This is a genomic window from Phenylobacterium sp. (genome assembly GCF_035569475.1).
GTDB lineage: Bacteria > Pseudomonadota > Alphaproteobacteria > Caulobacterales > Caulobacteraceae > Phenylobacterium.
Genome location: NZ_DATMNA010000099.1, coordinates 1 through 55,161, shown reverse-complemented (window position 1 = coordinate 55,161; position 55,161 = coordinate 1). Strand labels below are relative to the sequence as shown.

Annotated in this window: 51 protein-coding genes and 1 tRNA gene (1 of these 52 only partly in view); 24 read left to right on the top strand and 28 right to left on the bottom strand. The window is 70.2% G+C overall.

All coding sequences use genetic code 11. The features are described 5' to 3' along the window. Window positions 1-608, bottom strand: partial view of a ribonuclease III gene (gene rnc, locus VNW53_RS16080; RefSeq protein ID WP_325556818.1) — the 5' portion only. Its footprint begins 112 nt before the window's first position; 608 of the gene's 720 nt are visible here — the first part of the coding sequence; it begins with the start codon at window positions 606-608; the stop codon falls past the left edge of the window. Window positions 609-624: 16 nt separating this feature from the next. Further along, window positions 625-1,407, bottom strand: coding sequence for a signal peptidase I (gene lepB / locus VNW53_RS16075; RefSeq protein ID WP_325556817.1), 783 nt, complete (start codon window positions 1,405-1,407; stop codon window positions 625-627). Between the two features lie 406 nt (window positions 1,408-1,813). On the opposite strand from lepB, the gene VNW53_RS16070 reads away from it, so the two are divergent. Continuing rightward, on the top strand, window positions 1,814-3,325 hold the full coding sequence (locus VNW53_RS16070) for a tetratricopeptide repeat protein (protein ID WP_325556816.1): 1,512 nt from the start codon (window positions 1,814-1,816) through the stop codon (window positions 3,323-3,325). 109 nt (window positions 3,326-3,434) lie between these two features. After that, the gene (locus tag VNW53_RS16065; RefSeq protein ID WP_325556815.1) at window positions 3,435-3,785 is read left to right on the top strand and encodes a hypothetical protein; all 351 of its coding nucleotides are present in this window, start codon (window positions 3,435-3,437) and stop codon (window positions 3,783-3,785) included. 37 nt (window positions 3,786-3,822) lie between these two features. Here the strand turns inward: VNW53_RS16065 and acpS are convergent, their stop codons facing one another. The 3 genes from acpS to pyrE form a co-directional block, all read right to left on the bottom strand. Then, window positions 3,823-4,221, bottom strand: a complete 399-nt coding sequence (gene acpS / locus VNW53_RS16060) for a holo-ACP synthase (RefSeq protein ID WP_325556813.1) — start codon at window positions 4,219-4,221, stop codon at window positions 3,823-3,825. Then, window positions 4,218-4,976 carry a pyridoxine 5'-phosphate synthase gene (locus VNW53_RS16055; RefSeq protein WP_325556811.1) on the bottom strand — a complete coding sequence of 253 codons (759 nt, stop codon included), beginning with the start codon at window positions 4,974-4,976 and terminating at the stop codon, window positions 4,218-4,220. The genes acpS and VNW53_RS16055 overlap by 4 nt, the downstream gene beginning before the upstream one ends. A gap of 185 nt (window positions 4,977-5,161) precedes the next feature. Then, entirely contained in the window at window positions 5,162-5,746 is a 585-nt protein-coding gene (pyrE, locus tag VNW53_RS16050; RefSeq protein ID WP_325556810.1) for an orotate phosphoribosyltransferase, read from the bottom strand. Between the two features lie 108 nt (window positions 5,747-5,854). On the opposite strand from pyrE, the gene VNW53_RS16045 reads away from it, so the two are divergent. The 3 genes from VNW53_RS16045 (at window position 5,855) to VNW53_RS16035 (ending at window position 9,716) form a co-directional block, all read left to right on the top strand. Then, window positions 5,855-6,802, top strand: a complete 948-nt coding sequence (locus VNW53_RS16045) for an alpha/beta hydrolase (protein WP_325556809.1) — start codon at window positions 5,855-5,857, stop codon at window positions 6,800-6,802. Next, window positions 6,802-8,478 carry a hypothetical protein gene (locus tag VNW53_RS16040; RefSeq protein WP_325556808.1) on the top strand — a complete coding sequence of 559 codons (1,677 nt, stop codon included), beginning with the start codon at window positions 6,802-6,804 and terminating at the stop codon, window positions 8,476-8,478. Before VNW53_RS16045 ends, VNW53_RS16040 begins: the two co-directional genes overlap by 1 nt. A gap of 242 nt (window positions 8,479-8,720) precedes the next feature. Next, window positions 8,721-9,716: a hypothetical protein gene (locus VNW53_RS16035; protein WP_325556807.1), complete on the top strand. Its 996-nt coding sequence runs from the start codon at window positions 8,721-8,723 to the stop codon at window positions 9,714-9,716. A 93-nt stretch (window positions 9,717-9,809) separates the two neighbouring features. Here VNW53_RS16035 and VNW53_RS16030 read toward each other — a convergent pair whose 3' ends face one another. From VNW53_RS16030 to rpoZ, 3 genes are all read right to left on the bottom strand, one after another. Next, window positions 9,810-10,559: a PEPxxWA-CTERM sorting domain-containing protein gene (locus VNW53_RS16030; protein WP_325556806.1), complete on the bottom strand. Its 750-nt coding sequence runs from the start codon at window positions 10,557-10,559 to the stop codon at window positions 9,810-9,812. Window positions 10,560-10,900: 341 nt separating this feature from the next. Continuing rightward, window positions 10,901-13,069, bottom strand: a complete 2,169-nt coding sequence (locus tag VNW53_RS16025; RefSeq protein WP_325556805.1) for a bifunctional (p)ppGpp synthetase/guanosine-3',5'-bis(diphosphate) 3'-pyrophosphohydrolase — start codon at window positions 13,067-13,069, stop codon at window positions 10,901-10,903. 134 nt (window positions 13,070-13,203) lie between these two features. Continuing rightward, on the bottom strand, window positions 13,204-13,563 hold the full coding sequence (gene rpoZ, locus VNW53_RS16020) for a DNA-directed RNA polymerase subunit omega (protein WP_299544812.1): 360 nt from the start codon (window positions 13,561-13,563) through the stop codon (window positions 13,204-13,206). Window positions 13,564-13,912: 349 nt separating this feature from the next. On the opposite strand from rpoZ, the gene VNW53_RS16015 reads away from it, so the two are divergent. After that, entirely contained in the window at window positions 13,913-14,722 is an 810-nt protein-coding gene (locus VNW53_RS16015) for a hypothetical protein (protein WP_325556804.1), read from the top strand. A gap of 201 nt (window positions 14,723-14,923) precedes the next feature. On the opposite strand, the gene folK is transcribed toward VNW53_RS16015, so the two are convergent. Then, the gene (gene folK, locus VNW53_RS16010; RefSeq protein WP_325556803.1) at window positions 14,924-15,406 is read right to left on the bottom strand and encodes a 2-amino-4-hydroxy-6-hydroxymethyldihydropteridine diphosphokinase; all 483 of its coding nucleotides are present in this window, start codon (window positions 15,404-15,406) and stop codon (window positions 14,924-14,926) included. Between the two features lie 61 nt (window positions 15,407-15,467). Between folK and VNW53_RS16005 the strand changes: the two genes are divergently transcribed. The 3 genes from VNW53_RS16005 (at window position 15,468) to VNW53_RS15995 (ending at window position 17,883) form a co-directional block, all read left to right on the top strand. Next, window positions 15,468-16,076 carry an NYN domain-containing protein gene (locus VNW53_RS16005; protein WP_325556801.1) on the top strand — a complete coding sequence of 203 codons (609 nt, stop codon included), beginning with the start codon at window positions 15,468-15,470 and terminating at the stop codon, window positions 16,074-16,076. Further along, window positions 16,063-16,716 carry a uracil-DNA glycosylase gene (locus VNW53_RS16000; RefSeq protein ID WP_325556800.1) on the top strand — a complete coding sequence of 218 codons (654 nt, stop codon included), beginning with the start codon at window positions 16,063-16,065 and terminating at the stop codon, window positions 16,714-16,716. Before VNW53_RS16005 ends, VNW53_RS16000 begins: the two co-directional genes overlap by 14 nt. A 138-nt stretch (window positions 16,717-16,854) precedes the next feature. Continuing rightward, a complete protein-coding gene (locus VNW53_RS15995) occupies window positions 16,855-17,883 on the top strand; it encodes an MBL fold metallo-hydrolase (protein ID WP_325556799.1) in 1,029 nt (342 codons plus the stop codon). 109 nt (window positions 17,884-17,992) lie between these two features. Here the strand turns inward: VNW53_RS15995 and VNW53_RS15990 are convergent, their stop codons facing one another. Further along, the gene (locus VNW53_RS15990) at window positions 17,993-19,258 is read right to left on the bottom strand and encodes an NAD(P)/FAD-dependent oxidoreductase (protein ID WP_325556798.1); all 1,266 of its coding nucleotides are present in this window, start codon (window positions 19,256-19,258) and stop codon (window positions 17,993-17,995) included. An 89-nt stretch (window positions 19,259-19,347) separates the two neighbouring features. Continuing rightward, complete coding sequence (locus tag VNW53_RS15985) at window positions 19,348-19,602, bottom strand: GlsB/YeaQ/YmgE family stress response membrane protein (RefSeq protein WP_325556797.1); 255 nt, start codon at window positions 19,600-19,602, stop codon at window positions 19,348-19,350. 175 nt (window positions 19,603-19,777) lie between these two features. Here VNW53_RS15985 and VNW53_RS15980 point away from each other — a divergent pair, with 175 nt between their 5' ends. After that, entirely contained in the window at window positions 19,778-21,172 is a 1,395-nt protein-coding gene (locus tag VNW53_RS15980) for a M20/M25/M40 family metallo-hydrolase (protein ID WP_325556796.1), read from the top strand. Between the two features lie 8 nt (window positions 21,173-21,180). On the opposite strand, the gene VNW53_RS15975 is transcribed toward VNW53_RS15980, so the two are convergent. Genes VNW53_RS15975 through dapA form a run of 3 tightly spaced genes read right to left on the bottom strand, consistent with a single transcriptional unit; the run spans window position 21,181 to window position 23,301 of the window. After that, window positions 21,181-21,906 carry a GNAT family N-acetyltransferase gene (locus VNW53_RS15975; protein ID WP_325556795.1) on the bottom strand — a complete coding sequence of 242 codons (726 nt, stop codon included), beginning with the start codon at window positions 21,904-21,906 and terminating at the stop codon, window positions 21,181-21,183. A 1-nt stretch (window position 21,907) separates the two neighbouring features. After that, complete coding sequence (smpB, locus tag VNW53_RS15970) at window positions 21,908-22,381, bottom strand: SsrA-binding protein SmpB (RefSeq protein WP_325556794.1); 474 nt, start codon at window positions 22,379-22,381, stop codon at window positions 21,908-21,910. A 35-nt stretch (window positions 22,382-22,416) separates the two neighbouring features. After that, window positions 22,417-23,301: a 4-hydroxy-tetrahydrodipicolinate synthase gene (dapA, locus tag VNW53_RS15965; protein WP_325556793.1), complete on the bottom strand. Its 885-nt coding sequence runs from the start codon at window positions 23,299-23,301 to the stop codon at window positions 22,417-22,419. A gap of 125 nt (window positions 23,302-23,426) precedes the next feature. Between dapA and VNW53_RS15960 the strand changes: the two genes are divergently transcribed. Further along, window positions 23,427-25,547 carry a lytic transglycosylase domain-containing protein gene (locus VNW53_RS15960; RefSeq protein ID WP_325556792.1) on the top strand — a complete coding sequence of 707 codons (2,121 nt, stop codon included), beginning with the start codon at window positions 23,427-23,429 and terminating at the stop codon, window positions 25,545-25,547. A gap of 90 nt (window positions 25,548-25,637) precedes the next feature. On the opposite strand, the gene VNW53_RS15955 is transcribed toward VNW53_RS15960, so the two are convergent. Further along, complete coding sequence (locus VNW53_RS15955) at window positions 25,638-26,273, bottom strand: TetR/AcrR family transcriptional regulator (protein WP_325556791.1); 636 nt, start codon at window positions 26,271-26,273, stop codon at window positions 25,638-25,640. A gap of 129 nt (window positions 26,274-26,402) precedes the next feature. Here VNW53_RS15955 and VNW53_RS15950 point away from each other — a divergent pair, with 129 nt between their 5' ends. Beyond that, on the top strand, window positions 26,403-27,311 hold the full coding sequence (locus VNW53_RS15950) for a class I SAM-dependent methyltransferase (protein WP_325556790.1): 909 nt from the start codon (window positions 26,403-26,405) through the stop codon (window positions 27,309-27,311). Continuing rightward, on the top strand, window positions 27,308-28,096 hold the full coding sequence (locus VNW53_RS15945; protein ID WP_325556789.1) for an RNA methyltransferase: 789 nt from the start codon (window positions 27,308-27,310) through the stop codon (window positions 28,094-28,096). The genes VNW53_RS15950 and VNW53_RS15945 overlap by 4 nt, the downstream gene beginning before the upstream one ends. A gap of 60 nt (window positions 28,097-28,156) precedes the next feature. Here VNW53_RS15945 and VNW53_RS15940 read toward each other — a convergent pair whose 3' ends face one another. The 3 genes from VNW53_RS15940 to VNW53_RS15930 all read right to left on the bottom strand — a co-directional run bounded on the left by VNW53_RS15940 (window position 28,157) and on the right by VNW53_RS15930 (window position 33,650). Next, entirely contained in the window at window positions 28,157-29,365 is a 1,209-nt protein-coding gene (locus tag VNW53_RS15940; RefSeq protein WP_325556788.1) for a pyridoxal phosphate-dependent aminotransferase, read from the bottom strand. Window positions 29,366-29,553: 188 nt separating this feature from the next. Next, the gene (gene hrpB, locus VNW53_RS15935; protein ID WP_325556787.1) at window positions 29,554-32,001 is read right to left on the bottom strand and encodes an ATP-dependent helicase HrpB; all 2,448 of its coding nucleotides are present in this window, start codon (window positions 31,999-32,001) and stop codon (window positions 29,554-29,556) included. A 44-nt stretch (window positions 32,002-32,045) separates the two neighbouring features. Then, window positions 32,046-33,650 (bottom strand): APC family permease, encoded by a 1,605-nt coding sequence (locus VNW53_RS15930; RefSeq protein WP_325556786.1) that lies wholly within the window; start codon window positions 33,648-33,650, stop codon window positions 32,046-32,048. A gap of 269 nt (window positions 33,651-33,919) precedes the next feature. Between VNW53_RS15930 and VNW53_RS15925 the strand changes: the two genes are divergently transcribed. The 5 genes from VNW53_RS15925 to VNW53_RS15905 all read left to right on the top strand — a co-directional run bounded on the left by VNW53_RS15925 (window position 33,920) and on the right by VNW53_RS15905 (window position 38,849). After that, the gene (locus VNW53_RS15925) at window positions 33,920-35,488 is read left to right on the top strand and encodes an amino acid permease (RefSeq protein WP_325556784.1); all 1,569 of its coding nucleotides are present in this window, start codon (window positions 33,920-33,922) and stop codon (window positions 35,486-35,488) included. Between the two features lie 84 nt (window positions 35,489-35,572). Continuing rightward, window positions 35,573-36,268, top strand: a complete 696-nt coding sequence (locus VNW53_RS15920) for an MBL fold metallo-hydrolase (protein ID WP_325556783.1) — start codon at window positions 35,573-35,575, stop codon at window positions 36,266-36,268. A 49-nt stretch (window positions 36,269-36,317) separates the two neighbouring features. Then, window positions 36,318-37,055, top strand: a complete 738-nt coding sequence (locus tag VNW53_RS15915) for a response regulator (protein WP_325556782.1) — start codon at window positions 36,318-36,320, stop codon at window positions 37,053-37,055. Between the two features lie 61 nt (window positions 37,056-37,116). After that, window positions 37,117-38,463 (top strand): ATP-binding protein, encoded by a 1,347-nt coding sequence (locus VNW53_RS15910; RefSeq protein ID WP_325556780.1) that lies wholly within the window; start codon window positions 37,117-37,119, stop codon window positions 38,461-38,463. 170 nt (window positions 38,464-38,633) lie between these two features. Continuing rightward, window positions 38,634-38,849, top strand: coding sequence for a general stress protein (locus VNW53_RS15905; RefSeq protein WP_325556779.1), 216 nt, complete (start codon window positions 38,634-38,636; stop codon window positions 38,847-38,849). A 66-nt stretch (window positions 38,850-38,915) separates the two neighbouring features. Here VNW53_RS15905 and egtB read toward each other — a convergent pair whose 3' ends face one another. Then, window positions 38,916-41,099: an ergothioneine biosynthesis protein EgtB gene (gene egtB, locus VNW53_RS15900; RefSeq protein WP_325556833.1), complete on the bottom strand. Its 2,184-nt coding sequence runs from the start codon at window positions 41,097-41,099 to the stop codon at window positions 38,916-38,918. Window positions 41,100-41,402: 303 nt separating this feature from the next. On the opposite strand from egtB, the gene VNW53_RS15895 reads away from it, so the two are divergent. Both VNW53_RS15895 and VNW53_RS15890 read left to right on the top strand, forming a co-directional pair. After that, a complete protein-coding gene (locus tag VNW53_RS15895) occupies window positions 41,403-41,963 on the top strand; it encodes a sigma-70 family RNA polymerase sigma factor (protein WP_325556778.1) in 561 nt (186 codons plus the stop codon). A gap of 65 nt (window positions 41,964-42,028) precedes the next feature. Continuing rightward, the gene (locus VNW53_RS15890; protein WP_325556776.1) at window positions 42,029-42,274 is read left to right on the top strand and encodes a hypothetical protein; all 246 of its coding nucleotides are present in this window, start codon (window positions 42,029-42,031) and stop codon (window positions 42,272-42,274) included. Between the two features lie 16 nt (window positions 42,275-42,290). Here VNW53_RS15890 and VNW53_RS15885 read toward each other — a convergent pair whose 3' ends face one another. Next, window positions 42,291-44,033, bottom strand: coding sequence for a CocE/NonD family hydrolase (locus VNW53_RS15885; RefSeq protein WP_325556775.1), 1,743 nt, complete (start codon window positions 44,031-44,033; stop codon window positions 42,291-42,293). Window positions 44,034-44,187: 154 nt separating this feature from the next. On the opposite strand from VNW53_RS15885, the gene kynU reads away from it, so the two are divergent. Together kynU and VNW53_RS15875 are read left to right on the top strand one after the other, a co-directional pair. After that, window positions 44,188-45,438 (top strand): kynureninase, encoded by a 1,251-nt coding sequence (gene kynU, locus VNW53_RS15880; protein WP_325556773.1) that lies wholly within the window; start codon window positions 44,188-44,190, stop codon window positions 45,436-45,438. A 92-nt stretch (window positions 45,439-45,530) separates the two neighbouring features. Continuing rightward, on the top strand, window positions 45,531-47,330 hold the full coding sequence (locus tag VNW53_RS15875; RefSeq protein ID WP_325556772.1) for an ATP-binding protein: 1,800 nt from the start codon (window positions 45,531-45,533) through the stop codon (window positions 47,328-47,330). An 84-nt stretch (window positions 47,331-47,414) separates the two neighbouring features. On the opposite strand, the gene VNW53_RS15870 is transcribed toward VNW53_RS15875, so the two are convergent. The 5 genes from VNW53_RS15870 to VNW53_RS15850 form a co-directional block, all read right to left on the bottom strand. Beyond that, window positions 47,415-47,597 (bottom strand): hypothetical protein, encoded by a 183-nt coding sequence (locus VNW53_RS15870; RefSeq protein WP_325556771.1) that lies wholly within the window; start codon window positions 47,595-47,597, stop codon window positions 47,415-47,417. A gap of 114 nt (window positions 47,598-47,711) precedes the next feature. Beyond that, window positions 47,712-47,801 (bottom strand) — tRNA-Ser (locus VNW53_RS15865). Between the two features lie 106 nt (window positions 47,802-47,907). Next, window positions 47,908-48,903: a PEPxxWA-CTERM sorting domain-containing protein gene (locus VNW53_RS15860; RefSeq protein WP_325556770.1), complete on the bottom strand. Its 996-nt coding sequence runs from the start codon at window positions 48,901-48,903 to the stop codon at window positions 47,908-47,910. A 134-nt stretch (window positions 48,904-49,037) separates the two neighbouring features. After that, window positions 49,038-49,709, bottom strand: a complete 672-nt coding sequence (locus VNW53_RS15855) for a PEPxxWA-CTERM sorting domain-containing protein (RefSeq protein ID WP_325556768.1) — start codon at window positions 49,707-49,709, stop codon at window positions 49,038-49,040. A gap of 101 nt (window positions 49,710-49,810) precedes the next feature. Beyond that, a complete protein-coding gene (locus VNW53_RS15850) occupies window positions 49,811-50,083 on the bottom strand; it encodes a sel1 repeat family protein (RefSeq protein WP_325556767.1) in 273 nt (90 codons plus the stop codon). A gap of 371 nt (window positions 50,084-50,454) precedes the next feature. Here VNW53_RS15850 and VNW53_RS15845 point away from each other — a divergent pair, with 371 nt between their 5' ends. Next, window positions 50,455-50,907 (top strand): RcnB family protein, encoded by a 453-nt coding sequence (locus tag VNW53_RS15845; protein ID WP_325556765.1) that lies wholly within the window; start codon window positions 50,455-50,457, stop codon window positions 50,905-50,907. A 30-nt stretch (window positions 50,908-50,937) separates the two neighbouring features. Here VNW53_RS15845 and gatB read toward each other — a convergent pair whose 3' ends face one another. Beyond that, window positions 50,938-52,428, bottom strand: a complete 1,491-nt coding sequence (gene gatB / locus VNW53_RS15840; RefSeq protein ID WP_325556764.1) for an Asp-tRNA(Asn)/Glu-tRNA(Gln) amidotransferase subunit GatB — start codon at window positions 52,426-52,428, stop codon at window positions 50,938-50,940. Window positions 52,429-52,729: 301 nt separating this feature from the next. Between gatB and VNW53_RS15835 the strand changes: the two genes are divergently transcribed. Beyond that, complete coding sequence (locus VNW53_RS15835; RefSeq protein WP_325556762.1) at window positions 52,730-53,029, top strand: hypothetical protein; 300 nt, start codon at window positions 52,730-52,732, stop codon at window positions 53,027-53,029. A gap of 60 nt (window positions 53,030-53,089) precedes the next feature. On the opposite strand, the gene VNW53_RS15830 is transcribed toward VNW53_RS15835, so the two are convergent. Both VNW53_RS15830 and gatA read right to left on the bottom strand, forming a co-directional pair. After that, window positions 53,090-53,638, bottom strand: a complete 549-nt coding sequence (locus VNW53_RS15830) for a TlpA disulfide reductase family protein (protein WP_325556761.1) — start codon at window positions 53,636-53,638, stop codon at window positions 53,090-53,092. A gap of 52 nt (window positions 53,639-53,690) precedes the next feature. After that, on the bottom strand, window positions 53,691-55,161 hold a 1,471-nt coding region (gatA, locus tag VNW53_RS15825), incomplete at its 5' end, for an Asp-tRNA(Asn)/Glu-tRNA(Gln) amidotransferase subunit GatA (RefSeq protein WP_325556760.1).

Below are 55,161 nucleotides of genomic sequence, written 5' to 3'. Positions count from 1 at the left end.
AAGCCCTGGATGGCGACGGCGATGGTGAAGATCGGCGCATGGTCGGGCCCCTCGCGGGCCACCAGCTCATAGGCCGGCAGCGGCAGGCCGCGGCCCTGCGCCCACTCCTGGAGCTGGGTCTTGGGGTCCTTGGCGCGCGGCTCATCCAGGCGGGCGAACTCGTCCTTCCAGAAGGTCAGGAAGAAGGCCCGCGCCGTCTCCAGCCCGCCGTCGATGTAGAGGGCCGCGATCAGGGCCTCGCAGGCGTCGCCCAATACCGCGTCGGAGTCGCGCGCGCCTACCTTGCTGGCGCTGGCGGAGAACCGCATGGCGTCGGGCAGGCCGCAGGCCCGGGCGGCGCGCGAGCAGGCGTGGTAGTTCACCAGGCCCGCCATCAGCCGCGACATCTCCCCTTCCCGCGCGTCGGGATCCATCGCCATCAGCCGCTCGGCCGCGACCAGGTTCAGCACCCGGTCGCCGAGGAACTCCAGCCGCTCGTTGTGGCGCACGGCCTTGGCGCCGTCGCCGACGCTGGCGTGGGTTAGGGCGCGCTCCAGGAGCTCGCGGTCGGCGAACACGTGGCCGATGCGGCGTTCCAGCTCATCGATCGCCGCAATTCTCGTACTCATGGGATCAGGGCGTTCATCACTGCAGCAGGTTGAAGAACCGGTGCGGCTGCAGGTTCAGGACCCAGGTCCAGGGCTTGAAGATCGAGGCGCCCTTGGACCACGACAGCAGGATGATCTGCGCCTTGCCCTCGAGGTTCTCCGCCGGGACGTAGCCCACGCCGCCCGCCTCGGGCGAGACGCGGCTGTCGGAGGAGTTGTCGCGGTTGTCGCCCATCATGAAATAGTGGTGCTCCGGCACGACGAAGACGTCGGTGTTGTCGAGGTCGCCGTCAGGACCGAAGTCGTTGGTCATGTAGGTCTTCCCGCCGGGAAGCGTCTCCTGGTAGCGGCTGACGTCGTGCATGAAGCCGTAGCCGCTGTCCTCGCGGAACGTGCCCTTGAAGACGCGCGGCACCTGCACGCCGTTCAGGTAGAGCAGGCCGTGCTTCATCTGGATGCGGTCGCCGGGGATGCCGATGATGCGCTTGATGTAGTCGACGTGCGGATCGTGCGGCAGGGCGAAGACCACGATGTCGCCGCGGTGCGCCTTCTGCTCGGCGATCCGGCCCGAGATGATCGGCGGGGCGAACGGGATCGAGAACTTCGAATAGCCGTAGGTCCACTTCGACACGATGATGTAGTCGCCCTCGTAGAGGTTGGGCTCCATCGACGCCGAGGGAATGGTGTAGGGCTGGAAGAACAGCACGCGCAGGAAGAGCGCGATCGCGAGGGCGTAGACGACGGTCTTGATGATCTCGACGATCTCGGCCATCGCGCCGGACTTCTCGGGAGGCGCGGAAGCCTGGGTGGTGTCGTTCATGGACAGTCCTTGGGAACAGGCCCGCCGAAGCGGTCGGGCCGTTAGCTACGCGCTGCGCCCGACGCGAGCAAGTTCCGTGCCCGCCAAGCCGGCGCCTTAACAGCCCGGCGATCGCCGAAAGCGGTTTGCAACGCGGGCGATACAGGGGGCTCGGCCGGAAACCTTCTGGACACGCCGGCCACAGACCGCCCCGCTTTTTGCGCCGCCGACCGCCGGGCCGACCGGCCTGTTCCAGCTTGAAACCCTGCGGTCGAAAGGCGGCGTCTTGCCGCCAGACTTCGCCGTTAGCGACCGCGGCGAGGGTGTTTTCGTCGCGGCTTCGATCCCTCCGCGGCGCGGCAGGGGGAAGAGGCGGATGTCGGTCTGGCGGCCTGAACCGGTTGTGGCGAGCGCGGCGCGAAGCCCGTTGGCGAAGGCCGCGGCGCTGGAGCGGGCTGGCGACCTGCCGAGCGCCTTCGCCGCCTATGAGACTGCGCTCGCCGCGCGGCCGGAGGATCCGGAGATCCTGGCCGGGCTCGCGAGCCTGGCCGGCCGCATGGAGCTGGCCGACGTCGCCGCGCGGCTGTGGGAAGAGGTGCGCCGCCTGGACCCGCCGCGGCTGGAGGCCGTCGACGGCCAGGCCCGCGCCCTGCGCGACCTCGGCCGGTTCGAAGACGCGGTCGCGCTCCTGCGGGAGGCGCTGATCCGCAATCCGCAGGAGGCGAGGCTGTGGAACAGCCTGGGCGTGACCCTGACCCAGGACAGCCACGCAGCCGAGGCCATCATCTTCTTCGACGAGGCGCTGCGGCTGGACCGCCGGCTCGCCGCGGCGATCTACAATCGCGGCAACGCACGGTTCGACCTGGGCGACCTGGAGGGCGCGGCCGCCGACTATCGCCAGGCGCACCGGGTGGCCCGGAACCCCGCCTACCTGGCCGCCATCGCCTTCGCCGAGGCCACCGTGGCGCTGGCCCGGGGGGATCTGGCCCGAGCCTGGGACGCCTATGAGGCGCGGCTTTCCCGGCATCGGACCGGCGCGCTCGGCTTCGACCTTCCCGGGCGGCGCTGGTCGCCCGGCGCGCGCCTGGCCGGGCGGCGCCTGCTCATCGTCGGCGAGCAGGGCCTCGGCGACGAGTTGATGTTCGCCAACCTGTTGCCCGACGTGCTGGACGCCCTGGGGCCGCAGGGACGGCTGAGCCTGGCGGTGGAGCCCAGGCTGGTCCAGCTCTTCGCCCGCAGCTTCCCCACGGCCGAGGTGGTCGCCCACGCCACCGCGCGGGCCGGGCCCGGGTTCCGCCGCTCAGCGCCCGGCCTCGAGCGTCCGCGCGAGATGGACCTGTGGGCGCCGATGGGGTCCCTGCCCCGCGAGTTCCGCCGTTCGATCGCCCGCTTTCCGGCCGCCGCCGGCTACCTGGCGCCGCATCCCGTCCTGGCCGGCCGGTGGCTGCGCTGGCTGGGCGACGGCCCCCCGGCGGTGGGCCTGAGCTGGCGCAGCGGCAAGGTCGCCGGCGACCGGCGCCGGCAGTATCCGCCGCGCGGCCTGTGGGAGCCTCTGCTGCGGACGCCCGGCGTGCGCTTCGTCAACGTCCAGTACGGCGACTGCGCCGAGGAGCTGGCGGCGTTCCGGGCCGAGACCGGCGCGGAGATCCTGGAGCCGCCGGGCCTCGATCTCCGCGAGGACATCGACGGGCTGGCCGCGCTCCTGAGCGCGCTCGACCTGACGGTGTGCGTGGCCAACGCCACCGCGGCCCTGGCCGGCGCGATCGGGGCCGAGGCGGCGGTCCTCGGCGCGCCGACGGCCTGGCCGCGCCTTGGGACCGAGACCCTGCCCTGGTATCCGCACGCGCGCGTCCTGACCGCGCCCGCCTTCGGCGACTGGGGCCCGGCGATGGACGCGGCGCGGGGCCTGGTGGCGGAGCTCGCGGGCGCGCGCTCCTAGAGCGCGGTCCACGGCAGGATCCAACGATAGAACATCGTTCGTCGAATGAGGAACCTTATGCGTCGCCCACGGTTGGCTAACGCACGCCTCCGTGCCGAGGACGATCCCGATGAATCGATACAATTATCTCGCTATCGCCGTGGCCGTCAGCCTCTCCTTCGGAGCCATCCAGGCGCAAGCCCAGGCCAAGCCCTGCCGCGACGCCCAGGGCCACTTCACCGCCTGCCCCGCGGCCGCCGCCAAGGCGACGACCAAGCGGTGCCGCTCGTCCAACGGAGCCTTCGTCAGTTGCGATGCGGTCGCCGCGACCGCCGCCGCGTCGCCCGCGGCGGCGACCGCGCCCGTCACGGCGTCCGCCCGTGCAGCGACGCCGATGGCGGCCGCCGGCGGCCCGAACTGCAAGAAGGGCAAGCGCTGCGGCAACGCCTGCATCTCGGTGAAGGACGTCTGCCACAAGTAGCGGCGAGCCCCGCCGTCGCCTGGACGGCACAGGAACCCTACTCCGGCAGGGCCTCGATGATCACGAAGGCCTGGGCATAGGGGTGGTCGTCGGTGAGGCTGAGGTGGATCACCGGGCGGTGGCCCGGCGGCGTCATTTCCATGAGGCGGGCCTGGGCGCCCCCGGTCAGCGCCATGGTGGGCTGGCCCGAGCGCAGGTTGACCACCCCCATGTCGCGCCAGAAGACGCCCCGGCGCATGCCGGTGCCCAGCGCCTTGGCGCAGGCCTCCTTGGCGGCGAAGCGCTTGGCGTAGGAGGCGGCGCGGTCGTTCTTGCGCTCCGAGCGGGTGCGTTCGACCTCGGTGAAGAGGCGCTGGGTGAAGCGCTCGCCGTGCCGTTCCAGAGTCTTCTCGATCCGGCGGATGTCCGAGAGGTCGGAGCCCAGGCCGATGATCACGCCGCCCGCACCGATCTGGCTTCGTCCATCAGCGCGCGCATCCGCTGGATGGCGGGGCCCAGGCCGATGAAGATCGCCTCGCCAATCAGGAAGTGGCCGATGTTGAGCTCCATCAGCTCCGGGATGGCGGCGATCGGCTTCACGGTCTCGTAGTCGATGCCGTGGCCGGCGTGGACTTCCAGGCCGAGGCGCGCGGCCTCCGCCGCGGCGGCCTTCAGGTTCTGCAACAGGCGTTCGGCGTCGGGCGAATGCTCGCGGACGGCCTGGCAATAGGCGCCGGTGTGCAGTTCCACGACCTGCGCGCCGGCGGACTTGGAAGCCGCGACCTGGCCGAGGTCTGCGTCGATGAAGCAGGAGACGCGGATCCCCGCGTCCGCGAGGCGGCGGACGACGGGTGAGATGGCGTTGTGGCCCTTTACGACGTCGAGGCCGCCTTCAGTGGTCACCTCTTCGCGCCGCTCCGGCACCAGGCAGGCGGCATGCGGCCGGTGGGCGAGCGCAATGGCCTCCATCTCCGGCGTCACCGCCATCTCGAAGTTCAGCGGCCGCCCGCGCCGGCGGCAGGTGACGGCGAGCGCGTCGATGTCGGCGTCGGAGATGTGCCGGCGGTCCTCGCGCAGGTGGGCGGTGATCCCGTCGGCGCCGGCGGCCAGCGCCATCTCGGCGGCGCGCACCGGATCCGGATAGCCCTCGCCGCGCGCGTTCCGCACGGTGGCTACGTGGTCGATGTTGACGCCGAGTCTGAGCTTAGACATCCAACCCCCCGCTCATCCCATGCCCAGGCTGTCATCCCGAAAAGCGCGCCAGCGCTTGTCCGGGACCCATGGACTCCGATGGAGATGGGTTCTCGAAGCGCCGCCGCAACATCCTGTGCCGCCAGACCGGTGCGTATGGGTCCCGGATAGCCGCTGCGCGGCTTCCGGGATGACAGGCCGGACGCTCATGCCCGCAACCTCTTGCTGCCGGGCTCCTCGGCCGGCAAGGCGGCGAGTTCGGGGGGGATCGCGTCGGGCGCGTAGGACGGCACGTCCAGGGTCGCCAGCGCCACCAGGGGGAAGCCGACGTCGGCGCGGCCGCCGGAGCGGTCGACGATGCAGGCGCAGCAGAGCACGACGCCGCCGGCCGCCTCGATCGGCTCGACCGCCTCGCGGAAGGAGCCGCCGGTGGTGATCACGTCCTCGATCACCACGACCTTGGCGCCCGGGGCGATTCGGAAGGCGCGGCGCAGCCTGAAGGCCCCGTCCTCGCGCTCGACGTACATGGCCGGCACGCCCAGCCAGCGGGCGGTCTCGTAGCCCGGGATGATCGCGCCGACCGCCGGAGAGACGATGACGTCGGGCTTGCCGAACTGCGCCTCGATCTTCTCGGCGAGCGCCTTGCACAGGCGCGCGGTGCGTTCCGGGAACTGGAAGACCAGGTTCTTCTGCAGGAACATCGGGCTGTGCCGGCCGGAGGCCAGGATGAAATGGCCTTCGCGCAGGGCGCCGGCGCCGCGGAATTCGTCTAGGACCTGTTCGGTGTTCATGGTCCCTCGATACCGCTCTTTCGGCGCGGTCGGAAGATATCGGCCGACTGTAATATGTCCGCGGTTGCGGACGTGCGCGACGCATCCTTAGGTGCGAGGATGAAGCGAATGCTGCTGGGGGCCGTCCTCGTCCTGACCGTCTGGATCGCCGCCGGCGCGGCCATGGTCGCCGCGGCGAGCCCGTTCGCGCCCTCCGGCCGATATGTCGACATCGGCGGTCGTAAGCTGCGGCTGGTCTGCGCGGGGCCGCCGGCCAGCGCCGAGCGGCCCACGGTCTGGATGGAGCCGGGCGCCTTCGGCCTGGCGGCGGACTTCGCGGCGATCCAGGAGAAGCTGACCGCCAGGGGTATCCGCTCCTGCGCCTATGACCGCGCGGGCATGGGCTGGTCGGACCCCGGGCCGAAGCCGCGCGACGCCACGACCATCACCGACGACCTGGAAAAGCTGATCGCGGCCTCCGGCGAGCCCGGGCCGTTCATCCTGATGGGCCATTCCATGGCCGGGCTCTACGCGCGCCTGTTCGCCGGCCGCGACCCGGACAAGGTGGCGGGCCTGGTGCTGATCGAGGCCACCACGCCCGAGCAGATCGACAACCCGGGGACGGAGAGGTTCATCGGCGGCTTCACCCGCCTGGCCCAGGTGGCCGCCGTGTCGGCCAGCGTCGGGACCACCCTGCCGCTCTACTGGGCGGCCGGCGACCGGATCGGCCTGCCCAGCCAGGGCAGCGCCGAGAAGCGTCACGCCTATGTCTCCGGCCGCCACGCCCGCACCGCCGCCGAGGAGGTCGAGAACTGGCCGCGCAGCGCCGCCGAGGCGCGGCTGGCCCCGCCCTATGACCCGAAGTGGCCGGTGGCGGTGGTGGTCGCCTATCGCGGCGAGCCCGACGGCGCGCCGGACCCGCGGCGCGCGCCGGAGCTGGCCTCGCGCGCCGGCATGTTCGAGGCCGTGCGCGGGGCGTCCCACACCACGATCCTCGGGCAGGCGCACGGCGAGGCGGCCGTGCGGGCGGTCGAGTTCGTCCTGGCCCACCTGGGGCCGGCGCCGTCGGGCGACTGATGCCGGCGCAAAGGTGGGCAGCGTGGATCGGACTGGGCCTCGCGGCCGTCGTGGTCCTGGCCGTCCTCGGCTTCTATGCCGGGCGCCTGGCCATGCCCCTGCCGCTGTTCGCGGCCGACGAGGCGGTCTACCTGATCCGGGCGCTCTATCCGGACGGGGTGGTGGCGCTCGACCCGAGCGTGGCCTCGGCCAATGACGGGGTCCACCTGAGCGTCATCCGCGCGGTCTACGGGCTGGGGGCGCCGGTGGTTGTCGGCGACCGGCTGGTCAATGCGGCGGCCTATCTGGCCGGGCTGGCGCTGGTCTGGCGGGCGTGCGCGGCGCGGCTGCCGCGGCTTGACCAGGCGGCGCTAGGCCTGCTGGCCCTGGGCTTTCCCTACTACCGCTTCGCCTTCTCGAACCTGGCCGAGGGGTTGTTCGTGGCCGTGCTGGCGCTGCTCTGCGTCGCCACGGGCCGCTGGTATCGCAGCCGCCCGGTCGTCCACGCCCTGCTCGCCGGGGTGCTGGCCGCGGCCCTGGTGCTGGTCAAGCCCAACGGGATCGCAGCGGTCGCGGCCCTGGCGGCCGTGATGGCGGCCGACGCCTGGGCCAGCGGACGCTGGCGGATCCTGCCGCTGCGCCTCGCGCTGTTGGCGGCCAGCTTCCTCGCGGTCGGCAACCTGATCCAGTTCGCGGCCGAGGAGCCGGTGGCCAACCCGCTGACCTTCTTCGTCAGCCGGGGCTATGGCGGCGACCTGGCCATGGCGCCGCCGCCCGGGGCTTGGCGCGTGGGGCTCCTGCAGGCCGCGGCCATGGCCTCGGCGGCGGCGGTGCTAGCGGGCGTTCCCCTGGCGGTGGGCCTCACCGACCTGGCCCAGCGCCGGCGCGCGCGGCGCGGGAGGTTCGAAGCCGAAGGGACCGAGCTGGTCTTCCTGTTGCTGGCCCTGGCGCTGGCCGCGACCGTCGCGATGGTCACTCTGTTCGCCATGCAGGTGGCCTGGACGCCCAGCGAGACCAAGCGGCTGTGGGGCCGCTATTTCGAGTTCTTCGCCCCGCTGCTGTGGCTGGCGGCCGGGCCGGCGCTGGCGCGCCCCGTCGGGCGGCGGACGGCCTGGGCCTGCGCCGGCCTGCTGCTGGCGGGCCTCCTGGGCCTGCTGGCGAGCTTCCACGCCGGCATCGTCCTGTTCCCCTGGGACGCCGGCGCGCTGACGGCCTTTTTCCGCTCCGATCCGGTGCGCGCGCCGCTGAACGCCGCCCTGCCCTATCGCGCCCTGGCGGCCGCCGCCGTCCTGCTGGCGGCCGCGGCGCTGGCCTCGCGGGCGCGGCCGCTGGCGGCGGGCCTGGGGTTGGTGCTGGCGTTGAGCGCGCTGTCGACCTCGCTGGATCACGCCTGGACCGGACAGATGATCGCCCAGCGCAACGCCCTCGAGCGCGACCTGCGCGCCATCGCGCCCGCCCTGCCCCGCGCCGGGACGGTGGTGCTGCTCACCCCGGACGCCAACATCGACCACCTGGTGTTCCTGCGCCTGGAGGCCCGGCCCCGGGTCTGGTCCGGAGAACCCGGCCAGGCGCCGGCCGTCGAGCTGGCGGACGCCGCGGTGGTTCTGGCGAGCGGGCCGCAGGCGCCGCCGGGCCCCTGGGTGCGCGCCTTCCAGGGTGAGGAACTGTCGCTGTTCCGGCGGCAGGAGACGCCCTGAGGCGCGCCGTCGCCGCCGCGCCGAACCTTAAGGCGGCGCGCGCGCCGGCCTCGTGGCTGCTTCACTGCGCCGCAGCCGGGCGGGTGTCGTTAAGGCGCATTTAACCAGCCTCCTTAACTTCGCCGAATGTGACCGGCGATATACCGAGGCTCGTCGAGTACCGATGTGCGTGCTGTTGGGGGGCGCGTGCGGCCGGGCTCGGCGCCGGGGCGGCTGGCTGCAAGCCGGCCGCAATACGCTAGGTGGGACCGACCCCCGTGTCGCTGAACGAGAAGAAAACGCTGCCGGTCGACCTGCCCGAGGGGCTGAAGCCGAGGATTCGGCTGTTCTTCAGCATCGACCTCGTAGGCTCCACGGCGTTCAAGCAGTCGCGCCCGGCCTGGTTGCCGGCGCTGCTTAACTTCTACCGCGACTTCGACCAGATCGTTCATGCGCAGTACCGGGCCTTCCGGCAGCGCAGCAACGCCCACATCGCGCCGCCGGAATTCTGGAAGTCCAACGGCGACGAGCTTCTCTACACCTGCGACCTCTCCACCCGCGCCCAGGCGGTGGATGCGATCCACATCTGGCTGGCGGCGCTCAGCGCCTACCGCTGCGACCTGGCCACCCTGGTCGAGGACATCGATGTAAAATCCACGGCGTGGATCGCGCTGTTCCCGGCGCCCAATTCCGAGGTCTTCTTCCGCCGTGGCGGGGCGCAGTTCCGCTCCGACCGGATCGACGACGCCGTCCTGCTGCAGGCCGAGATGCGCGACCAGTGGTACGGCGGAAACGGCCGCCACGACATCATCCGCGACTTCGTGGGCCCGTCGATCGACACCGGCTTCCGGCTGACCGCCTGGTCGAGCCCGCGCCGGCTGATCCTGTCGGCGGACCTGGCCTTCCTGCTGACCAGCTCCTACGCCGTCTCCGACGAGCCCCTGCCGCTGCATTTCTCCGGCGCCCAGAAGCTGCGCGGGGTGATGGACGAGCAACCCTATCCGATGATCTGGCTGCCGGTCGGCGCCGGCGCGCGGGCGGACGTCCGCGACGAGGGCATCGGCCGCCACCTGAGCGACCCGGAGCTGCTGCGCTCGTTCTGCGAGGCGATCGTGGAGCAGAACTACAAGGTGTTCACCCCGCTGTTCCTGGCCGAAGACCCCGAGGACGATGGCGACTTCGGCTGGACCCCGCCCTACATCCTCAACCGCATCGCCAGGGACTGGCAGGCCGAGAAACGCCTGAAGATGGCGGCGTAGAGCCTGTCCCGGCCAACTTGAGTCAAGTCAGCCGGGATCAAACAGGGTGGTCGGCTATATCGGGAGCCGTCGCGCGACCCGCGGGCCGGAACCCTAGGCCAGCGCCGTCGCCGAGCGCCGCCGGCGAAGGGCCGCGCCCGTCGCCCCGAAGCCTACCAGCATCAAGGCCCAGGCGGCCGGCTCCGGCACGCCGAAGGTGGTGATCGTGACCACGTCCGGCGTAAACGTCGCGGTGGTCTGGTAGTTGAACACCACAGTTCCGGCCGTCTGGTTGTCGAGCTCGTGCGAAATCGTGAAGGTGCCCTCGAGGTCCAGGTTGTCGGCGGCCGTGAAGACCGGCGGCCCGAGCGCCAGGCTGGGGTGGTAGTTCAGGCCGCGCCCGAGATCGTCGCCGAATGTGATCCAGCTCTCGTGCAGGTCGCCGGTGTTCACGAACGACTCGTCTTCCGTGGATTCGCTGAAACTCGAATTGCAGCTTCCGCAGCCCGGGTTCAGGTGCTGGTCGGTGCGGTCGTCAAGGCCGGTGTCCGAACCCACGGACGTGGTGACGCCGTTGATGGTGACGCTGGAGGTCATGAATCCCGCCCCGCCGATGGTGCTCCGGAAGTAGGGCGCTCCGGAGATGTCGTGATTGCCGCCGCCGGCGTAGTCGACCACGAAGCTCTCGGTGATCGCCTGGCCCGCCAGGTTGGCGCCGGCCCCCAGGCCGAAGATGTTGGTGTCGTCCGAGCCGTAGGACACTGTCCCCTGGTAGGTCAGGATGAAGCCGTCGGCGGCCGCCTGCGACGCGCAGCTCATCAGGCCGGCGGCGGCGAGCGCCGCGCTTAAAATTCGAAATCTCATGAAGTCCCCAATCCGGCGAGCCAGGGCCGTCCGGAACGGGCGAGCCACAGAGGACCCTAGGAGCCGCCCCGTTCTCGTCCAGGGGATTCATCTCTGCCGAGAAGTACTTGCGCCACATGCGAAATTCGCGCCGAAGAATTATCGAGGACAAGGCTGTGGCGGAGCGTGGGAAACATCAATCCACTTCGCTTCGAATTACTCCAACACCCCTTTTCACCGCTTGGACGCAGTTGAAACTCAAGGCGCTGTGTTAGCCAAAGTGGCCAGCGTCGACGTCATATATTCAAGGCGCTGGCCACTTGGGCCGTTTGCCGTGGTGAAGGCCGTACGAACGGAATCGACTACACCTTCCGCCGGTCGACGGTCTCGACGCTGGGGTTGGCGCGGAGCGCCGCGGCGATGTGGGTCAGGTGGCGGGCGTCGTTGACGTCGACGTCGATGTCCACGTCGAAGAAGTCGTTCTGGCGGTGGTGCATGCGCAACTGGACGATGTTGCCGCCGGCCTCGCCGATGATCGTGCAGACCTGGCCCAGCACGCCGGGCGCATTGCGGATTGTGGCGATCAGCTTGGCGCGGGCGATGGAGTTGCGCTCGGCCTCCGGCGTCCACTGCAGGTCGCGCCAGGCCTCCTCGCGGTCCTCGAAGGCCGCCAGGCTGTCGCAGTCGATGGTGTGGACGGTGAGCCCCTTGCCGTCCTCCTCCAGGATGCCGACGATCCGGTCGCCCGGCACCGGCGAGCAGCCCTCGTGGAAGTGGATGCTGACCCCCGGCGTCAGGCCCCCGCCGCGGACGTAGAGCTTGGCGGCCTTGCCGTCCTCGATCCGGTGGCGGGCGGTGGCGGCCTTGCGCTCCTCGGCCTTGAGGCCCGGGAACAGGGCCTCCAGCACCTGCGGCGGCGAGACCCGGCCGCGGCCGACGGCGCTGAACAGCTCGTCCTCGGTGGCGACGCCGAAGCGGTCGAGGGCCGGCCGCAGGGACACGTCCTTGCGCGACTTGCCCGCCGCCTCGAAGGTCTGGTCGACGGTAGCGCGCCCCAGCCTCGTGAACTCTTCCTTCTCCGTCTGGCGGATGTGGCGGCGGATGGCCGAGCGGGCGCGGCCGGTGATGGTGATCGAGCGCCAATCCGGCGGCACCACGGGCTTGCCGCCGCGGATCACCTCCACCACGTCGCCGTTCTGCAGCACGGTGCGCAGGGGCTTCAGCTCGCCGTTGATCTTCACCCCGATGCAGGTGTCGCCGATGTCGGTGTGCAGGGCATAGGCGAAATCCAGCGGCATGGCGCCGGTGGGCAGGCTGACCAGTCGGCCCTTGGGCGTGAAGACGAAGGCCTGGTCGAGGAACATCTCGAGCTTGGCGTGCTCCATCAGCTCCTCGGCGTCGCCGCCGTGCTCGAGCACCTGGACGAGGTGGCGCAGGTTGACCAGCGGGTCGCGGCCGCCGGCGGCCTTCTGATGCTCCAGGTCGAAGCCGTAGGACTTGTCCTTGTAGCGCCAGTGGGCGGCCACGCCCTCCTCGGCCACGCGGTCCATGGCCTCGGTGCGGATCTGCATCTCGATCCTCATTCCCCGGGGTCCGACAACCGTGGTGTGCAGCGAGCGGTAGTTGTTGCGCTTGGGCGTCGAGATGAAGTCCTTGAACCGCTCGGGGATCGAGGGCCAGGCCCGGTGGATGACGCCCAGCGCGCGGTAGCAGTCGTCCTCGCTGTCGACGATCACCCGGAAGGCGTAGATGTCGGAGAGCTGTGAGAAGCCGATCGACTTGCGCTGCAGCTTGCGCCAGATCGAATAGGCGTTCTTCTCGCGCCCGAAGACCCGGGCCGGGATGCCGCCCTCCTCCAGCCGCTCGGCGATCTCGCCGGAGACCAGGCTGACCGCGCCGCCCTGCTGCTGGCGAAGTGTCTCGAGGCGGCGGTTGATGGCGTCGCGGGCGACCGGGTTGAGGTGCTCGAAGGCCAGCTCTTCCAGCTCGGTGCAGATGCGGTGCACGCCGATGGAGCGGGCGAGTGGGGCGTAGATGTCGAGCGTCTCGCGGGCGATCCGCTCGCGCTTGGCGGGGCTGGTGATGAAGCCCAGCGTGCGCATGTTGTGCAGCCGGTCGGCCAGCTTCACCAGCAGGACGCGCACGTCGCGGCTGATCGCCAGGATGAACTTGCGCAGGTTCTCGGCCTGCCGAAGATGCTCGGAGGAGAGCTCCAGCTTCGACAGCTTGGTGACGCCCTCGACCAGTTCGCCGATCTCGGAGCCGAACAGCTCGTCGATCTCGGCGCGGGTGACCGGGGTGTCCTCGATCACGTCGTGCAAGAGGGCCGTGACGATGGTCTCGGTGTCGAGCCGGTAGTCGGTGAGGATGCCCGCCACCTCGATGGGGTGGGCGAAATAGGGGTCGCCGGAGGCCCGCTTCTGCGCCCCGTGCATGCGCATGGCGTAGACATAGGCGCGGTTCAGGAGCGCCTCGTCGGCGGTGGGATCGTAGGAGCGGACCTTCTCGATCAGCTCGAATTGGCGGAGCATTTTCGGACGCGCCGGCGCGGCCCCCCCTTTGCCCGATGGAGGGGCGGGAGCTGCGACAGGAATTGGGGCGTCCTTAGAGGGGGCGGCGGTTTGGGGCGCCGCCTTGGTAGTGAGAGGTTCTGTGCCTTCCGGGCTCAGTACCGCTCCTCCTGACCGCCATCGCGGTCGCTCTGCAGCGCGCGGACCAGTTCCAGCTCGCTCATCTGCATGTGGGTCGGATCGGCCAGCAGGGCCAGGGTTTCGGCCTCTTCCTCGGCTTCCGAACGCTCGTCGACCCGCTGCAGCGTGCCGATCAGGGTCTCGCGCAGCTCCTCGGCGTCGACCACGTCGTCGGCGATCTCGCGCAGGGAGACGACCGGGTTCTTGTCGTTGTCGCGATCGACCAGGATCTGGGCGCCGGCCGAGATGGCGCGGGCGCGATGCGCCGCCAGCAACACGAGGTTGAAGCGGTTGGGCACCTTTTCGATGCAGTCTTCGACAGTGACGCGAGCCATGGAGTCCTCGGAACGGGGGGAGAACGCGGGAAAATAGAGGTTCGGGGACCATTGTGCAATGCCGCAAAGGCCGCAGGGCGGGGAGAGAAAGGCCACGAACCGCAGGAGCCACACGAGCGCGGTGTTTCTGACAGGCCCGCGCGGCGGGCGGCTTCCCAATCGGCCATGGTTGAAATGACTGAACCTCCGCCTTCGCGGAGTCTCGACCCCGGGCCTGTTCGTGTCGTTCGTGGACGATGGAATCGCCGGCCAGCCGTCGCCCGGCTCATCTTCCGTTCACCACGATAGGTTGCAAAGCCTCAACCGATGGCTCGCTAAGGTGACGCTTCGAGCCTCCCCGGAGCCCAGTATGTCGTCCGCGTCGCCTGCTCGCCAGGACCGCTTCCCCTGGGAGCCGGAGTCGGTCAACCGCGCCAACCTGGCGACCGCGGGCGTGCGCCAGTTCCTGCTGCAGAAGATCCCGGCCACGGACGTGCGCGCGCAGAGCCTGCTGGTGGCGGCCGGCGCGCTCTCAGGTTTCGCGGCCCAGAACGCCGCACTGGAACAGGGTGAGCTGCTCACCGCCAGGCGTGACCTGGTGGCGCCGGAAAGCCTGATGCTGCGCAACGGCAAGGACGGTCAGCGGTTCCTGGCGGGGCGCTGGATCAATGCGGCGCTGCTGCTGGGCTATGGCCACGGCTCGCCGCTGCAACGGTTCGTGGTTCAGGCGGCCTCGGCGGCGGGGGTCAAACGCACCGAATTCGCGGACTACTGGGAGCTGGAGCGGAAGATCGCCAAGAGCGCCGCCGAGGGCGAGTTCGGCCGGCTGGAGGCCAGCGAGGACCGCGGGCCGCTCGCCCGGCCGCAGGACCTGTTGCGCGTGCTGTGGCCCGCGGCGCGCCGCATCCTCAATGCGCCCATGCCCATGGAAGTGGGCGACGAGCCCCCTCTGCACGAGGCGCATTGGTCGTCGCTGATGGGCCTTGTCGCCGCGCGGCTGATGGCCCAGACGGCGCAGGTCGTGCCGCCCAAGCTGGCCGCCGGACTGATCATGGAGGGCGCGATCATCGCTTCCAAGCTCGACCCCGCCCTCGTCGAGCGAGGCCGCTGGACCTTGGCGCCCGGGCCCCGCGGCCTGCAGATCGCCCGCGACGACCGGCGGCATGGCGTGGTGGCTTAGCGGCCGGCCCACGAACCGCACGAACCCCACGAACGCGCCTGGTCTCGAAAGGCCCGCGCCGCGGGCGCCTTCCGATTGGAACCACGGATCGCACGGATGGCGCCGGCGCTATCCGTGGAAATCCGTGCGATCCGGTTGAAAAGGATTGAGCCTCCGCTGCCGCGGTGTCTCGGAAGAGTACCCGTCCGTGTGGTTCGTGGATCAGATCGGCGCGGCGTCGCGGCCAACCGAGGCGTTGACCGCCAGGTCGGCGGCGGTTCGCCCTAAGGTCGGGTGCACCCATCCCGGCGCGATCTCGGCCAGGGGACCCATGACGAAGAGCCGTTCGTGCGCCCTGGGATGGGGCAGGATCAGGCCGGGACCCGCGCGGACTTCGCGGCCGTGGGCGATCAGGTCGAGGTCCAGGGTGCGCGGCGCGTTGGGCTCGCCGCGGATTCGGCCGAACCGCCGCTCGATGGCAAAAAGCGCCTCCAAAACCGCCTGAGGAGGGCCGTTCGCCTCGACAATCGCGATCCCGTTGCGATATTCATTTCCCTTCGGATCGGGCCAGGCGGCAGAGCTCCACCAGCGCGACCGGGCGAGAACGGGCAATCCGGCCCGGGGGAACAGCGACAGGGCCGCTTCAAGCAAGGCTTCGGACGACGGCTGATCGCCGGGCATATTCGAGCCCAGGGCCACGATCACCGCCGCATCCAGCCCCAAGCGATCGGCGCCTGAGAATTTCGCCATTGGGAATTTCGAGACGATGACCTTTTACCCCACCGACCGACTGGCGCTCTTCATCGACGGGTCGAACCTCTATTCGGCGGCCAAGGGCCTCGGGTTCGACATCGACTACCGCAAGCTCCTGGAAGAGTTCCGCAAGCGGGGCGTCCTGGTGCGCGCCTACTACTACACCGCCCTGGTGGAGGACGAGGAGTACTCGCCGATCCGGCCGCTGGTCGATTGGCTGGACTACAACGGCTACAGCCTGGTGACGAAGGCCGCGCGGCAATACACCGACAGCCAGGGCCGCAAGCGCTGGCGCGGCGACATGGACGTGGAGATCGCCGTCGACATGATGGAGATGGCCGCGGGCGGCGCAGACCACCTGGTGCTGTTCTCCGGCGACGGGGACTTCCGCGCCCTGGTGGCGGCCGTGCAGCGAAAGGGCGCGCGGGTGACGGTGGTCTCCACGGTGAAGTCGCAGCCGCCGATGGCCTCGGACGACCTGCGCCGGCAGGCGGACAATTTCGTCGACCTGGCGGACCTGTCGGACATCATCGGCCGGCCTTCGCGCCTACCGCGCTTCATCCAGGAAAGCCGCAGCGAGCGGCGCCACGAGGAAGAACCCGAGGCCGATGCTGAGGCCTGAAGCGGGCGTCGAGCCGGAACCTGCGCGCGACTGCCCGCTCTGCCCGCGCCTGGTCGCCTACCGCGCGGCCAACGCGGCCGCCCATCCCGAGTGGTTCAACGGCCCGGCGCCCTCGTTCGGCGATCCCGACGCGCGCCTGCTGGTGGCGGGCCTGGCCCCCGGACGGCAGGGCGCGAACCGAACGGGCCGCCCGTTCACCGGCGACCACGCCGGCTGGCTGCTCTATGCGACGCTGAAGAAGGCGGGCTTCGCCACCGGGACCTACGACCCGGACGGCCACGACGACCTGACGCTCACCGACTGCATGATCTCCAACGCCGTGCGCTGCGCGCCGCCGGGCAACAAGCCGGAGACCTCGGAAGAGAACCATTGCCGCCCGTTCCTCACCGCGCGGATCGCCGCCCTGCCCCGGCTGAAGGTCATCGTGACCCTGGGCGACGTGTCGAGGCGCAATGTGCTGAAGGCCCTCGGCCTGAAGGCCTCGGCAGGCCTGCCCGGTCACGGGACGGAGTTCGAGGCGGGTCCCTATGTGGTGCTGAACAGCTACCATTGCTCGCGGCTCAACACGAACACCGGACGACTGACGCCGGAGATGTTCGAAGCCGTGTTCCGACGGGCGCGGACCCTGATCGGCTGGTAAATCCCGTCTCCCCGCGTCCCGGCGAAGGCTGAGATCCGTTCAACCCATCGCCCTTTGACGCGCGCACCTTCAGGTCCCAGACTCGGCGTGGATCCCGACTTTCGCCGGGATGAGCCAGGTTGGGGGTCGGGGACCGGCATGATTTTCGAACAGATCGCCACCGGCGGATGCCAGAGCTACCTGCTGGGCTGCGAGGCGACCAAGGCCGCGGTGCTGATCGACCCGGAGCTTTCCCGCATCGACCACTATCGGGGCCTGCTGGCCCAGCACGGACTCGCCGCGAAGTACGTAGTCGACACCCACACCCACGCCGACCATTTCTCGGCCAGCCGTGAGCTCGGCAAGGCGCTGGGGGCCCCGGTGGTGATGCATCGCCTCGCGCCGGCGCCCTACGCCGACATGCGGCTGGACGACGGGGACATGCTGATCGCCGGCGGGCTGAAGTTGAAGGCGCTGCACACACCCGGGCATACGCGCGATTCCATGAGCCTGGTGATGGACGACCGGGTCTTCACGGGGGACACGCTGCTGATCGGCGGGACCGGGCGCACTGACCTGCCGACCGGCGACCCGTACGAGCTGTTCGACAGCCTGTTCGAGGGCCTGCTGCGCCTGCCCGCGGAGACCAGGGTCTACCCGGCGCACGACTACAAAGGCCGATCGCACTCGACCATCGGGACGGAGATCGCCGAGAATCCGCGGCTGCAGAAGACCGAGCGCGGCGCGTTCGTGGAGATGATGCAGGCGCTGGACCTCGCTGCGCCCACCCACCTCACCGAGGCGCTGCGCACCAACATGAGCGGCGGCAAGACGGTGGCGCAACTGCTCAGCGAGGCGGCGGCGATCACACCCTTCATGTCGATGCAGGAGCTTGCCGAGCGGATCGGCGGCAACCGGCGCGACCTCGTCGTCCTTGATGTCCGCGAGAAGGATGCCTTCGACGCCGGCCACGTGCCGGGCGCGCGCCACCTGCCGAGGGGCCAGTTGGAGCTGCGGGTGAACGCAGAGCTGCCGGACCCGACGGCGCGCATCCTGACCGTCTGCGAGTTCGGCAAGATCTCGACCCTTGCGGCGGCCACCCTGCGCCAACTGGGCTATGGTCGCGCCGTGGCGCTGGACGGCGGCATGAAGGCGTGGCGCGAAGGCGACTTCCCGCTGGAAACCTAAGCCCTTCCCGCTCTGGTTGGATCAGCCTGAGTGGAAGAGACGGGCTCCAGATGCGGCCGACGACTCTGTCCGATCCTGGCTGGCTTGATCAAGCCGGCCGTGGCGCCGCCTAGGCGCCGGTGATGAGCCGCGCGCCGCGGTGATAGGTGACGTAGCTCCACAGCCAGTCCAGGGCGACGAAAAAGCGGGCGCGCAGACCGACCAGGAAATAGACGTGGATGAAGCCCCAGAACAGCCAGCCCGCGAACCCGGTGAGCTGGAGGCCGCCCACCTTCACGACCGCCGCTCCGCGGCCGATGGTGGCGAGATCCCCGGCGTGCTTGTAGCGGAACGGCCCCGGCGGCGGATGCCCGGACAGGCGCGCGGCGATCACCTGACCGACGTAGCCGCCCATCTGCTTGGCGGCCGGGGCGATGCCGGGGACCGGCCCGCCATCGGAGACCACCGCCGCGCCGTCGCCGACGACGAAGATGTCCGGATGGCCGGGCAGCGACAGGTCCGGCCCCACGGGGACGCGGCCCGCCCGGTCGTGCTCGCCCGGCAGGCCGGCCACCAGCGGCGCGGCCCTGACGCCCGCCCCCCAAAGAACGGTGGACGCATCGATCCGCCCGTCCTCCAGGGTGACGCCCGACGCATCGATGTCCACCACCATGGCGTTGGTCCTGACGTCCACGCCGTAGCGGGCCAGGCGGCGCGCCGCCTCGGCGGCCAGGTTCTCCGGGAAGCTGGGCAGGATGCGCGGGCCTCCTTCGACCAGCACGACGTGGGCCGCGGCCGGATCGATGTGGCGGAACTCCGACTTCAGGGCGTCGCGGGCGATCTCGGCGATCGAGCCGGCCAGCTCGACCCCGGTCGGTCCGCCGCCGACCACCACGAAGGTGGTCAGCGCGGGCGCCGCCCTGCCCTGGCCGGCGAGTTCCGCGCGCTCGAAGGCCGAGAGGATCCGGCGACGGACGTCCAGCGCGTCCTCGACGCTCTTCAGGCCGGGCGCGAAGGCCGCCCAGCCGTCGTGACCGAAATAGGAGTGGGCCGCGCCGGCGGCGACCACCAACTGGTCGTAGGCGACCGGCCCGGCCTCGGTCAGCACCTGCCGCGCGGCCGGGTCGACGCCCGTCGCCCGGGTCATCAGCACCTGGGCGTTGGCCTGGGTCTTCAGGAGGTTTCGGATCGGCCAGGCGATGGCCGCCGGGGACAGGGCCGCCGTCGCCACCTGATAGAGCAGGGGTTGGAAGGTGTGGTGGTTCTTGGCGTCGATGAGCACCACGTCGGCGGCGGCATGCGCCAGGGCTCGCGCGGCCTGCAGCCCGCCGAAGCCGGCGCCCACGATGACGACACGAGGCCTGCTTGCGGCCGCAGCGGCCGCCGGCTGTCCCATCCGCGTTCCCTCCGGCCCGCGGACGTCACTATAGCGCGACTAGCCGCGGCAGGGCGAGGTCTGGATGGAACGCCGCCCGCGGAGAGCCGTCAGGTCCGTCGAACTGCCCGCAGGATGATCAGCAGCAGTGCCGCGCCGATGGCGGCGGTGATGATCGAGGAGATCCAGCCGCTGCCCACATGGACATGCAGCACGCCGGCCAGCCAGCCGCCGATGAAGGCGCCGATGATGCCCACCACGATGTCGCCGACCAGGCCGAAGCCACCGCCGCGGACGAAGGTCCCGGCCAACCAGCCGGCGATGGCGCCGATGATCAGCCAGGCAATCAGACTGTGGGTGTCCATGGGTCGTTTCCGTCTCTGGCGGCGTCCGCCAAATCGGCGCGACGTCCTGTGGGTCACCTAAGCTTAAGCGGCGCGGAAAGGTTCCGGCGCGCGCCCGACCACGCCTCGCCGCTCGCTTCCCGGTCCGCGCCCCGCTAGGTTCGCGAGACCTCAGCTCCAAATGGATTCCCCGACCTTGAAGACACCCCTGTTGCTCGGCCTCGCCGCCTGCGCCGCCGTGCTCGCCGCCCCTGCCTTCGCGCAGACCGTCAAGGTCGACCCGGCGCTGCACAACGAGGCCCTGGAGCTGCTGAAGAAGGGCATCTCGTTCCGCACCGTGGTTCCCGGCGACCAGGTGAAGCCCTATGCCGAGTACCTGAAATCGGTCCTGGTGAAGGCCGGCTACCGGCCCGAGGAGGTCAAGATCGAGGCCGTGGCCGGAAGCTCGATCCTGGTCGCCCGCTATCCGGGGACCGACCCCTCCAAGAAGCCCATCGTGGTCATCGACCACATGGACGTGGTCGAGGCCAGGGCGGCCGACTGGACCCGCGACCCGTTCACCCCGGTGGTGGAGAACGGCTACGTTTTCGGCCGCGGCGCCGTGGACGACAAGTTCGACGTCTCCATTGTGGTGACAGTGCTGGCCAAGCTGCGGCGCGAGGGCTGGAAGCCCGGGCGCGACGTGATCCTGGCGCTCAGCGGCGACGAAGAGACCCAGCAGCAGACGGCGCGGAAGTTCGCGGGCGACCTGAAGAACGCCGAGCTGGTGCTGAACGGCGACGGCGGCGGCGGCCAGCTCAGCGAGGAAGGCAAGCCCCTCGGCTACGGCATCCAGGCGGCGGAGAAGACCTACGCCGACTTCCAGATCATCGTCACCAATCCCGGCGGCCACTCCAGCCGGCCCGGCAAGACCAACGCCATCTACCAGCTCGCCCACGACCTGGAGCGCCTGGAGGCGTACCGATTCCCGGTGATGACCAGCGAGATCACCATGGCCGGCTTCAAGGCCACTGCGCCGGTGGTCCCGGGGCCGGTGGGCGAGGCGCTGCGCCGATATGTGGCCAATCCGAAGGACCAGGCCGCGATCGGGGCCCTGTCGGCCGACCCCGACTTCGTGGGCCAGCTACGCACCACCTGCGTGGCCACCATGATCGAGGGCGGCCACGCCACCAACGCCCTGCCTCAGAAGGTCGCCGCCAACATCAACTGCCGCATCTTCCCCGGGGTCTCGTCGGAGGCGGTGCGGGCCACCATCGCCCAGGTGATCGCCGACCCGCAGGCCAGGATCGAGCGGCAGAACGACGGGGCCATCGACGCCGGCGCCTCGCCGCTGCGGCCGGACGTGCTGGCCGCGGTGACCAAGGCGGTGCATGCGCGCTATCCCGGCCTGCCGGTGGTGCCGCAGATGTCGGCCGGGGCCACGGACTCGATGTTCTTCCGCGCCTTGGGCGTGCCGGCCTATGGGGTCGGCGCGGTGTTCATGAAGGGCTCCGACGACTTCGCCCACGGCCTGAACGAGCGCGTGCCCCTGGCCAGTATCGACGGCGCCCTGTTCCAGTGGGAAAGCGTGCTGAAGGACCTGGCGAAGTAGCCCCGACGTCACCGCCAGTAGCGGTAGGTCCAGATCGGGCTGAACCCCGCGGCCCGGTAGATGCGGCGCGCGGGGCTAGCCTCCTCCACCTGCAGGAAGACCTGCTCGACGCCGCGCGCCTGCGCCTCGCGGGCCATGGCGGCGAGGATGGCGCCGGCGTAGCCGCGGCCGCGGGCGGCGGGCGCGGTGCGCATGCCGTGAATTCCCGCCCAGGCCGCGCCGAAGCTCATCACGCCCACGGCGTCCGTGGCCCCGTTCTCGCCCGCCGCGCCGTAGATCGCGCCCGGCGAGCGGGTGAGCACCGACACCCGGTGCGCGCCATCGGCGGGATCAAAGCCTTCGCCCAGGAAGACGGCGGCCCAGGCCTCGTCCGGTCTTGGGAGGATCCGTGCGGAAGCCTCTGAAAAGGCGGAGAGTTGGGCGATCGAGCCGGTCTTGAAGATCGTCGGCTGTTCGGGCCTGTAGCCACGCCGGCCCAGCTCCGCGCGGACGGCCTCGAGGCCCGCAACATCGGCGATGCGGAAGCCGGCCTTCAGACCCCGCTCGCGGTAGGCCGCCTCGATCTCGCCGATGGCGTCCGGGCCCAGGTCGTGGCGCAGGGGGACCGCGCTCTTGGCCCGCCCGATGGTCCCGTTGTCCAGGGGCGCGAGCCAGCCGCCGATCTCCAGGGTCTGCGGCGGGGCGACGGCGGCGACGGTGTCGCGCTCCAGGGCCTCGATCGCGCCGGCCTCCACGTCAGCCCTTCTCCCGCATCAACCGGGCCTTGTCGCGCTGCCAGTCGCGCTCGGCGGTCGCTTCGCGCTTGTCGTGGTCCTTCTTGCCCTTGGCGAGCGCCACCTCGAGCTTGGCCAGGCCTCGATCGTTCCAGAACAGCTTGATCGGGATGATCGTGCGGCCCTCGCGCTGCACGGCGCCGATCAGCTTGTCGATCTCCTTGCGCTTGAGCAGCAGTTTCCGGTGGCGCCGCGGCTCGTGGTTGAAGTGCGGACCGGCTTGGGCGTAGGGCGGGATGTCGGCGTTGACGAGCATGATCTCGTCGCCCTCCACCGCCGCATAGCTCTCGGCGATGTTGGCTCGCCCGTTGCGCAGGGACTTCACCTCGGAGCCGGTGAGCTGCAGCCCGGCCTCGAAGAACTGCTCGAGGAAGTAGTCGAACCGCGCGCGGCGGTTCTCGGCGATCAGCTTGCGCGGGGTGTCCGAGGCCGCCATCGCTAGAGCCGCTCAGCGGGAGAAGGTGCGATCACTCAGAGAACCCCCGCGTCCCGCATCGCCGCGAGCACTTCGGTTCGCGAGGCGTCGGAAGCGGGCACGATCGGCAGGCGCGCGTCCTCGGCGCAGAGGCCCAGGTGGGCGAGCGCGAACTTGGTGGGCGACGGCGAGGCGTCGCTGAACAGCGCCTTGTGCAGGCGGATCAGGCGATCCTGGCCGTAGAGCGCGCCCTGCCACCGGCCGGCCAGGGCGTCGTTGTAGAAGGCCGAGACCTGCTCCGGCGCCACATTCGCGGTGACCGAGATGCAGCCGTGGCCGCCGTGCGCCATGTAGCCCAGCGCGGTATCGTCGTTGCCCGACAGCATCACCCAGCCCTCGCCGCACATCAGCCGCTGCTGGCTGGCGCGCGGCAGGTCGCCGGTGGCGTCCTTGATGCCGACGATGTTGGGCAGCTTCGCCAGCCGGGCGAGCGTGTCGTTGGAAATGTCCACGGCCGTGCGCGAGGGCACGTTGTAGACCAGAACCGGGAGTTGCACGGCGTCGTCGATGGCCGCGAAATGGGCGTAGAGGCCCTCCTGGCTCGGGCGATTGTAGTAGGGCGTGACCACCAGGGCCGCGTCGGCGCCGATGGTCTTGGCATGGCGGACCAGTTCGATCGCCTCGCGGGTGCAGTTGGAGCCGGCCCCGGCGACCACCGGCACGCGACCGGCGGCGGTCTTCACGCAAAGCTCGACCACGCGGCGGTGCTCGTCGTGGCTAAGAGTCGCACTCTCTCCGGTGGTGCCGACCGGGACCAGGCCGTGGACTCCGCCGGCGATCTGCCGCTCCACGAGGCGCACGAAGGCGTCTTCGTCCACCTCCCCGTCGCGGAAAGGGGTGACGAGAGCGGGAAGAACGCCCCGGAACATAGGCTCGGTCATGGAATGCAAATTGCCGTGATTGGACGCTTATCAAGGCGTCGTTCAGATTCGGCGGGACAATATGTTGGCCTAGGCATTGCCCGCAATGTCCTATTGATTCGCTTCCGGTTCCGTTGGGGCGTCGCGTGAACAGACTAGCCCGCAAGTCCGTGTTGATCGCCGGGGTCGCCGTCATGGCGAGCGTGGCTGCGCGCGCCCAGACCGTCGATCCGCTGGGCGACCTGCTGGAGAGCGTCACCAAGCCCTCGATCATGGGCGATGCGCCCCTGCAGCCCGCCAACGCCTCACACCGCCTGAGCGACCGCGACGCCGGCCTGCTGCGCCAGGCCATCGAGGCGGCGCGCCGGGCCAATGTGAACGGCGCGCGCGACGCCATCTCGCAGATGACCGACCCGCTGGCGCGCAAGACCGCGACCTGGGTGCTGGTGGACTGCGACGCCGATGCGGTCGGCTTCTACGAGGTCGACAATGCGCGCCGCGAGCTCGCCGCCTGGCCCCGGGCGCAGCGTCGCCAGGCCGCCGCCGAGCGCCTGCTGGAGACTGCCGGCAAGACCCCGCAACAGGTCGTCGACTGGTTCGCCGGGGCCGACCCCGCCACGGCCCAGGGCGCCATGGCCCTGGCGTCGGCCTATCGCGGCCTGGGCCGCACGTCCGAGGCCACCACGCTGGTCAAGCATTGGTGGCGCGACAAGAGCTTCGACGAGACCGTCCAGCGCACCATGCTGGGCCGCTTCGGCGACATCCTGACCGCCGACGACCACCTGCGCCGCGTCGACGTCCTGCTCTACGGCAAGGAACTGGCGGCGGCGCGCGACATGTTGGGCCTGCTGCCCGCCGATCAGCAAGGCGCAGCCCGCGCGCGCCTGGCCCTGCGCGGCGATGCGCGCGACGCCACGGACCTGGTGGCCGCGCTGCCGCCCGAGCTGGCCCAGTCGCCCGGCGTCGCCTTCGAACGGGCCGCCTATCTGCGGCGCCGGGGCATGGACATGCCGGCGCTGGAGGAAGTGGCCTATTTCCCGCACGAGGTGACCAGCGCCGACCAGGGCGACCGGATCTGGGAAGAGCGGCGGCATCTGGTGCTGTCGGCCCTGCGCGCCGGCGACGCCCACGCGGCCTATGCGGCGGCGGCCGACAGCGGCCTGACGGCGGGCTCCCCGGGCGCCGACGCCGAGTTCGACGCCGGCTGGGTGGCTCTGACCAAGCTCAGCGACCCGGCCAAGGCGGCCAGGCACTTCGCCAACCTGGAGCGCATCGGCACCTCGCCGGTGACCCGCGGCCGGGCGTTCTACTGGGAAGGCCGCGCGGCCGAGGCCCGCGGCGACAAGACCGCCGCCCAGGGCTTCTATGCCCAGGCCGCGCGCTACAACACCTGCTTCTACGGCATGCTGGCGGCGGAAAAGCTGGGCCAGCGCCTGACGCTGGCCTCGGATCCCACGATCACGCCGCAGGCCCGCGGCGCCTTCGAGGCGCGCGACGAGATCGCCGCCACCCGCCTGCTGTTCGACTATGGCCAGCGCGAGCTCTTCAAGGTCTTCGTGCTGAACCTGGACGACATCCTGCCCACCGCCGAGGACGAGGCGCAGTTGGTCGACCTGGCCCGCGGCTACGGCGAGATGGAGCTGTCGATGAAGGCCGCGCGCGGCGCGGCGCAGCGGGGCTTCATCCTGCCGCAGCGGGCCTATCCGCTGCGCAGCGCCCCCGACGGCGGGGCCGCCGAGCCGGCCCTGGTGCTGGCCATCACCCGCCAGGAGAGCAGCTTCGACCCGAACGTGCGCTCCGGCGCGGGCGCGCGGGGCATGATGCAGCTCATGCCCGCGACGGCGAAGATCCTCGCCCGGCGCAGCGGCATCAGCTACTCGCCCTCCCAGCTCGACGAGCCCGAGTACAACATGCGCCTGGGCGCGAACTTCCTGGGCCAGTTGGTGAGCCAGTTCTCCGGCTCCTACATCATGGCCGCCGCGGGCTATAACGCCGGGCCCGGACGCCCCACCCAGTGGACCCAGTTCTGCGGCGACCCGCGCGGCGGCTCGACCGACCCGGTGGACTACATCGAATGCATCCCGTTCTCGGAAACCCGCAACTACGTCATGCGGGTGATGGAGAACATGCAGGTCTATCGCGCGAAGATGGCCGGCGGCTCGATCCCGATCACGCTGAGCGCGGACCTGAAGCGCGGCGCCTATGGCGCGGCCCCGGTGAACCCCCTGCCCACCCTGGCCGACACCGCCGCCACGACCGGGCGCTAAGCGTCGTTCTGTCCACGAACCACACGAACCCGTCAGGTTCTGAGAGGCCGCACAGCCGCGGAGTCTCGGAAGCGAACTCCCGCGCGTCCGTCAGTCGGTGATGAGGCCGTTCAGGAGGCCGTCGAGGGTCACCTGGATCAGCTCGTCGGCCGGGGTCCAGCCGAAGTTCGGGCGCGAGGCGTAGAGCGCCACGACGCCGTGGCAGGACATCCACATCGCCTGGGCCGCAGAATCCGCCGAGCCGGTGCGCAGGCGCGCCGAGGCGGCGATCTCGCGCACCACGCCGCGGAAGATGTCGTAGCACTCCGCGCCCATGTCGGCCGTCCCCTCGGGCCACGGCGCGGCGGAGACAATCCGGGGACCGGAGAACACCAGTTGATAGGCGTTGGGGTGCTCAAGCCCCCAGCGCATATAGGCCTCCAGCATCATCCGCACGCGCACCACCGGATCGAGCGGCCGCGACGCGAACTCCCGGTTGCGCTCCAGCAGCAGCTTCAGCGTCCCCTCGCAGATCTCGAACAGGATGCAGCTCTTGTCCGGGAAATGCATGTAGAGCGCGGTCGAGGAGACCCCGACCTCGTCGGCGATCTTGCGGATGGTGGCGCCTTCGTAGCCCTCGGCGATGAAGATGCGTTCGGCGGCCTCGAGGATCTCGGCGCGGCGGAGGTGACCGTCGCCCTTGGCCTTGCGGGCGGAGCGGCGCGGAGGTGTGGCGGCAACCGACAATGGCGTCTTTCTTGTTGTTTGGCCTTACGCTACGGGACCCCAATTCCGCGCATGTGACAAGGGCGTTGCAACCGCCCCGGCGCGCTTCTCGTCTGGACGAGGCGGCCCGCGACCGCGTAAGCGCGGACCATGAGCCGCGCGGAGCCCAAGGTCGCCGAACTGCCCAGCGTGATGCGCACGCGCGGATGGGCCGACTATGGGCTGGTCGACAGCGGGAACGGCCGCAAGCTCGAGCGTTATGGCCGCTACACGGTTGTCCGGCCGGAGCCGCAGTGCCTGTGGGCGCCCGCCCTGCCCGCCTCGGCCTGGGAGGCCGCCGACGCGGTGTTCGATCCCACTGACGAGGAGGACGCCGGGCGCTGGAAACTGAAGGCGCCCGCGCCGGAGACCTGGCCGCTGGCCTGGGAGGGCGTGAAGTTCAACGGGCGGTTCACCAGTTTCCGGCACCTGGCCTTCTTTCCCGAGCAGGCCGCGAACTGGGCCTGGCTGGACGCCGCGGTGCGCGGCGCGCGCGGCGTGGCCCAGCCCCGGGTGTTGAACCTTTTCGGCTATACCGGGGTGGCCAGCCTGGCGATGGCGGCCGCCGGGGCGGCGGTGACTCATGTGGATGCGTCGAAGCGGGCCGTGGCCTGGGCGCGGGAGAACGCGACGCTCTCCGGCCTGGCCGACCGCCCGATCCGCTGGATCACCGAGGACGCGCGCAAGTACGTGGCCCGCGAAGTACGCCGCGGCTCGACGTACGAGGGGATCATCCTCGATCCGCCGAAGTACGGCCGCGGGCCGGACGGCGAGGTCTGGCGACTGTTCGAGGATTTGCCTGAACTTGCCGGCCTATGCGCGCAACTTCTTTCGGAAAACGCGAAATTCCTTGTGCTGAACGCCTATGCCGAGCGGATCAGCGGGGCGGCGCTGTCGGGCCTGCTGGCCGACAAGCTCAAGGGCCGCGGCGGGACCATCGAATGGGGCGAACTGGCCCTGGTGCAGGAAGACGGCGCGCGCGAGATCGGCATGAGCTTCTTCGCGAGATGGTCGGCGTGACCAGCCGCACCGTGACCTCCCTGACCAACCCCACGGTCAAGGCCGTGCGCGCACTGCACCTGCGCAAGGAACGCGACGAGACCGGCCTGTTCGTCGCCGAGGGGTTGAAGGCGGTGATCGAGGGGATCGAGACGGGCCATGCGCCGGCGATCCTGATGCACGGTCCGGAGGCCGCCGCCCACCCGCTGACCCGCACCGCCGTCGCCGCGACCCTGGCCGCCAACGGCGAGGTGATCGAGGTCACTCAGGACATCCTGGCCAAGGTGAGCCGGCGGGAAAATCCGCAGGCCGTGGTCGGCGTCTTCCGCCAGGTGTTCACGCCGCTCGAAGTCATCGAACCACAGGCCGCGCGTTGCTGGGTGGCGCTGCACCGGGTGCGCGATCCCGGCAACCTCGGGACCATCGTCCGCACGGCCGACGCGGCGGGTTGCGGCGGGGTGATCCTGGTGGGCGAGTGCTGCGATCCCTATTCGGTGGAGGCGGTGCGGGCGACCATGGGCTCGATCTTCGCCATCCCGCTGATCAAGGCTTCAGAGGCCGAGTTCGCCGCCTGGCGCAACGGCTGGCCAGGCTCGGTGGTGGGCACGCTGCTGACCGCCGAGGTCGACCATCGCGAGGCGGCCTACGCGCGGCCGGCCCTGATCCTGATGGGCAACGAGCAGCAGGGCCTGCCGCCCGACATGGCCGCCCTCTGCGACGTCAATGTGAAGATCCCCATGCGCGGGCGGGCCGACAGCCTGAACCTGTCGGTGGCCACCGGGATCATGATCTACGCGGCGACCTAGCCCATCACAGAAAAAGGGCCGCCCCTCGCGGAGCGGCCCCGACTGTCGAATGAGGCGTCCCTACGACAGGAACTTGCCGTGGGTCACGCCCACCGGACCTGCCTTCAGGTCGGCGTTGGAAGCCACCGCGGGGGCGTCCATCACCTTCTTGAAGGCCGTGCGGAACGAGGCCATGTCCTCGGGCGAGCCCACCGAGATGCGGACCGCGTTGGGCCAGACCGGCCAGATGCGGCCGATGTAGACCTTTTCCTTCTGCATCGCGGCGATGACCGTGTGGGCCGGGCGGCCGGTGTCGATCATGAAGCAGTTGGAGACCGAGGTTCCGACCGGCTTGTAGCCGTTGGACTTCAGCCAGGCGAGGGTCTCGACCCGGCTGTCGGCGATCCACTTCTTGCGGGTCGGGATCAGGTCCTTGTCGGCGAGCGAGGCCCGCGCGGCCACCAGCGCCGTCACCGGCATGGCGTTCTGGTAGTAGGGCTGCAGCTTGTCCAGCAGGTCCGGGCGGGCGATGGCGACGCCGCAGCGGATGCCGGCCATGCCATAGATCTTCGAGAAGGTGCGCAGGACGATGATGTCCTTGCCCGCCGCGACCTGGTCCACCACCGACTGCTCGTCGGACAGGTGGATGTAGGCCTCGTCGACCAGCAGGATCGAGCCCTTCGGCTTGTTCTCCAGCGCCCAGAGGATCTCCTCGCGGGGCGTGATCGTGCCGGTCGGGTTGTTCGGGTTGACGATGTAGATCAGGCCGGCGTTCGGGTCGGCGGCGACCATGGCCTTCACGTCGTGCGAATAGGCCTTGGTCAGCGGGACCTTCTTCACCGGCGCCTTGGAGATCTGCGCCGCCATGTTGGCCGACTCGTAAGACGGATCGGCCATGACCAGCCCCTTGCCTGGACCGGTGAAGGCCAGCGTCGTGTAGTGCAGCGGCTCCGACGAGCCGGCGTAGAAGGCGACGTTCTCCGGCTTCAACCCGTGCAGGGCGGCGTATTCGTTGGTCAGCGCGTTGAGCTCGCCCATCCTGTCGTAGCGCCCGCCCAGCGGCAGGATCTTGGTGATCGCCTCGCAGGCCGCCTTGCAGGGCCCGAGCGGGTTCTCGTTGGCGTTGATGATCACCGCGTCGGGCGGCAACACGCCCATGCTCTGCGAGGCCATCTTGGCCTGCGCCAGGGTCGCCTCGCTGGCGATCGGAATGGCGGCGGCCGCGAAGGCGGCGGTGCGCAGCAGCGCGCGGCGGTCCATCAGGGCAGAGTCGGAGCTGGGTTCGGTCACCGGAATTCATCCTTCTCGAGGCGCGGCGGCCGGAGATTCGGCGACCGCTCGCGGATCAATTCCCTACTGTTGTCGAGCAAGCTCTGCCGACCGCAACCGGATTCCGCACGCTGTTCCGTCAAGGCCGCCGAGGCGCCCAAGCTGCACGCAGAAGTGGCGCGCGCAGGTCAGTCGGCGTGCAGCGCCGCTCAGGTCCCGCGCGGCTTGGCCCGGGCCGTGGGTTCGGCGCTCGCCGGGTCCTCGGGCCACAGGTGCTTCGGATAGCGGCCGCGCATGTCGGCGCGGACGTCCTTCCAGGAGCCTTTCCAGAAGCCGGGCAGGTCCTTGGTGGTCTGGATCGGGCGGTGGCCGGGCGAGAGCAAGGACATGGTGATCGGAACCCCGGCGACCGTCGGGTGAACGGCGGCGCCGAACACCTCCTGCACCCGGACATCGACCCGGGGGCCGGCCTCGGCGGCGTAGTCGATGGCGAAGCTGTTGCCGGTGGGCGCGGTCCAGCGGGCGGGCGCGTCGGTGTCCAGGCGGCGCTGCAGGTCCCAGGGGATCAGGGCGCGCAGGGCGCCGTCGAGGACATCGGGCTTGAGGGCGGCCAGCGACCGCAGGCCGGGCAGGATCGGCGTCAGCCAGTCGTCGAGCCGCGCAGCCAGGGCGGCGTCGGAGAGGTCCGGCCAAGCGGGGTCATGGCCCCGCAGGAACGCGATGCGTTGGCGCAACGCCACGGCCGCCTCGCCCCACGGCAGGATGGCGACCCCCTCGGCGCGCACCCGGTCGGCCAGGGCTGCGGCGATGAGGGCCGGATCGGGGTTGTCGTCGAACGTCTCGCGCAGGGTCAGGCGGCCCAGGCGGGTGAGGCGCTTGGCGCGCAGGCGCCCTGCCCCGCTCTCCTCCAACCGGTCCTCGACGGTGAGCTGGGCGGCGAAGGCTTCGGCCAGCTCCGCCTCGTCCAGCGGCGCGGCGAGCAGGATGCGGTCGCGCCGCTCGCCGCCGCCCAGTTCCGCCACCGCCAGCCAGGTCTCGCGCGCCAGCGCGTCGGTGGCCTCCAGGAAGGCGCCGCGGCCGCTGACGAGCTGGAACTCGCCGCGCGGGCCTCGCGCACGGGCGATCCGCTCAGGATAGGCGAAGGCCAGCAGCAGGCCGTCGGACAGGGGGTCGCCCGCTCCACCCTTGCCACTCGGCCCCGCCCACCGATCGGCCAGCGCCTTCGCGTCGCGGGCCCTCGGGCTGCGATCGCGGTCCAGGGCGTCGAGGCGGTGGCGCAGGTCGGCGTCGCGGCCGCCGAGATTACGCTCGACGATCAGGGCGGCGATCCGCGCGGCGCGAGCCGCCTGGCCGGTGTCCGCGGCCTTCAGCACCATGTGCGCCAGGCGCGGGCTGAGCGGCATGTCGGCGAGCGCGCGGCCGTGGGCGGTGAGGACGCCGTCGGCGGTCAGGGCCTCCAGGCGGACCAGCAGGCTCCGCGCCTCGGCGAAGGCGGCGGCCGGCGGCGGATCCAGGAAGGCCAGGCCGCTCGCGTCCTTGGCGCCCCAGCGGGCGAGGTCGAGGGCGAGGCCCGAAAGGTCGGCGTCGAGGATCTCCGGGTCGGCGTAGGCCGGGAGCGCGCGGGTCTCGGCCTCGTCCCACAGGCGGTAGCAGACGCCGGGCTCGGTGCGCCCGGCGCGGCCGCGGCGCTGGTCGGCTGCGGCGCGGGAGACGCGCACGGTGGCGAGCCGCGTCAGACCGCTGGCCGGATCGAAGCGGGGCACGCGGGCGACGCCGGCGTCGATCACCACGCGGACGCCCTGGATGGTCAGGCTGGTCTCGGCGATGGAGGTGGCCAGGACCACCTTGCGGATCCCGGGCGGCGGCGGCGCGATGGCGCGGTCCTGGTCGCGGGCGTCCAGGGCGCCGAACAGCGGGGCGATCTCGACGCCGGCGCGCGGACGCTCGCGCAGCCGCTCGGCGGTGCGCAGGATCTCCCCCTGCCCCGGCAGGAAGACCAGCAGGGAGCCGGTCTGCTCGGCCAGGGCGCGTTCGGTGGCCCGGACGGCGCGGTCCTCGAGGCGCAGGCGCTCGTCACGGCCGAGGTAGTGGGTCTCCACCGGCCACGCGCGGCCCAGGCTCTCGATCACCGGCGCGTCGCCAAGCAGGCGCGCCACCGCCGCGCCGTCGAGGGTCGCCGACATCACCAGGATGCGAAGGTCCTCGCGCAGCAGCCCCTGGGCGTCGCGGGCCAGGGCCAGGCCCAGGTCGGCGTCGAGGCTGCGTTCGTGGAACTCGTCGAAGATCACGCAGGCCACGCCCGCCAGCTCCGGGTCGCCCAGGATCATCCGCGTGAAGACGCCCTCGGTGACCACCTCGATCCGGGTGGCGGCCGAGACCTTCGACTGCATCCGCACCCGGAAGCCGACCGTGCGGCCGACCGGCTCGCCCAGGGTGGCGGCCATCCGTTCGGCGGCGGCGCGGGCGGCCAGGCGGCGCGGCTCCAGGACGATGATCTTGCCGCCCACGGCCCAGGGCTCGGCCAGGAGCTCCAGCGGGACCACCGTGGTCTTGCCGGCGCCCGGCGGGGCCACCAGCACCGCGACGCTCCCCGCGCGGAGCGCCGCCTTCAGGTCCGGCAGGGCCTCCCAAATGGGCAGATCGGGGGGCGGCGGCATGGGCGCCTTTTAGAGCGCGCCGCCCCCCGGATACGAGTCCCCGTCTACGAATCCAAGTCGCCCTTGAGAGGGAGATCGGCGAACGGCGCCGGCTCGTGGCCCGTCACCAGCACCCCGCGCCCCAGCTTCGAGGCCCGGATGCCGTAGAGGAAGTAGATGACGATCCCGACCACCAGGTAGCCCAGGAAGAAGTTCCGCGTGGCCGGCGTCGACATCAGGCTGAGCAGCAGCACCAAGCACATGATCGCGCCCAGGACCGGCACCACGGGATAGAGCGGCGTGCGGAAGGGGCGCACCAGCCCCGGCTCGCTGACCCTCAGGTAGATGACCGTGATGCAGACCAGGGCGAAGGCCGCCAGCGAGCCGACGTTGGACAGGTCCGACAGGGCGTCCAGCGACAGGAACCCCGCCGCGCCCATGGCCAGCAGGCCCACGATGATGGTGTTGATCCAGGGCGTGCGGAACGTCTTGTGCACCGCGGCCAGGGCCGTGGGCAGCAGGCCGTCGCGGCTCATGGTGTAGAAGATCCGCGTCTGGCCGTAGAGCAGCACCAGCATGACGCTGGAGAGGCCGGCGATCGCGCCGATCTTCACCAGCACCGAGAACCACTTCAGCCCCATCATGTCGGTGGCGAGCGCGATCGGCGCGGGCACGTCCAGCAGGTTGTAGGGCACGATCCCGACCAGCACCGCCGAGGTCATGATGTAGAGCACGGTGCAGATCACCAGGGCGCCCAGGATGCCGATAGGCATGTCCTTGGCCGGGTTGCGCGCCTCGGCCCCGGCGGTGGAGACCGCCTCGAACCCCAGGTAGGCGAAGAAGATCACCGCCGCGCCATGGATCACGCCGCCGACCCCGTACTTGTGGGAGGTGTCGCCGGTGATGACGGCGGTCAGGGCGCGGCCGATCTGATGCCACATGTCCATGTTCGTGCCCGGCGGCCGGGCCGGGATCTCGGCCGGCACCAGCGGCGACCACTGCGAGGGGTGCACGTAGCGGATGCCGATGAGGATGAAGGCGATGACCACGGTCAGCTTGATGGCCACGATGATGTTGTTGACCGTCGCCGACTCCGTGACGCCGCGGATCAGCAGCAGGGTGACCAGGCCCAGGATCACGATCGCCGGCAGGTTCACGACGCCGGTGGCGATCACCGCGCCGGTCATGTCCTTGACGGCCACCCCCGGGGCCGCGGTGAGCTCCGGCGGGATGATGATCCCCATGTCCCTCGCCAGGCTGACGAAATAGCCGGACCAGCCGAGCGCGACGGTCGAGCCCGCCAGGCCGTATTCCAGGAGCAGAAGCAGGCCCATCACCCAGGCCGCCCCCTCGCCCATTGAGGCGTAGGTGTAGCTATAGGCCGAGCCGGAGACCGGCAGCGCCGAGGCCAGCTCGGCGTAGCAGAGGGCGACGAAGGCGCAGAGCAGGCCGGTGATGACGAAGGAGACCGTGATGCCCGGCCCCGCGAACTGCGCCGCGGCCCGGCCGGTGAGGACGAAGATGCCGGTGCCGATGATGCAGCCGATGCCCAGGAGCACCAGGTTGAGCGCGCCCAGCGAGCGCTTGAGCTCGCCGTGCTCATGTTCGGCCTGAATCTGGCCGACCGACTTGCGCAGGAAGATGCGCCCGATGCCCGAAGCGTTCGCCATCCGGCGATTCTCCCCAATGTTGGGCGACCCACCCGTCACCCGCCGGGGCACGCTAGTCGCGCTGGCGCCTCTCGGCAATGACCGGTCGCGTGGACGGGGCGATCCGGGTCAATTCGTCCGGATCCGCCCTGGATTCGAGCGCCGCCTTCCTTCCGTCGCCACAAGCTGCAGCGCAAACGATGCGCGCCAGTTGACGCCGCAGGAGCGTCACGCCACGGTCGCGCCGGTAAATTGCCAGCGGCCATGGGGCCCGCTTGTTTGGAGGCCCTATGTGGCGAATTAAGTCGCTCGACGCCATTTTGGCGACGGCGGAAAAGAAGTCGTTGCACCGCTCGCTGGGGCCGCTGCAACTCACCCTGCTCGGCATCGGCGCGGTCATCGGGACCGGGATCTTCGTGCTTACCGCCACGGCGGCGCAGAAGGCCGGCCCGGGCATGATGGTCTCGTTCATCATCGCCGGCGCGGTCTGCGCCGTGGCGGCGCTCTGCTACTCAGAACTGGCCTCGATGGTGCCGGTGGCGGGATCGGCCTACACCTATTCCTACGCCGTCATGGGCGAGCTCGTGGCCTGGCTGGTCGGCTGGGCCCTGATCCTCGAATACGCCCTGGGCGCCAGCGCCGTGGCGGTGGGCTGGTCGGGCCACATCGTCGGCCTGTTCGACGCCATCGGCTGGCACATCCCCCACGCGCTCACTGTGGGGCCGAAGATCACCATCGGCACCTTCCTGGAAGGCGGCGAGGCCGGCGGCTTCATCAACCTTCCGGCGGTGATCATCACCGCCCTGGTGACGCTGCTGCTGGTGATCGGCACCAAGGAGAGCGCCACGGTCAACGCCGTGCTGGTGGCGATCAAGGTGGCGGCGCTCAGCCTGTTCGTGGTGCTGACCGTGCCGATGATCACCGGCCACATGGACCACTTCCAGCCCTTTACGCCGCGCGGATGGGGCAATCCCCTGGGCTCGTCCGGGACGGGCGTGCTGGGGGCCGCGGCCTCCATCTTCTTCGCCTATGTAGGCTTCGACGCGGTCTCCACCGCCGCCGAGGAAACCAAGAACCCGCAGCGCAACGTGCCGATCGGCCTGATCGGGTCCTTGCTGATCTGCACGGTCTTCTACTTGCTGGCCGCAGGCGGCGCGGTCGGGGCCTTCGGGGCCCAGCCGCTGGTTGGCCCGGACGGCGCGCCCTACGCCGCCGGCTCGCCGGAACTGGCCGCCCAGTGCACGGCCATCGGCGCCCACGCGCCGCTGGTCTGCTCCAAGGAAGCGCTGGCCTATGTGCTGCGCGAGGTCGGCCATCCGTTCTTCGGCAATGTGGTCGCGCTCGCCGCGACCATCGCGCTTCCGTCGGTCGTGCTGCTGATGATGTACGGCCAGACGCGGATCTTCTTCGTCATGGCCCGCGACGGCCTGCTGCCGCCGGTCCTCTCCACCGTGCACCCGAAGTTCAAGACGCCCTGGATCATCACCCTGGTGACCGGGATCGTGGTGGCGCTGTTCGCCGCCTTCCTGCCGGTCGGGCAGTTGGCGGACTACTCCAACTCCGGGACGCTGTTCGCCTTCGGGGCGGTGTCGCTGGGGGTGATGATCCTGCGCTTCACCGACAAGAACCGCGTGCGGCCGTTCAAGACGCCGCTGCTGTTCGTCGTCGCGCCCCTGTCGATCATCGGCTGCGTGACCCTGTTCCTGAGCCTCGACGTCAAGTCGAAGGCCCTGTTCTATAGCTGGACCGCGATCGGGCTGGTCTTCTACTTCAGCTACGGCTTCTGGAAATCGAACGTCCGCCGGGGCGTCGAATTCGACGAGCCGCTGATCGAAGGTCCGGGGGGCACGCCCCTCTAGCGGACCCGCATCGACGGCGACGGAAAGGCCCGGGTTTCGCCCGGGCCTTTTCTTATGGGCCGTAACACACGATCATAGGGGGAGATGAACGCGCCGCAGCCGCCTCCCCCCACGAAACAGGACCTGCCGATCCGCGCCCTGATCGCGCCGGTGACGCCGCTGCAGCAGAACTGCACCATCGTCTGGTGCGCCAAGACCCTGAAGGCCGCGGTAATCGATCCGGGCGGCGAGGTCCCGCGCCTGCTGGAGGCGCTGGAAAGCCAGGGGCTGACGCTCGAGAAGATCTGGATCACCCACGGCCACCTGGACCACGCCGGCGGCACGGCGGCGCTGAAGGCGGCCACCGGCGTCCCCATCGAGGGACCGCACCCCGACGACGCCTTCTGGATCGACCAGATCGAAGCCTCGGGCGCCAAGTGGGGCATGCCTGACGCGAAGGGCTTCACGCCGGACCGCTGGCTGCAGGACGGCGACGTGGTGACGCTGGGCGAGACCCGGTTCGAGGTCTACCACTGTCCGGGGCACACCCCGGGGCATGTCATCTTCTTCCACCGCGAGGCGCGGTTCGCCCAGGTGGGCGACGTGCTGTTCCAGGGCTCGATCGGGCGCACCGACTTTCCGCGCGGCGACCACGCCCAATTGATCGCCGCCATCACCGGCAAGCTATGGCCCCTGGGCGACGATGTACGCTTCGTGCCGGGGCATGGACCGATGTCCAGCTTCGGCCAGGAGCGGCGGTCCAACCCCTTTGTCGCCGACGACGTCTTGTCACACACGTGATTTCAGCCGCGAAATCGGCGCGTTACGCGCCGCCGCCAACCTCTCGGCCATGGAGCAGATCCTCGAAATGAGCAGCGCGGGCGCCCGCATCCTGATGGTCGACGACGACCCCGGTATCCGCGATGTCGTGTCCGACTTCCTGGGCAAGCACGGCTACAGGGTCGACACCGCCGGCGATGCGACGGAGATGGAGCAGGCGCTGGAGCGCGGCCCCGTGGACCTGATCGTGCTCGATGTGATGCTGCCGGGCGAGGACGGCCTGGCGGTGTGCCGCAGGCTCGCCAACGGCGAAGGCGGCCCGCCGATCATCATGCTGTCGGCCATGGGCGAGGACACCGACCGGATCGTGGGCCTGGAGCTGGGCGCCGACGACTACCTGGCCAAGCCCTGCAATCCGCGCGAGCTGCTGGCGCGGGTGCGCGCGGTGCTGCGCCGGGCCGAACAGCGCTCGTCCTCGGGCGGCGTGGGCGCGGGCTGCGAGTTCGCGGGCTGGCGCCTCGACCTGGTGCGCCGCGAGCTGCGCTCCCCGGCCGGGGTGGTGGTCAACCTGTCGAGCGGCGAATTCTCCCTGCTGCGGGCCTTCGTCGAGCGGCCGCAGCGGGTGCTGACCCGCGACCAGTTGCTGGAGTTCGCCCGCGGCCCGGACTCCGATGCCTTCGACCGGGCGATCGATGTGCAGATCAGCCGGCTTCGGCGCAAGCTGGACGACGGCGGCGGCAGCCACGAGCTGATCCGCACGATCCGCAACGAGGGCTATATGTTCACCGCCAAGGTGAAACGCACATGATCCTTCTTCGGCAAGGCTTCGAAGGACGATCCCTGCGAAGCGCCGCCAGGAGCGTCGCAGGATGATGGACTGGACGAAGGCGAGGCCGACCGGGTCGCTGTTCGTCCAGCTCTTGACCCTGACCGGCCTGACCCTGGTGCTGGCCTGGGCGATGAGCACCCTGCTCCTGTTCATGCTGCCGCCGCCCGCCCCGGATTTCTATCGCCTCACCGAGATCGAACGCACCTATCGCGGTGCGCCGATCACTCTGGCCGAGCGCAAGCCGCTCGAGCGAATTTCCATGGGCCGTCCGCCTTCGCCGGCCCTGGACGGCCAGTCGATGCCCGCCATCCGCGGCAAGCTCGCGCAGGATCTGGCCGTGCCCGCGGACAGCATCGTCGTCGCCGGAGAGCGCGGCCCCCTGTCCGACCGCCGTGTCGGCCGGATCATCCGCGACCGGGCGGCCAGGGTGGGCGTACGTGAGGAGGAGCATTTCCTGATCGCGCCGTTCCAGGTCGGGGTGCGGCAGGCCGATGGCCGATGGGCGGTGGTCCGCTCGCAGCCCGCGTTCGGCCTCAGCCCCTGGCAGCAGCGCGTCGCCCTGTGGTTCGTCCTCTCGGCCGTCGTCATGGCCCCGGTGGCCTATGTCTTCGCCCGGCGGCTGGCGGCGCCGATCCAACTGTTCGCCGACGCCGCCGAGCGGCTGGGGCGCGACCCGCGCGCCGAGCCGCTGCCGGTGAAAGGCCCGGCCGAGATCCGCGTGGCGGCGAACGCCTTCAACGACATGCAGGAGCGGTTGCGGCGCTACGTGGAGGACCGCACCGCCATGGTGGGGGCCATCGCCCACGACCTGCGCACCCCGCTGACCCGCCTGCGGTTCCGCATCGAGGGCCTGCCGGACGAGCAGAAGGCCAAGATGGGCGCCGACATCGACCAGATGGAGGAGATGATCTCCGCGGCCCTGACCTTCGTCCGCGACGCCAGCCAGCCGGGCGAACGCACGCCCCTGGAGCTGTCGTCCCTGCTGGAAAGCCTCTGCGACGAGATGGCCGAGACCGGCGCCTCCACCGAGGTGGAGAGCGGGGAGAAGGTGGTGCTGGAGGGCGATCCCATGGCGCTGCGCCGGCTGTTCTCCAACCTGCTGGAGAACGCCGTGAAGTTCGGCGGGCGGGCGCGGACCCGGGTGTTCCGCGACGGCGCCAACGCCTTCGTGGAAATCGAGGACGACGGGCCCGGCATCCCGCCCTCCGACCGCGAAAAGGTGTTCGAACCCTTCTACCGGCGCGAGCCCTCGCGCAGCCGCCAGACCGGCGGCATCGGCCTGGGCCTGGCGGTGGTCCGCTCCATCGCCCGCGGCCACGGCGGGGACGTGGACCTGATCAACCGCATCGGCGGCGGCCTGACGGCGCGCGTCCAACTGCCGCTTTAGAGCGCGCCCTCGCGAACTTGTGAATGACCCTGCGGAACCCGCCGCAAGGCGAAGCTTGGGCCGCCGACGCCCGTTTCTGCGCAACTCCGTCGATTTTCAACGCAACCTTGGCCGCGCCTCGTTGGTTAGCCCCACCGAAGGTCACCAGACGCCCGAGGAGCAGACCCCCCATGCCCACCGCTGACACCGGAAAGCCCCGCGCCCGCCGAGGTTTCGCCGCGATGAACCCCGAACGCCGCCGCGAGATCGCCCGCAAGGGCGGCGCCTCGGTGCCGGGCGAGAAGCGCAGCTTCGCCAAGGACCGCGATCTCGCCGCCGCCGCCGGCCGCAAGGGCGGCGAGGCCAGCCGTGGCGGCGGCCGCAATCGCAACCGCGATCTGGGCTAGCGCGCCCCAGCGTCCCGGCAGGGTCGCAGAGCCTGACCGGCCGGCTTTGACGCCGGCCGGGAACGCTCAGGCCATCAGCGACACGACCGCGAAGGCGGGGTCCTCGCTGAGCCAACTGGTTTCAAGGGTCCAGCCCGCCTTGTTCGCCAGGGCCGCGAAGCGCTCCACCGTGAACTTGGCCGAGTTCTCCGTGTGGATGGTCTCACCCTTGGCGAAGGAGAAGACCGAGCCGGCCACCCGCACCCGCTGATCGCACAGGCTTTCGAGGTGCATCTCGATCCGGCTCTCCTCGGCGTTCCAGACGGCGCGGTGGGCGAAGGCGCTCAGGTCGAAGTCCGCGCCGAGTTCGCGGTTGATCCGCGCCAGCAGGTTCTTGTTGAACGCCGCGGTGACGCCCAGGGCGTCGTCATAGGCGGCCACCAGGACCTTTTCGTCCTTCACCACGTCGATGCCGACCAGGAAGCGCGATCCGGCCCCCAACAGGCCCCGCGCGCTCGCCAGGAAGGCCTGCGCCTCCTGGGGCGTGAAGTTGCCGATGGTCGAGCCCGGAAAGAAGCCGGTCACCGGGCGGCCCTGCGCCGCCGCTGGCAGGCTGATGGCGCGGGTGAAGTCCTCCAGCAGCGGCGCCACCGTCAGCTTAGGATAGTCGCGGCGGATGGCGCCGGCCGCCTCGTCGAGGGCGGCGCGGCTGATGTCGATCGGGGCGTAGACGGCGATCTGCGGGGCGGCGTCGAGCAGCAGGCGCGTCTTGGTGCTGGCCCCGCTGCCGAACTCCACCAGGGCCGCGCCGCGGGAGATGATCTGGGCGATCCGAGGCGCAATCCTGCGCAGCAGCGCCACCTCGGTGCGGGTCGGATAGTATTCGGCCAGCTCGGTGATCGCCTCGAACAGGCGCGAGCCCTCGGCGTCGTAGAAGTATTTCGGCGGCACGGCCTTCTGCGGCCGGGCGAGACCCTCCAGGACGTCGGCCTTGAAGGCGCTCGTCACCTCGGCCTGGGCGTCGCGCGCAGCGTCACGGGCCAGGCGCACCCCGGAGAACATCCAGCGCTGCTGCGGATAGAAGAAGTTGCGGTAGCTGGCGCGCGCGTGGCCGGTGGGCGTGACGCAGGCCCCGCCGCGCAGGACGAACTGACCGGCCATGAACTTGCCGTTGTACTCGCCCACCGCGCCGGCGGCGGGCTTGAAGCCCGGATAGGGGGCATAGGCGCTGCGGGTCCATTCCCAAAGGTCGCCGAACACTTGGCGCAGGCCCGTCCCCGGCGGCGCAGCGGCGGCCGCCAGGCGGCCCGAGCCCAGGAAATTCCCCGCGACCGGCAGGTCCTGCGCGGCGTGCTCCCATTCGGCTTCGGTGGGCAGGCGCGCGCCGGCCCAGGCGGCATAGGCCTCCGCCTCATAGAAGCTGACATGGGCGACCGGCGCGGCGGGATCGACGGGGCGCAGGCCGTGCAGGGTCATGGCGCACCAATCGCCGCCCTGATCGCCAGGGCCTTGCTGCCAATAGAGCGGCGCCTGCCAGTCTTCCTCCCGGGCCCTCGCCCAGCCCTCGGAAAGCCACAGCTCGGGGCGGCGGTAGCCGCCGTCGGCCATGAAGGCCAGCCATTCGCCGTTGGTCACCAGGCGGTCGGCCAGCTCGAACGGTTCCAGCCACACCTTGTGGCGCGGCCCCTCGTTGTCGAAGGCGAAGCCCTGCCCGCCGTGGCCGATCTCCACCAGCCCGCCCTCGAAGCCCACGAAGCGCGGCGCCTCGGGAACCTGGCCTGAGGGCGCGGGGCGCGGCGGCGCATAGGCCGGCTGCAACGGCGACTGGGCGAAGAGGTGCAGGACGTCCATCAGGATCAGCTCCTGATGCTGCTCCTCATGGGCCAGGCCGAGGTCGAGAAGGGACGAAAGCGCGCCCGCGCCGCCGCCGTCATCGGGGGCCAGGAGGCGGCCCATGGCGGCGTCCACATGCGCCCGATAGGCGATCACGTCGTCCAGCGACGGCCGGGTCAGCAGGCCCCGCTGCGGCCGCGGCTGGCGCGGGCCGAGCGCCTCGTAATAGGAATTGAACAGGTAGTGGAAGCGCGGATCGAAGGGCTTGTAGCCCGCCAGGTTCGGGATCAGCAGGAAGGTCTCCCAGAACCAGGTGACGTGCGCCAGGTGCCACTTTGTGGGGCTGGCGTCGGGCATGGACTGGGCGAGCTGGTCCTCCCGCGTGAGCGCGCGGGTCAGGACCTCGGTGGCCTGCCGCACCGCGCGGTAGCGGTGCATGGCGCTCGACACGGGCGGATGCGCCGCGGCGACGGGTGGCTGGGCGGCCGCGGACGCGAGCCCATGCGGTTCGTCGGACTGGACCATAGGCCTCCTCTCCGCGCGCCCGTCGCCGGCCGCGCCTCCCCGCCAGGCCAAGACCTAAGCATTCCAGGCGCGGGCGCAACCTTGGCCCGCGAACAAGGTCCTCGAACAGGACTCTTTTTTCCGCTGCCCGAAACCGCCGGAACGGATGCGAAGGGGCCGCGTTGTGGCAGCGCTGGGGGTGGCCAGAGGTGCAGTCGCGTGATGACCCCGGAACAGATGATCGCCCAACCCCGCGCCGTGTCCGACGCCCCACACTGGCGCGACGAGGTGGTGGCCTTGATCCCGGCCCTGCGCGCCTTCGCCTGGTCGCTCTGCCACAACGGTTCTGACGCCGACGACCTGGTGCAGGACACCCTGATCAAGGCCTGGACCAACCGCGAGAAGTTCGAGGTCGGCACCAACCTGCGCGCCTGGCTGTTCACGATCCTGCGCAACACCTACTACACCGCCGTCCTGCGCCGCCGGCGCGAGGTGCGCGACGAGACCGGCGAATACGCGAGCGCACTGAAATCGCCGCCGACCCAGGACTGGAGCGTCGCGCTCCACTCGCTGCAGGTCGCGCTGCGCAAGCTGCCCGACGAACATCGCGAGGCGCTGGTGCTGGTGGGCGCCGCGGGCCTCTCCTACGAGGAGGCGGCCGAGATCTGCGGCTGCGCGCTCGGCACCATCAAGAGCCGCGTCAACCGCGCCCGCGCGCGCCTGCTGAAGATCATGGACGCCGACGACGCCACCGATGTGATGGCGCTGGAAACCATCGCCGTCGCGGGGCGGGCCTGACGGGAACGAGAGCTTGGCCTTGGCCGTTGAATCGTCCGGGACGTCAACGCGAAAGGATCCACGCCATGGCCGATCACGAACAGACTCCGGACGCGGCGGCGGACGCACCGGCCGACCCCGGCTTCGAAGTCGAGGACGAGCGGTTGAACAAGGCGCTGAAGCGCAATGACCGGGCCCGCGCGGGCTCGCCGGGCGCGGAGTTTGGCCACGACCAGACCTACCGCCCCGGCTACCACCAGGGCGGCGTGCGGTTCGGCTTCTTCCACGACTTCGACGAGCGGCCGAAGAACAAGCCGGACGGTAAGGCCTAGGCGCCGGAACTAGGGCCTATTTGCCGTCGGGATAGATGACCGGCAGGACCAGGGCCGAGGGGTGGGCGGCGTCCATGTAGACGCTGTTGGTGGCGACGCGCGGCGCCAGGCGGTGCTGGCCGGCGGGCTCGCCGGTATTGGGGTTCACCTCGAAGCGCGGGCTGTTGGACGAGGTGATGTGCACCGCGATGCGGTGGCCCTTCTCGAAGGTGATCGCCGTCGACCAGAGATCGATATCCAGCTCTTCCGGCGCGCCCGGCGTCATCATCTTGACCTGGTCCGGCATGCGGCCGTTGCGGAAGCGGGCCCGGACCGGGGCGTCGAGCACCAGGGCCTCGTAGCCGTCGGGATAGACGTCCACCAGCTTGGCCATGAAGTCGGTGTCGGGGCCGTCGGTGGCCCCGTAGAGCTCGACCTTCACCGGCCCGGAGATCACCAGGTCCTTGTCCAGCGCCGGCGTCGTGAAGCGCAGGTAGTCCGGCCGCGCCGGGATGGCGCGCTGGTCCATCGGCCCGCGCTCGAAGGTCAGGTTCGCCCCGCCCACCGTCGGGACCGGATTGGCCGGATCGAAGCGATAGCTGAGCTTGGTGCCCTCGCCCGTCGGCGCCTTGCCGGTCAGGGTCTTGTCCGGCGTCAGGTAGAAGCGCAGCTCGCGGTTGGCCGGCGGCCAGTTGGCGGAGGCGCGCATGCCGTTCTTGGGCGAGATCGCGCCCTTCTCCGCGCCGGCCATCATGAAATAGGTCACCGGCGGCTCGTCCATGATGCCGTTGTCGACGCCCTTCAGCCAGTAGTCGAACCAGCGGATCTCCTGGTCGCCGGCCAGGTTCAGGCGGTCGAAGCCGGGATATTCCAGGTTGCCCGACAAGGCCCCGTGGCCGAACGGGCCCATCATCAGCTTCTGGTTGCCGCGCGCGCCCTTCGCGCCCTGGTTCTGCAGGTACTCGAAGTTGGAAATGTTGCCGTGGTTGAAGATGTCGTACCAGCCGCCGACGTTGTAGATCGGGATCTGGATGTACTTGCGGTTCGCGCTCATCGCCGAGCGGTTCCAGAAGATGTCGTCCTCGACGCGGCGGCGCTGGGTGTCGAGCACCTCGTCGGAAACGCCCTGGCCCTTCGACCAGCCCAGCACGTCCTTCTCCTTCAGCACGCCGCCGGGGTAGCTGTTCTGCAGCAGGTCAAAGGGGGCGACGACGACGTAGGCCGCCTTCAGGTGCGGCGGGGCGGCCATGGCCGCTTCATTGGCGGTGATGCCCATGGCTGAGCCGCCGGTGAGCCCGATCCTGCCGTTGCTCCACGGCCGGCCGGCCGCCCATTCGACGCTGTCGTAGCCGTCCTCCACGTCGTTCTCGAAGGCGGCGTAAAAGCCCTGGGAGCGGCCCTTGCCGCGCGTGTCCTGCAGGACGAAGACATAGCCCGCGTCGGTGTAGTGCCTGGCCTGCTTGACCTGGGCCTCGCGCATCTTCGAGCCGTCGGGATCGTGCTCCTTGTCGATGCGGCCGTCCTTCAGATAGGGCGTGCGGGTCATCACCACGGGCCAGGGGCCGGTTCCCGCGGGCTTGAAGACGTTGGCGGCGAGCCGGGTCCCGTCGCGCATGACCGCATATTCCTCCACCGCGCCCGGCGGCAGGCCCGGCCACTTGGCGGCCGCCGCAGCCGTGGCGGCGGGCTTGGCGGGCGGCTTGTCGGCCGCCGAAGCGCCGCCGGCGGCCAGGCTCAGCGCGATGGCCGAGGCCAAGGCGAAATGGGTCAGCTTGTTCATCTTGGACGTTCCCCCGGCGGGTCTTCGCCCGCGAAATGGCTTGGTTCAAATGGCCGCGGCGCAAGGTCCGCAGGAGGTGACTTAAGCACAGGCCGCCCCGGCCCGTCAGCCGCCCCTTTCTGTCCGCGCCCGCGCGCTCTATGAGCCTTGCCATGTGCACGAGACCGCAGCCGTGACCCGCGACGAGGCCCTGGCGCTCGACGCCGCCGATCCCCTGGCGGGCTTCCGCGAGGCCTTCGCCCTGCCGCAGGGCGTGATCTACCTCGACGGCAATTCGCTCGGGCCGCCGCCGCTCGCGGTCCACGAGCGCCTGGCGGAGGTCTCGCGCCGCGAATGGGGCGAGGGCCTGGTGCGCAGTTGGAACACCGCCGACTGGATCGGGGCGCCCACCCGGGTCGGCGACAAGATCGCCCGGCTGATCGGGGCCGCGCCCGGCGAGGTGACGGTGGCGGATTCCACCACGGTGAACCTCTTCAAGCTGGCGGCGGGCGCCTGTTCCCTGCGGCCCGGGCGGACCACGATCCTCTCGGAGGCCGGAAACTTCCCCACCGACCTCTACGCCGTGCAGGGCCTGGGCGCCCTGCTGGACGGCCGCGTGCGGCTGAAGACCGTGGCCCCTGACGAGCTGATCGGCGCGATCGACGAGGACACCGCCGCCGTCGTCCTCACCCAGGTGCACTACAAGACCTCACGGCGCTGGGACCTCGCCGCCGTGACCGACGCCGCCCACGCCAAGGATGCGCTGATGCTGTGGGACCTGTGCCATAGCGTCGGCGCCGTCGCCGTCGATCTGAACGGGGCGCGGGCCGACCTGGCGGTGGGCTGCAGCTACAAGTACCTGAACGGCGGACCGGGCGCGCCGGCCTTCCTGTTCGTGGCCGCCCGCCACCAGGCGGCGATCCGCTCGCCGCTCACCGGCTGGATGGGCCACGCCGAGCCCTTCGCCTTCGAGGACGGCTACCGCCCTGCCGCCGGCATCCGCGGCCAGGTCACCGGCACGCCGCCTATCCTGGGCCTGGCGGCGCTGGAGGCCGGCGTCGATCTGCAACTCCAGGCCGATCCGGCGCTGGTGGAGGCCAAGGGCCTGGCCCTTGCGGAGCTGTTCATCGCCGAGGCCCTGGCGCGGGCCGGCGACGCCGACCTGGCGCTGACCGGGCCCCGCGACGCCGCGGCGCGCGGCCTGCATGTCTCCTTCGCCCACCCGCAAGGCTACGCCGTGGTGCAGGCGATGATGGCGCGCGGCGTCGTCGGCGACTTCAGGGCCCCCGACATCGCCCGCTTCGGCTTCTCGCCCCTGTTCCTCAGCTACGCCCAGGTCTGGGACGCTGCCGAGACGCTGGCCCAGGTGCTGGCCGGCCGGGCCTGGGACCGCCCGCAGTTTCAACGCCGGGCGGCCGTGACCTGAGGCGAGCGACCGGGCCCGGCAACGCAACTTCCGGTCGTAACCTTACGTCAGTACTTTATGGCGATCCTATGAGGCGAGAGGAGGACCCGCAGATGTCTCCCCGCCAAGGAAACGCCCGCGCGGCGCTGGACCTGTTCCCGCACGCAGTGGCTCTGGCTGTTCAGACCAGCCGGAATATCGTTATCCAGGTCTCGGGCCTGGCGATGGTGGTGCTGACCGCCCTGCCCGTGACGCCCTGGCCCTACGTCATGGGCTGGACCATGGTGGCGGTCTCCGTCCTGGCCTCCGAAGACCTTCTGCTGCGCCAGGTGGCGCACAACGGCCGCTTCGCCGCCTTTGCGTCGCGGGTCGCGCCGGTGCTGCGCGTCCTGGCCACCGTCCTCTACGCCCTGGCGGCTCTGGCCCTGATCAGCCGCGGCGGCCCGGTCCAGCGCCTGTTCGCCTTCGCCCTGATGAGCGTCTCGATGGTGCATGTGCTCATGCGCTACTACCGCACGCGCTGGGTGCTGATCGCGAGCCTGTCGCCCTACATCGCCATCCTGGGCCTGATCGCCTTCGGCCAGGCGCGCACGGAACTCATCGCCGGCCACACGCTGGGCGCCATCGCCGCCGGCTTCACCCTGCTGCTGTTCGCGGTGCAGTTCTGGTCGGCCCGCGCCCAGCTCGCGGCGTCCTGGGACGAGCTCATGCGCGCCCGGCAGGCGGCGGAGGAGCGCGAGCGCGCCGCCGAGGCGGCCAACCGCGCCAAGTCCAACTTCCTGGCCACCATGAGCCACGAGCTGCGCACGCCCCTGAACGGCGTCCTGGGCATGGCCCAGGCCCTGACCACCGAACGCCTGACCCAGGTGCAGCAGGAGCGGGTGAAGATCATCCGCCGCTCCAGCGAAAGCCTGCTGGCGGTGCTGAACGACCTCCTCGACCTGTCGAAGATCGAATCCAGCGCGCTTGAGCTAGAAATGGCCGAGTTCGACCTGGAGCATTTGGTGCGCGGCGTGGTGGCCGCCTACCGTCCGCTCGCCGACAAGAAGGACCTGGCGTTCCACTTCGAGATCGGCGAGGACGCCTGCGGCCGCTACATGGGCGACTCCGCGCGCATCCGCCGCGTGCTCTACAGCCTGGCCGACAACGCGGTGAAGTTCAGCGAGGCCGGCGGGGTGACCCTGACGGTCGCGCGCACCGCCGGCGAGGTGGTGTTCACGGTGACCGACACCGGCATCGGCATCGAGTCCCACGACCTGGAACACCTGTTCGAAGGGTTCTACCAGGCCGACTCCGGGAGCACGCGGCGCTTCGGCGGCGCGGGCCTGGGCCTGGCCATCTGCCGCGAGATGACCCAGCTCATGGGCGGCGTCATTGAGGCGGCGAGCGAGCCCGGCGTCGGCTCGACCTTCGTTGTGCGCCTGCCGCTCACGCCGGCGGTGGCCCGCGAGGAGCCCGTCCGCCCCGCCGAAGACGCGGCTGAGCCTCAAGCGGCGAGCGAGCTGCGCGTGCTGGCCGCGGAGGACAACGACACCAACCAGCTCGTGCTGAAGACCCTCTTGGCCCAGGCCGGAATCACCCCGACCCTGGTGGCGAACGGTCGCCAGGCGGTGGAGGCGTGGGAGGCCCAGCACTGGGACATCATCCTGATGGACATCCAGATGCCGATCATGGACGGGGTGGCCGCGACCTTCGCCATCCGCGAACGGGAGCGCACGACCGGCCGGCCGCGCACCCCGATCCTGGCGGTGACCGCCAACGCCATGACCCATCAGGTAGCGGAATACGAGACGGCCGGCATGGACGGCATGGTCCCCAAGCCGATCGACATCGCCGCCCTGTTCGGCGCCATGGAGCAGGCCCTGGAGCCCCCGGCGGACGCATCGGAAGGCCAGGCGGCCTCGGTCGCCTGACAGCGCCAACCGGCGCCGGGAGGCCATGTTCGGCATCGGTCGGCAGGTTCGCGGCCCGATCGTTCCCCGCCTTGAAGCTGCGACTCAGGGTTCGTCGCGATCCCTGCGGCCCGGCGCCTCGGTCTGCCGCCGGGCTTCGCTCTTTGCCCGCTCGAGGAAGGCCGCCGCGATGCCCCGGTAGCTGTCCCGCTCGTCATCGGAGCGCGCCGCATCGGACAGGCGGGAGAAGTGGCAGGCTCGCTCGGCGTAGATTCGGCTGCTGGACATCCGTCCGATCTATACGGAACACCGATATCCGAGGAGTTGGCATCCGGTCGCAGCCGCTGCGGCCGATTGGCGCTCCGGCGGCCCTGCCCTGCGAAGCGCTTCCACGAGGCAGGATGGCGGTGACGGAGGGATTCGAACCCTCGATACCCTTTCAGGTATGACGATTTAGCAAACCGTTGCCTTCAGCCACTCGGCCACGTCACCTTGTTGAAAACGCTCGGGATTCCTCCCGGCGTCATCGCCCCGCCGCGGGCCCGGATCGATGGGCCGCGGCGGGATCGCGGTTTCTAGCCGACGATGAAGGTTCTGCCTAGACGGCTAGCGCGGCGTTGCGGCGGCGAAGCAGGCCGCCCAGGCCGAAGAAGCCCAGGATCAGCATGGCCCACGTCGTCGGCTCGGGGACCGCGTCGGCGTGGTAGAGGAAGTTGTTCGGCCCCTCGGCGACGCCAGAGGCCGTGACGACCACGTCGCCGGCGTCGTTGAGCCCGAACGCGGAGGTGGAGGTCGCCCCCAGGACGTCGATGTCGGTGAAGGCGTCGGCGACGCTGTTGAACACAAACGCATGGCTGTCACCGCCGGCGTCCATCCATTCGCCGGACACCAGGCCATTGTTGTTGATGTCCTCGAACACCGTGCCGACGCTGCCCGCGTCCGGCGCCTGGAAGAAGCTGTAGGCGCCGCCCTGCTCGATGAAGCCCTCCTGGACCCCGCCGACGATGGCCCAGCCGGCCACCGTACCGTCGTCCTCGATCCCGCGCGCCGCCGTGCGCGTCGAGCCGGGCGCCGTGAGCGTGGTGAAGGTCGAGCCGTCGAGGACGTAGCCCAGCAGCGGCGTGGTGGCGCCGGGCCCCGAGTAGTAGTCGCCGACGATGGCCCCGGTCGCGTTCACGCCCTGGGCGATGCCGTGGAGAGGAACCCCGGTGTTGGGATTCTGCAGGGCCGTGACCGCGCCGCCGGTGGTGCGCGTGAACTGGGTGTCGGTGTTGATCGCGCCGGCCGCGTCGGTCGCGTAGCCGATGACGGTGTTGGAATTGTCGATCGCTCGACCATAGGTGGCGAACAGGCCGTTCGCCGAGAAGGTCGTGTAGTTCCCCGCCGCGTCCCGCACAAAGCCGAGGCTGCTGCCGTTGGCCTCGGCGATATTGCCGGTCATCCAGCCCGCGTTGTTGATACCCAGCACCGAGGTCGTTCCCCCGGCCGGATCCACATAGGAAGGGATGGGCGTCAGAGTGGCCGCCTGCGCGCCTCCGAAGGCCCCGACACAGGCGATCGCCGTCGCCGCCAGAAGTCCAAAACGCTTGGTCATGATCGCTTGCCCTCAATGCCACGGGCAAGCTTTACGCTACCGCCCTGGGGGCAAACTGGCGCGGCAGGTTACATTTACAAGCGCCCTCACCCTATGGTTGAAAACCTCGCAGGTGGCGTGAGAACGGCCCCTGATCAGGCTGCGAGGGCTCTCACACGGCGGCGCAGGCCGGCGCCCACGGCCCCGAAGCCCATGATCGTCAGGGCCCAGGCGGCCGGTTCGGGGACGCCGGCCTGCTGGATGTTGGGGCCGAGGGTCGCGCCGATCACCCCGGAGACAGTTCCGCCCGGCGTCGCGCGCTTTACATCGACCGCGAAATAGATCGGCTGATCGTTGCTGGCGGTCGACGTCAGGCTGCCGGCCGAGATGTCGAAGGCGAGCTGGCCGATCTGCGGCGTCGTCCCGGCGCGCGGATCCCAGTCGACCACATAGGAGAAGCCGCCGAGTTGCGAGACGCCGAGCGCGTTGGGGGCCGCGGGGCCTTCGAGGTGGCTTTGGGCCGTATGTGGGCTGTAGGCGAAGAAGTCGCCGGAGATCCCGGTCGTCGTGATCGGCGAGCCCATCGCGTCAAACGCCACCGCGTCCCAGCCGTTGTCGCCCTGGTCGAAATAGACGCCGTTGGCGAGGTCCACGGCGATGTGCAGGCCTCCGGCGCCGCCCGGGGTTACGGTCACCGTGCCGTAGGACGACAGTCCGCAGCCCGCCCCGACGCAGTCGTCGACGTCGAGCAGATAGGTGGCGGCGTGGCCGGCGCCGGCGCATCCCAGCGCCAAGGCCCCCAGCACGCCCGCAGTCCACTTGCTCATCGCACTCATCGTCCGCCGTCCCCGCTCACATGCACAGCGCACGCCTACTGCCTTGATTCGCCGGGACTATCTCCCGACCAGCGGTTGCAGAACCGACTGCTTCAGCCGTGGGCGAGCCATTCGCGGGCCTGGCGCTGCGCTTCGGCCACCTCGTCGGACGCCATCTCTTCGGAGAGCTCCTTGCGGTAGACCTTGGCTTCCACCGAACCGCGCATGGCGGCCAAGTTGAACAGCATGTGGGCCGAAACGTAATCCAGCGGCGCGCCGCCCTGCCCCGTCGAATAGAGCAGGCCCAGACGGAAGAGTTCGTCGCCCGAGGCTTCCGCGCTGGGCAGCGGCAGCCCTTCGTTGGCGACCTGCATTTGCGCAAGCATGACCTTTGTCCCTTCAACAGCCGGCTGGTGTCCGTTCTGGACGCCGATGTCCGGCCTTGGCAGGGGCATGGAAACAGGCGCGCGCTGAACACATGGTTAAGGCGACTGTTGTCAGGCCTTCATCTTGCCACAGGTGTTAAAAGGTCGCAGTTCCCAGGCGAAGACGGCTGCTATCCAGGTCTCCACGGGGATCGTCGGCGGGCGCGAGGGCATTTGCACTGAACCTGTTCAGGCGCAGTTCAGGCGTAGCTGACAGTGTAAGCATCGACCGAGACGCCTTTTTGAGGATGATTGGCGAAATGCGCCGCGCGATCCCGCTTCTGGCCGTCATTGCGCTCTCAGCCGGACTCCTGGCTGGGGCCGGCGACGCTATGGGGAAGGACCACCAGGGGGGCCACCGCGAGGAGGGTCACCGGGAGCAAGGCCCCGGGCGCGGCGAGGGCGGCCGCTGGGCGCCGGGCCGCCAGGGGCCGCCGGGCCAGGCCTATCGCGGCGAGGACTACCGCGGCGGTGGCGGCGGCTACGAACCCCGCGGCTACCCGCAGGGCGGCGACACCAGAATGGATCCCAGAAACGACCCGCGCTACGGCTACCGCGCCGACCCGCGCTATGACCCGCGCGCCTATGCGGCCCCGCCCAGCTATGGCGGCGCGGCCCGGCGCGGCGGCTATCTGGGCCCCGGCGCCGGCGGCGAGGTGATCCAGGACCCCGGCCGGTTCCGTCTGCGCCCGCCGCCCCGCGGCTATGAGTGGGTGCGCACGTCGCGAGGCATGGCGCTGGTGTCGCAGTCCACCGGCCAGGTCTTCGACGTCGTGCCCTACTAGAGGCCAGCCCTCCCCGAACGGGAGGGATGATCAGCCGAGCTTGGCGCGCAGCATCTGGTTGATGACGCCGGGGTTGGCCTTGCCGCCGGTCTCCTTCATCACCTGGCCGACGAACCAGCCGATGGCCTGGGGCTTTTCCTTCACCTGCGCGGCCTGGCCTGGATTGGCCGCGATCAGCTTGTCGATGATGGCTTCCAGGGCCCCGGTGTCGGACACTTGGCGCAGGCCCTGCTTCTCGACGATCTCGGTCGCCGAGCCCTCGCCCAGCCACATCCGCTCGAAGACGTCCTTGGCGATCTTCGAGGAGATCACCCCCTCCTCGATCAACTGGACGAGCTCGGCGATGGCGGCCGGGAAGATCGGACTGTTCTCGATGTCGATGCCGCCGGCCGTCAGGCGCGCCGCCAGGTCGTTGGTCACCCAGTTGGCGACCAGCTTGGCGTCGCGGCCCTGGGCGGCGGCCTCATAGAAGTCGGCCCGGGCCTGCTCGGTGATCAGCACCTGGGCGTCATAGGCGGTGAGCCCGTACTGGCTTTGCAGGCGCGCCTTCTTGGCGTCCGGCAGTTCCGGCAGGGTCGCCTCGATGCGCTTCACCCACGCCGGGTCGAGCTCCAGGGGCAGCAGGTCGGGGTCGGGGAAATAGCGATAGTCGTGCGCCTCTTCCTTGGAGCGCATGGAGCGCGTCTCGCCCTTAGTGGGGTCGAACAGCCGGGTCTCCTGATCGATCTTGCCGCCGTCCTCCAGGATCTCGATCTGGCGGCGGGCCTCGTATTCGATGGCTTGCTGGATGTAGCGGTAGGAGTTGACGTTCTTGATCTCGCAGCGCGTGCCGAGGTGGCTGAAACTGCCGGTCGCGCGGAACTTCTCGTAGTCGCCGGGGCGGCAAACCGAGACATTCACGTCGGCGCGCAGATTGCCCTTCTCCATGTCGCCATCGCAGGTGCCGAGATAGACCAGGATGGTCCTGAGCTTCTTCACATAGGCCGCGGCTTCCTCGGAGGAGCGCATGTCCGGCATGGAGACGATCTCCATCAGCGCGGTGCCGGCGCGGTTCAGGTCGGCGTAGGTGGCGTTGGGGTCCTGATCGTGCAGGAGCTTGGCGGCGTCCTGCTCCAGGTGCAGCCGCTCGATGCGCACCGTGAAGGTCGAGCCGTCGTCATGCTCGACGATCACCTCGCCCGCGCCCACGATCGGGTCCTTGTACTGGCTGATCTGATAGCCCTGCGGCAGGTCGGGGTAGAAGTAGTTCTTCCGGTCGAAGTGGCTCTTCAGGTTGATCTGCGCCTTCAGGCCGAGGCCGGTTTTCACGGCCTGCTCGACGCAGTGGCGGTTGATCACCGGCAGCATGCCCGGCATGGCGGCGTCCACCAGGCTGACCTGCGTGTTGGGGCCCGCGCCCGCGCCCACCGCCGCGCCGCTGAACAGCTTGGCGTTGGAGGCCACCTGGGCGTGGACCTCCAGGCCCAGGACGATTTCCCACGAGCCGGTGCGGCCTTCGATCAGCTTGCTCTTCTCAGTCATGCCGTTTCCCTAGCGCCGACCGGGCGAAAGCGGAAGGCTGAGCCCGCTCGCTGGGGCCGGTCTGCGCAATTCGTGACTCAAGCGTCACCTTGCGCGCGGCGGCGAAAGAGGCCATCAACTCCCCTGCGGACGAAGAGGCTGGGAGCCGATCTCGACAAGCTGAACCAAACGAGCAACGTTCGTAATATCGCCGTTTTTTTGGGCGAGCCAAATTGCCGCGCTTATTGCTTCGTTCTTGCGCGGCGCCCCGCGGTCGCACTCATGCTTCGCGGACACATCATTGGGGAAGGACCCACAAGCCATGAAGACCAAGCTCGTTGCGGGCCTTGCCGCCCTCGCGACCCTCGCCGCCATCCCGGCCTTCGCGCAAACCGCCCCGGCCGCCGGCCCGATGTCGGTCGACAAGTCCACCATCGGCGCCATCTGGGCCGACGAAAAGGGCAAGGCCGTCCTGCAGAAGGACGTCCCCGGCATCGAACAGTACATGGACCAGATCAAGGACATGACGCTGGCCCAGGTGGCTCCCATGAGCCAAGGCGCCATCGACGACGCCAAGCTGAAGCAGATCCAGGCCGACCTCGACAAGGCCGCCGGGAAGTAAGACGGATCGCCGGCCTTCCGCACCCCGTGCGGGAGGCCGGCTCATTCCGCGGGCCGGACGCTAGGGTTTGGCCGGTTGCAGGCTGGCTGCCGTCTGTGCGATCGCGGCCGGCGCCGGCTCTTTGAGAAGCGGCGTGATCAGGGCGTCGAAGCTCTCGTCGTTGAACGCCCCCGCCGCCGCGAAGCGGACGACACCCGCCCGATCGATGACGTAGCTGGTCGGCACCGCGCCCTTTATCCCATAATCCCGGCCAGAGACGCTGGTGCCGAGCGCGTAGGACAGCTTTTGCTGGAGCGGCTCCAGCTTGCGCGCCGGAAAGCTGAGTTCGGTCGTGACGGCGTAGATCTTCAGGTCCGTCCCCGGATGGGTGCGCAGGTAGGTCTCGAACGTCACCATCTCGGCCTTGCAGGGCGTGCACCAGGTCGCCCAGCGGTTTATCACGACCACCTTGCCTTTCAGGTCGGCGGAGGTGACGGCCGTCTTGTTCAACAGGTTGATGGCGTAGGGCTTGGCGAGTTTGCCGACCTCGTCGGGCGCAGGCGCGGCGCGGGCGGCGCCCGCCACCAAGACCATGGTCGCGGCCAAGCCGCAGATCTTGCCGACGTTCATGTCGCCCTCTCAAGCTCTTCGGCGCCGCTCAACCGAAGGGCGCCGAGTCAGCCTACCACCACTTCTGCGGCCTGGCCTGGAAGTTGGCGGCCTTTTCCAGCGCCCCGCCCAGCGAGAACAGGGTGCCCTCATCGAGGGCGCGGCCGATGAGTTGCAGGCCGAGCGGCAGGCCCTGGGCGTCGAGCCCCGCGGGCACGCTCATCCCCGGCAGGCCGGCCAGGTTCACCGTCACCGTGAAGATGTCGTTCAGGTACATGGCCAGCGGATCGTCCGAGCGGTCGCCGAGGCCGAAGGCCGCGCTGGGCGCGGTCGGCGTCAGCAGCGCGTCGACCTTCTGGAACGCCTGGTCGAAGTCGTCGGCGATGCGGCGGCGCACCTTCAGCGCCTTCACGTAGTAGGCGTCGTAGTAGCCGGCCGAGAGGACGTAGGTGCCGATCAGGATGCGGCGCTTCACCTCCGCGCCGAAGCCCTCGGCGCGGGACTTCTCGTAGGTGTCGGTGAGGTTGCCGCCCTCGACGCGCAGGCCGTAGCGCATGCCGTCGTAGCGGGCCAGGTTCGACGAGGCCTCGGCAGGCGCCACGATGTAGTAGGCCGGAAGCGCATATTTGGTGTGCGGCAGGCTCACCTCGACGATCTCGCAGCCGGCGTCCTTCAGCCAGGCGATGCCCTGTTCCCACAGGGCGTCGATCTCGGGCGGCATGTTGTCGACGCGGTATTCCTTGGGAACGCCGATCCTCAAGCCCTTCACCGACCGGCCGACAAAGCTCGCGAAATCAGGTGTTTCCACGGGAAGGCTGGTGGAGTCCTTCGGGTCGTGGCCGGCCATGGAGGTCAGCAGGATCGCGGTATCCTGCACCGTGCGCGCCATCGGACCCGCCTGGTCGAGGGAAGAGGCGAAGGCCACGATCCCCCAGCGCGAGCAGCGGCCGTAGGTGGGCTTGATCCCGACCGTGCCGGTGAAGGCGGCCGGCTGGCGTATCGAGCCGCCGGTGTCGGTGGCCGTGGCCCCGAGGCAGAGCTGGGCCGCCACCGCCGCGGCCGAGCCGCCGGACGAGCCGCCGGGGGTCAGCTTGGCGTTGCCGCCCTGGGCGCGCCACGGATTGACCACCGGCCCCCAGGCCGAGGTCTCGTTGGACGAGCCCATGGCGAACTCGTCCAGGTTCAGCTTGCCCAGCATCACCGCCCCGTCGCGCCACAGGTTCGAGGTGACGGTGCTTTCGTAGGTCGGGACGAACTCGCCGATGATCTTCGAGCCGGCGGTGGAGCGCACGCCCTTGGTGCAGAAGAGGTCCTTGATCCCCAGCGGCGCGCCGTCCAGCGGACCCGCATTGCCCGAGGCGCGGCGGGCGTCCGAGGCCTTGGCCATCTCGATCGCCTGCTCCGGGGTCTCCAGAACATAGGCGTTGAGCGCGCGGGCGGCCTCGACCGCCTCCACATGCGCCCGGGTGAGCTCTACCGAGGAGAAGGACTTGTCGTTCAGGCCGTCGAGCGCGGCCTTCAGCGTGAAGGAGGTGAGGTCGGAC

Excerpts from the sequence above, each read along its gene's own strand:
- VNW53_RS16045 (WP_325556809.1), top strand. The coding sequence starts at position 5,855 with ATGCTGCTGGGGGCCGTCCTCGTCCTGACCGTCTGGATCGCCGCCGGC.
- VNW53_RS15905 (WP_325556779.1), top strand. The coding sequence starts at position 38,634 with ATGCCCACCGCTGACACCGGAAAGCCCCGCGCCCGCCGAGGTTTCGCC.
- VNW53_RS16055 (WP_325556811.1), bottom strand. The coding sequence starts at position 4,976 with ATGTCTAAGCTCAGACTCGGCGTCAACATCGACCACGTAGCCACCGTG.
- hrpB (WP_325556787.1), bottom strand. The coding sequence starts at position 32,001 with ATGCCGCCGCCCCCCGATCTGCCCATTTGGGAGGCCCTGCCGGACCTG.
- VNW53_RS16015 (WP_325556804.1), top strand. The coding sequence starts at position 13,913 with ATGTCGTCCGCGTCGCCTGCTCGCCAGGACCGCTTCCCCTGGGAGCCG.
- VNW53_RS15875 (WP_325556772.1), top strand. The coding sequence starts at position 45,531 with ATGTCTCCCCGCCAAGGAAACGCCCGCGCGGCGCTGGACCTGTTCCCG.
- VNW53_RS15850 (WP_325556767.1), bottom strand. The coding sequence starts at position 50,083 with ATGCTTGCGCAAATGCAGGTCGCCAACGAAGGGCTGCCGCTGCCCAGC.
- VNW53_RS15950 (WP_325556790.1), top strand. The coding sequence starts at position 26,403 with ATGAGCCGCGCGGAGCCCAAGGTCGCCGAACTGCCCAGCGTGATGCGC.
- VNW53_RS15995 (WP_325556799.1), top strand. The coding sequence starts at position 16,855 with ATGATTTTCGAACAGATCGCCACCGGCGGATGCCAGAGCTACCTGCTG.
- rpoZ (WP_299544812.1), bottom strand. The coding sequence starts at position 13,563 with ATGGCTCGCGTCACTGTCGAAGACTGCATCGAAAAGGTGCCCAACCGC.
- VNW53_RS16005 (WP_325556801.1), top strand. The coding sequence starts at position 15,468 with ATGACCTTTTACCCCACCGACCGACTGGCGCTCTTCATCGACGGGTCG.
- VNW53_RS15845 (WP_325556765.1), top strand. The coding sequence starts at position 50,455 with ATGGGGAAGGACCACCAGGGGGGCCACCGCGAGGAGGGTCACCGGGAG.
- VNW53_RS15870 (WP_325556771.1), bottom strand. The coding sequence starts at position 47,597 with ATGTCCAGCAGCCGAATCTACGCCGAGCGAGCCTGCCACTTCTCCCGC.
- gatB (WP_325556764.1), bottom strand. The coding sequence starts at position 52,428 with ATGACTGAGAAGAGCAAGCTGATCGAAGGCCGCACCGGCTCGTGGGAA.
- VNW53_RS15925 (WP_325556784.1), top strand. The coding sequence starts at position 33,920 with ATGTGGCGAATTAAGTCGCTCGACGCCATTTTGGCGACGGCGGAAAAG.
- VNW53_RS15910 (WP_325556780.1), top strand. The coding sequence starts at position 37,117 with ATGATGGACTGGACGAAGGCGAGGCCGACCGGGTCGCTGTTCGTCCAG.
- pyrE (WP_325556810.1), bottom strand. The coding sequence starts at position 5,746 with ATGAACACCGAACAGGTCCTAGACGAATTCCGCGGCGCCGGCGCCCTG.
- egtB (WP_325556833.1), bottom strand. The coding sequence starts at position 41,099 with ATGCACCGCTACCGCGCGGTGCGGCAGGCCACCGAGGTCCTGACCCGC.
- VNW53_RS16030 (WP_325556806.1), bottom strand. The coding sequence starts at position 10,559 with ATGAGATTTCGAATTTTAAGCGCGGCGCTCGCCGCCGCCGGCCTGATG.
- VNW53_RS15915 (WP_325556782.1), top strand. The coding sequence starts at position 36,318 with ATGGAGCAGATCCTCGAAATGAGCAGCGCGGGCGCCCGCATCCTGATG.
- VNW53_RS15890 (WP_325556776.1), top strand. The coding sequence starts at position 42,029 with ATGGCCGATCACGAACAGACTCCGGACGCGGCGGCGGACGCACCGGCC.
- VNW53_RS16040 (WP_325556808.1), top strand. The coding sequence starts at position 6,802 with ATGCCGGCGCAAAGGTGGGCAGCGTGGATCGGACTGGGCCTCGCGGCC.
- VNW53_RS16025 (WP_325556805.1), bottom strand. The coding sequence starts at position 13,069 with ATGCTCCGCCAATTCGAGCTGATCGAGAAGGTCCGCTCCTACGATCCC.
- VNW53_RS15855 (WP_325556768.1), bottom strand. The coding sequence starts at position 49,709 with ATGAGCAAGTGGACTGCGGGCGTGCTGGGGGCCTTGGCGCTGGGATGC.
- VNW53_RS16000 (WP_325556800.1), top strand. The coding sequence starts at position 16,063 with ATGCTGAGGCCTGAAGCGGGCGTCGAGCCGGAACCTGCGCGCGACTGC.
- lepB (WP_325556817.1), bottom strand. The coding sequence starts at position 1,407 with ATGAACGACACCACCCAGGCTTCCGCGCCTCCCGAGAAGTCCGGCGCG.
- VNW53_RS15895 (WP_325556778.1), top strand. The coding sequence starts at position 41,403 with ATGATCGCCCAACCCCGCGCCGTGTCCGACGCCCCACACTGGCGCGAC.
- VNW53_RS15860 (WP_325556770.1), bottom strand. The coding sequence starts at position 48,903 with ATGACCAAGCGTTTTGGACTTCTGGCGGCGACGGCGATCGCCTGTGTC.
- VNW53_RS15990 (WP_325556798.1), bottom strand. The coding sequence starts at position 19,258 with ATGGGACAGCCGGCGGCCGCTGCGGCCGCAAGCAGGCCTCGTGTCGTC.
- VNW53_RS15885 (WP_325556775.1), bottom strand. The coding sequence starts at position 44,033 with ATGAACAAGCTGACCCATTTCGCCTTGGCCTCGGCCATCGCGCTGAGC.
- dapA (WP_325556793.1), bottom strand. The coding sequence starts at position 23,301 with ATGACCGAGCCTATGTTCCGGGGCGTTCTTCCCGCTCTCGTCACCCCT.
- smpB (WP_325556794.1), bottom strand. The coding sequence starts at position 22,381 with ATGGCGGCCTCGGACACCCCGCGCAAGCTGATCGCCGAGAACCGCCGC.
- VNW53_RS15930 (WP_325556786.1), bottom strand. The coding sequence starts at position 33,650 with ATGGCGAACGCTTCGGGCATCGGGCGCATCTTCCTGCGCAAGTCGGTC.
- VNW53_RS15830 (WP_325556761.1), bottom strand. The coding sequence starts at position 53,638 with ATGAACGTCGGCAAGATCTGCGGCTTGGCCGCGACCATGGTCTTGGTG.
- VNW53_RS15985 (WP_325556797.1), bottom strand. The coding sequence starts at position 19,602 with ATGGACACCCACAGTCTGATTGCCTGGCTGATCATCGGCGCCATCGCC.
- VNW53_RS15835 (WP_325556762.1), top strand. The coding sequence starts at position 52,730 with ATGAAGACCAAGCTCGTTGCGGGCCTTGCCGCCCTCGCGACCCTCGCC.
- VNW53_RS15920 (WP_325556783.1), top strand. The coding sequence starts at position 35,573 with ATGAACGCGCCGCAGCCGCCTCCCCCCACGAAACAGGACCTGCCGATC.
- VNW53_RS16065 (WP_325556815.1), top strand. The coding sequence starts at position 3,435 with ATGAATCGATACAATTATCTCGCTATCGCCGTGGCCGTCAGCCTCTCC.